General features: G+C 38.9%; 36 protein-coding genes and 1 pseudogene (1 of these 37 running past the window's edge). 19 read left to right on the top strand and 18 right to left on the bottom strand.

Translation table 11 applies throughout. The features are described from left to right. Positions 1 to 452: 452 nt before the first annotated feature. Positions 453 to 1,901, bottom strand: coding sequence for an ATP-binding protein (locus CWB72_RS21055; RefSeq protein WP_138633825.1), 1,449 nt, complete (start codon positions 1,899 to 1,901; stop codon positions 453 to 455). A 287-nt stretch (positions 1,902 to 2,188) separates the two neighbouring features. On the opposite strand from CWB72_RS21055, the gene CWB72_RS16895 reads away from it, so the two are divergent. Both CWB72_RS16895 and CWB72_RS16890 read left to right on the top strand, forming a co-directional pair. Further along, positions 2,189 to 4,117, top strand: coding sequence for a methyl-accepting chemotaxis protein (locus tag CWB72_RS16895; RefSeq protein WP_252371582.1), 1,929 nt, complete (start codon positions 2,189 to 2,191; stop codon positions 4,115 to 4,117). Positions 4,118 to 4,250: 133 nt separating this feature from the next. Further along, entirely contained in the window at positions 4,251 to 5,120 is an 870-nt protein-coding gene (locus CWB72_RS16890; protein WP_252371581.1) for a PhzF family phenazine biosynthesis protein, read from the top strand. An 85-nt stretch (positions 5,121 to 5,205) separates the two neighbouring features. Here the strand turns inward: CWB72_RS16890 and arsH are convergent, their stop codons facing one another. The 5 genes from arsH to CWB72_RS16865 all read right to left on the bottom strand — a co-directional run bounded on the left by arsH (position 5,206) and on the right by CWB72_RS16865 (position 8,940). Then, positions 5,206 to 5,973 carry an arsenical resistance protein ArsH gene (arsH, locus tag CWB72_RS16885; protein ID WP_138633819.1) on the bottom strand — a complete coding sequence of 256 codons (768 nt, stop codon included), beginning with the start codon at positions 5,971 to 5,973 and terminating at the stop codon, positions 5,206 to 5,208. A 79-nt stretch (positions 5,974 to 6,052) separates the two neighbouring features. Beyond that, positions 6,053 to 6,598: an RNA polymerase sigma factor SigZ gene (sigZ, locus tag CWB72_RS16880; RefSeq protein WP_138633816.1), complete on the bottom strand. Its 546-nt coding sequence runs from the start codon at positions 6,596 to 6,598 to the stop codon at positions 6,053 to 6,055. 60 nt (positions 6,599 to 6,658) lie between these two features. Then, positions 6,659 to 7,003, bottom strand: coding sequence for a HopJ type III effector protein (locus tag CWB72_RS16875; RefSeq protein ID WP_138633813.1), 345 nt, complete (start codon positions 7,001 to 7,003; stop codon positions 6,659 to 6,661). A 93-nt stretch (positions 7,004 to 7,096) separates the two neighbouring features. Further along, positions 7,097 to 8,236 carry an alpha/beta hydrolase-fold protein gene (locus tag CWB72_RS16870; protein ID WP_171037349.1) on the bottom strand — a complete coding sequence of 380 codons (1,140 nt, stop codon included), beginning with the start codon at positions 8,234 to 8,236 and terminating at the stop codon, positions 7,097 to 7,099. Positions 8,237 to 8,346: 110 nt separating this feature from the next. Then, entirely contained in the window at positions 8,347 to 8,940 is a 594-nt protein-coding gene (locus CWB72_RS16865) for a LysE family translocator (RefSeq protein ID WP_138633807.1), read from the bottom strand. 96 nt (positions 8,941 to 9,036) lie between these two features. Between CWB72_RS16865 and CWB72_RS16860 the strand changes: the two genes are divergently transcribed. Then, a complete protein-coding gene (locus CWB72_RS16860; RefSeq protein WP_130255373.1) occupies positions 9,037 to 9,489 on the top strand; it encodes an Lrp/AsnC family transcriptional regulator in 453 nt (150 codons plus the stop codon). Between the two features lie 76 nt (positions 9,490 to 9,565). Here the strand turns inward: CWB72_RS16860 and CWB72_RS16855 are convergent, their stop codons facing one another. Then, positions 9,566 to 10,783, bottom strand: coding sequence for an NnrS family protein (locus CWB72_RS16855; RefSeq protein ID WP_138633804.1), 1,218 nt, complete (start codon positions 10,781 to 10,783; stop codon positions 9,566 to 9,568). A gap of 182 nt (positions 10,784 to 10,965) precedes the next feature. Between CWB72_RS16855 and norR the strand changes: the two genes are divergently transcribed. From norR to CWB72_RS16835, 4 genes are all read left to right on the top strand, one after another. After that, complete coding sequence (gene norR, locus CWB72_RS16850; protein ID WP_138633801.1) at positions 10,966 to 12,567, top strand: nitric oxide reductase transcriptional regulator NorR; 1,602 nt, start codon at positions 10,966 to 10,968, stop codon at positions 12,565 to 12,567. 237 nt (positions 12,568 to 12,804) lie between these two features. Further along, entirely contained in the window at positions 12,805 to 13,275 is a 471-nt protein-coding gene (gene bfr / locus CWB72_RS16845; RefSeq protein ID WP_130255370.1) for a bacterioferritin, read from the top strand. A gap of 3 nt (positions 13,276 to 13,278) precedes the next feature. Next, positions 13,279 to 13,767: a bacterioferritin gene (gene bfr, locus CWB72_RS16840; RefSeq protein ID WP_138633798.1), complete on the top strand. Its 489-nt coding sequence runs from the start codon at positions 13,279 to 13,281 to the stop codon at positions 13,765 to 13,767. 453 nt (positions 13,768 to 14,220) lie between these two features. Beyond that, positions 14,221 to 14,553 (top strand): zinc ribbon domain-containing protein YjdM, encoded by a 333-nt coding sequence (locus CWB72_RS16835; RefSeq protein WP_138633795.1) that lies wholly within the window; start codon positions 14,221 to 14,223, stop codon positions 14,551 to 14,553. Positions 14,554 to 14,617: 64 nt separating this feature from the next. Here the strand turns inward: CWB72_RS16835 and CWB72_RS16830 are convergent, their stop codons facing one another. The 4 genes from CWB72_RS16830 to CWB72_RS16815 all read right to left on the bottom strand — a co-directional run bounded on the left by CWB72_RS16830 (position 14,618) and on the right by CWB72_RS16815 (position 20,286). Then, entirely contained in the window at positions 14,618 to 15,301 is a 684-nt protein-coding gene (locus CWB72_RS16830; RefSeq protein WP_138633792.1) for a LipL32 family surface lipoprotein, read from the bottom strand. A gap of 176 nt (positions 15,302 to 15,477) precedes the next feature. Then, positions 15,478 to 17,532 (bottom strand): S9 family peptidase, encoded by a 2,055-nt coding sequence (locus tag CWB72_RS16825; RefSeq protein ID WP_138633789.1) that lies wholly within the window; start codon positions 17,530 to 17,532, stop codon positions 15,478 to 15,480. 162 nt (positions 17,533 to 17,694) lie between these two features. After that, a complete protein-coding gene (locus CWB72_RS16820; RefSeq protein ID WP_138633786.1) occupies positions 17,695 to 18,921 on the bottom strand; it encodes a threonine/serine ThrE exporter family protein in 1,227 nt (408 codons plus the stop codon). 126 nt (positions 18,922 to 19,047) lie between these two features. Then, positions 19,048 to 20,286 (bottom strand): glycosyltransferase, encoded by a 1,239-nt coding sequence (locus CWB72_RS16815; RefSeq protein WP_138633783.1) that lies wholly within the window; start codon positions 20,284 to 20,286, stop codon positions 19,048 to 19,050. Between the two features lie 207 nt (positions 20,287 to 20,493). Here CWB72_RS16815 and CWB72_RS16810 point away from each other — a divergent pair, with 207 nt between their 5' ends. Next, on the top strand, positions 20,494 to 23,001 hold the full coding sequence (locus CWB72_RS16810) for an alpha/beta hydrolase family protein (RefSeq protein WP_138633780.1): 2,508 nt from the start codon (positions 20,494 to 20,496) through the stop codon (positions 22,999 to 23,001). Between the two features lie 16 nt (positions 23,002 to 23,017). Here the strand turns inward: CWB72_RS16810 and CWB72_RS16805 are convergent, their stop codons facing one another. The 6 genes from CWB72_RS16805 to CWB72_RS16780 form a co-directional block, all read right to left on the bottom strand. Next, positions 23,018 to 23,884 (bottom strand): EamA family transporter, encoded by an 867-nt coding sequence (locus CWB72_RS16805; protein ID WP_138633777.1) that lies wholly within the window; start codon positions 23,882 to 23,884, stop codon positions 23,018 to 23,020. 164 nt (positions 23,885 to 24,048) lie between these two features. Beyond that, positions 24,049 to 24,840 carry a class I SAM-dependent methyltransferase gene (locus CWB72_RS16800; protein ID WP_138633774.1) on the bottom strand — a complete coding sequence of 264 codons (792 nt, stop codon included), beginning with the start codon at positions 24,838 to 24,840 and terminating at the stop codon, positions 24,049 to 24,051. A 40-nt stretch (positions 24,841 to 24,880) separates the two neighbouring features. Next, entirely contained in the window at positions 24,881 to 25,969 is a 1,089-nt protein-coding gene (locus tag CWB72_RS16795) for a methyl-accepting chemotaxis protein (protein ID WP_171037348.1), read from the bottom strand. Positions 25,970 to 26,041: 72 nt separating this feature from the next. Then, positions 26,042 to 26,833, bottom strand: coding sequence for a GGDEF domain-containing protein (locus CWB72_RS16790; protein ID WP_212747900.1), 792 nt, complete (start codon positions 26,831 to 26,833; stop codon positions 26,042 to 26,044). A 91-nt stretch (positions 26,834 to 26,924) separates the two neighbouring features. Then, the gene (locus CWB72_RS16785; RefSeq protein ID WP_130255354.1) at positions 26,925 to 27,353 is read right to left on the bottom strand and encodes a DUF3429 domain-containing protein; all 429 of its coding nucleotides are present in this window, start codon (positions 27,351 to 27,353) and stop codon (positions 26,925 to 26,927) included. Positions 27,354 to 27,411: 58 nt separating this feature from the next. Next, complete coding sequence (locus CWB72_RS16780; RefSeq protein ID WP_138633768.1) at positions 27,412 to 27,882, bottom strand: DM13 domain-containing protein; 471 nt, start codon at positions 27,880 to 27,882, stop codon at positions 27,412 to 27,414. Between the two features lie 754 nt (positions 27,883 to 28,636). On the opposite strand from CWB72_RS16780, the pseudogene CWB72_RS16770 reads away from it, so the two are divergent. The 3 genes and pseudogenes from CWB72_RS16770 to CWB72_RS16760 all read left to right on the top strand — a co-directional run. Further along, positions 28,637 to 28,987, top strand: a pseudogene (locus CWB72_RS16770) (GGDEF domain-containing protein); the annotation flags it as partial. Positions 28,988 to 29,118: 131 nt separating this feature from the next. Beyond that, on the top strand, positions 29,119 to 30,522 hold the full coding sequence (locus CWB72_RS16765) for a YfcC family protein (RefSeq protein ID WP_130255349.1): 1,404 nt from the start codon (positions 29,119 to 29,121) through the stop codon (positions 30,520 to 30,522). A 155-nt stretch (positions 30,523 to 30,677) separates the two neighbouring features. Next, positions 30,678 to 33,200: a putative bifunctional diguanylate cyclase/phosphodiesterase gene (locus CWB72_RS16760; protein ID WP_138633762.1), complete on the top strand. Its 2,523-nt coding sequence runs from the start codon at positions 30,678 to 30,680 to the stop codon at positions 33,198 to 33,200. 69 nt (positions 33,201 to 33,269) lie between these two features. Here CWB72_RS16760 and hemH read toward each other — a convergent pair whose 3' ends face one another. Beyond that, positions 33,270 to 34,286 (bottom strand): ferrochelatase, encoded by a 1,017-nt coding sequence (gene hemH, locus CWB72_RS16755; protein ID WP_138633759.1) that lies wholly within the window; start codon positions 34,284 to 34,286, stop codon positions 33,270 to 33,272. A 262-nt stretch (positions 34,287 to 34,548) separates the two neighbouring features. Here hemH and CWB72_RS16750 point away from each other — a divergent pair, with 262 nt between their 5' ends. The 8 genes from CWB72_RS16750 to CWB72_RS16715 all read left to right on the top strand — a co-directional run. Continuing rightward, positions 34,549 to 36,102, top strand: coding sequence for a methyl-accepting chemotaxis protein (locus CWB72_RS16750; protein WP_138633756.1), 1,554 nt, complete (start codon positions 34,549 to 34,551; stop codon positions 36,100 to 36,102). 97 nt (positions 36,103 to 36,199) lie between these two features. Continuing rightward, complete coding sequence (locus tag CWB72_RS16745) at positions 36,200 to 38,158, top strand: RecQ family ATP-dependent DNA helicase (protein WP_436409863.1); 1,959 nt, start codon at positions 36,200 to 36,202, stop codon at positions 38,156 to 38,158. Between the two features lie 2 nt (positions 38,159 to 38,160). Then, positions 38,161 to 39,336, top strand: a complete 1,176-nt coding sequence (locus tag CWB72_RS16740) for an anhydro-N-acetylmuramic acid kinase (protein WP_138633753.1) — start codon at positions 38,161 to 38,163, stop codon at positions 39,334 to 39,336. Between the two features lie 275 nt (positions 39,337 to 39,611). After that, complete coding sequence (locus CWB72_RS16735; RefSeq protein WP_138633750.1) at positions 39,612 to 42,425, top strand: cadherin-like domain-containing protein; 2,814 nt, start codon at positions 39,612 to 39,614, stop codon at positions 42,423 to 42,425. Positions 42,426 to 42,427: 2 nt separating this feature from the next. Next, complete coding sequence (locus CWB72_RS16730) at positions 42,428 to 45,130, top strand: TonB-dependent receptor plug domain-containing protein (RefSeq protein WP_138633747.1); 2,703 nt, start codon at positions 42,428 to 42,430, stop codon at positions 45,128 to 45,130. Between the two features lie 41 nt (positions 45,131 to 45,171). Next, positions 45,172 to 45,396, top strand: coding sequence for a hypothetical protein (locus CWB72_RS16725; protein WP_138633745.1), 225 nt, complete (start codon positions 45,172 to 45,174; stop codon positions 45,394 to 45,396). A 1-nt stretch (position 45,397) separates the two neighbouring features. Then, complete coding sequence (locus CWB72_RS16720; protein WP_138633742.1) at positions 45,398 to 46,546, top strand: cytochrome-c peroxidase; 1,149 nt, start codon at positions 45,398 to 45,400, stop codon at positions 46,544 to 46,546. Between the two features lie 8 nt (positions 46,547 to 46,554). Then, a protein-coding gene (locus CWB72_RS16715) for a DUF4920 domain-containing protein (RefSeq protein ID WP_138633739.1) crosses the window boundary here: on the top strand, positions 46,555 to 46,921 show its 5' portion. Its footprint extends 104 nt past the window's final position; 367 of the gene's 471 nt are visible here — the first part of the coding sequence; it begins with the start codon at positions 46,555 to 46,557; its stop codon lies beyond the right edge, outside the window.

Raw genomic sequence — 46,921 nt, 5'->3', positions numbered from 1 at the left:
ATGCGCAGCTCAGGTTAAATATGTAACAAGCTTATTTTCATGGCTTACTATAATCTGGCAATAAGTGGTTAGTTCTAGATAAAAGACATTGAATAATGTAGTCCTTAGGGAAAGTCCATTAATAACACAAACCTAGCATGCAGCATGCAAGTGTCTGAGTTAACTTTTATTAATGAGCAATTGTTTTACTCGGTCAAGGCAACCACCATATTATTAAGCTCTAAAACAGAACATTACCAATGTGATTAATATTATATCGTTAAAATTTACTGATACGCAGGGTGAAATTTGGCCGATTTAAGATGATCTTAGTGTGCTAAGCAATCGAAGTTGCTCAATTAAGACTTGGTTGAAACAAGTTTACCAGTTTTAGCAACTGACTCAAGCAGGTGCTAAAACTACTAACATTTTATTTGAACAAAAGTCATAACACAAAGATAAAAAGGACCATGTTAATTTATGATAGGGATAGCTATGGTAAAACGGCTTCCTTTGCCGAGTTCGCTTTCAACACTGATTGAACCTTGATGACTTTCAATAATCTTATGTGAAACTGATAGACCTAATCCCGTACCTTCGCCTACATCTTTAGTGGTGAAAAATGGGTCAAACAATTTATTAACTGTTGACTGATCCATGCCACAGCCATCGTCAGAAATAATGATATTTATATGTTTATTGTTAACTTGACTCGTCACGTCTATTTTACCATTCTCACCTATTGCATCATTCGCATTCATTAACATATTAATAATTACTTGGCTTAATTCTATGGGTAAGCAACTTGTTAGTGGAATATCTGATAAATTCATCTCGAGGTCTATACCAGGGCTGAGTTCAGAGTTGACCATATTAACAGCAAGTTGTATTACATCTTTATTGACATCAACATTTGCAATCGGCAATTTTTCCATCTGTGAAAAATGCCCTAGATCTTTTGAAATGACGCGTATCCGTTTTAGACCATTCTCGACACTTTCAATAATAGTGTTAGTGTCATCAAAAATGAATTCAAGGTCATGTTTATTAGAAAGCTGAGCAGCTAGTTCTGAACTGCTTTTTTCAAAATCTGACCATGCCAACTTAACATCATCTAGATGTTCTGCTAGGGATTCTATATTGCTTGATACATAACCAAGAGGCGTGTTTATTTCATGTGCTACGCCAGCTGCAAGTTGACCAATTGACGCTAGCTTTTCAGAATGAATGAGTTGTTGTTTAGTTTCTTCTAATTCGTTTAAGGTATTTCTTAAATCAGCGTTGGCTTGTTCCAGTTGTTTTGTGCGCTTTGCAACTTTGGCTTCTAGATTCTCGTTAAAAATTGAAAGCTCTTTGGCCATTTTATCTAATTGGATAAGGTGTTCGTAGGCCCTGAGTGAGGCTGTGATCGAAGAAAAAAGTCTTTGACTAGTTAATTCGGTCTTTGATTTATAATCATTGATATCGTAATTGAGCATGACCTCGTGTTCTGGCATATCGCCAGGTTGGCCGGTTCTTAGAATTATCCTGACTAACGTATTGCTAAATTCTTCACGAACATGTTTTGCTACTCTGAGTCCTGCATCATCTGTTTCCATTACCACATCTAGTAAAATAAGCGATAAGTCTTCAATAGTTTGGATTTGCTCAAGAGCCTGATCGAAGTTATAAGCATGAAATATAGAGAGGCTTTTACCTTTATACTGGTATGTATTTAAGACTAGTTTAGATAATTTGTGGACACCATCGTCGTCATCTACGATTAATACTTGCCAAGTATCTTGCTTCGGTTTGGAGGCGGGTGATGGGGTAGAAGGTGAATCTTTTTTGAATAGAAAATTTTTTTTTGGCGCATTTGACATACTCATGTTCCCCAGACCAAATTCATAAGAAATCATATTTACTATAGCAAACTCTGCCATGGTCAGTACCACAAATATTTAACAAGACAGATTTGTGCAGTTTTATTTAAGATAATTTATAGATAAATTTGCAATTTTGAATGTTAATTGCCTAAATTTATTAAATAATGCTCCATTGCATTAGAGTAAAAGCTTGGAATTTACTCTGTTTTATACCATAGTGGTCGGTCCTCAACTTGGGAACCTTATTTATGCTAGGCAATCTTAAAATAAAACATAAAATTACTGCAGGCTTTGGGGCAATTGGGACCTTGCTCTTATTAGCATGTTCTTTAGGATATATAGCTTTGTCACAAATCAGTGATGCAAACAGTAAAGTGACAGAAGTAACTTTGCCCAGCCAAAGGGCTGTGGATGCGTTGCAACTTCAACAATTGCGTTTAAGTAAGCAAATCTCTCAGGCTTTCAATTTAAATTCGATAAATGATGTTGATAGTGCAATTAAGAGTTTTAATACCGAGGCGGCGTTGCAGCAGCAACTCACATCACAGCTTCAAAAGAAGTTAGCGCATAATCAATCATTGAATGGTTCAGTAGCCCAAGCTCGAGAAGCAATAGAGTCAATGGAGCAATCGGGTCAAAGTATGTTGGCACATAAAATCAATTCTCTTACTTCTGAACGCAGTGTTTCGAGGTTGCTGGAGCAGTTAATTGAGTTTAAAGAGCAAGCCAGTGTTGCTATGCTAGATATTGAACTTATTGATGGTGCACAAGCTCGACAACTTGATGAAATGATGGGTACAGGTGTACGTATTGATGATATGCTTTTTACACTAGAAACGAATGGGAAACAGATACCAAATTTAACTTTAGATACATTTTCTGAGCATAAAGAAGACTTGTTATTCATACTAGATAATATAGATAACAATTTCGAATTTTTAAAGCGTCAGTCGCAAGGAGTAGATGTAGGCGATTTATTCAATTCATTCGAGGATGCTAAGAAAGAGATTAACAACTTACTTAGAACCCCTGGCAACTTATATAATGAGCTAAAAGTTCAGCGTCAAGCTGAGGCTGATGCAGCTAAAACATATCGACTTGCTGAACAATACTCCGTTGAAGTTGTTAAGACGCTTAATAATATTCAAAACCAGACGAAAAAATCGTTTGAATCCTCACAAAAGATCACTCAACAGAAGATACTGCAAGCACAGACCATGGCGGTGATATTGGTCGTCGTGTTTGTTGCCCTAGCTGCATTTATTGCATATTCAACCAGTAAAGCAATGTTATCTCCTTTGAAAGCGGTAAATAAAATGTTGAATTTTCTAGCAGAAGGGGATTTCTCGCGGGATATGAAAAAGCGCAATGACGATGAATTCGGTACTCTAATTGATAACATTAACAAAGTAAAAGACAGTCTAAAAAGCCTCTTATACGATATTAATACAAAAGTACATGAGCTAGATAGTGTGTCTGAAAAGTCACTCTCTGAAAGTCGCGTGGTTGCCGGCAATGCTGCATCACAAATGGAGAGAATGGATGATGCCGCTAATCTAGCGCAAAGTGTTGCAAGTTCAGCTTCACATGTGTCACAGAATGCTCAGCAAAGCTTAGATAGTCTCTTGCAAGCAAATGAGCGTAAAGCTAAGGCTTCTACATTAGTAACCGATAATCAGTCACATATGGAATCACTTGATGGAAAGATGGCTGAAGCGGTGGAAATGATGAACCGTTTAACCTCGCATAGTAACAATATAGGGTCGATTTTAGACACCATTGTGTCGATTGCTGAACAAACTAACTTGCTTGCCCTGAATGCAGCTATTGAAGCCGCAAGGGCGGGTGAACAAGGCCGAGGTTTTGCGGTTGTTGCCGATGAAGTAAGAACACTGGCATCTCGCACTCAAGACTCAACAGAAGAAATCAATAAGATGATTTCGGCCTTACAGCAAGATACTAAACAAGCTGCTGATGCGATTCATGTAGGGCAAACAGATGCATCTGTTTGTGTTGAACAAAGCCAAGCATTGGTTGCGGTTATGCAACAAATTGAAGATGCGCTAAATGAAGTGACCCATTTAAGTGAGCAAGTGACACACTCTGCAGGGCAACAAGAGGGCGATTGTCAGCGTATTGGCCATGTTATGCTTGAAGCGAAAGACACCGCTAGTGATAACGCATCTTCAATGAAACAAATGGCCAAAGGCAGTGAGTCATTAAGTGAATTTGCGCACAGGCTGGCTGAGTCTGTTGAGAGGTTTAAGCTTTAACTGCTCAGAAATTAACAAATAAGCCGCTTTTGATAGCGGCTTTTTTTATTTTAATCAGTAAACGTTTTGATTGCGCTCTTTTACTTTGAAGGTTAACTTCATAACGATTAGGTAATAATTTAAAGGTGTTGATTTGCAAAGTATAAACGCTATTTTAGTTAATTCGTTCACAATGGATGGTAAGGGTGGGAACCCTGCGGGGGTAGTATTGAATGCTGACAATTTGTCCTATGATGAGAAACTCAAAATTGCACAAGCGGTCGGTTACTCAGAAACAGCATTTGTGTCAAAAGATGAAGAAGTTGACTTTGAAGTGTCGTTCTTTACCGTCACAGATGAAGTTAACTTTTGTGGGCATGCAACGCTTGCTACTTTTTCAACTTTATTTAGCAAGGATCTAATTTCTGCAGGCAAGTATAAACAACGCACGAAAGCCGGCATTTTATCAGTTAATGTTGAAGAAAATGGCCGTGTAGTGATGGAGCAAGCTTGCCCGACTTATCTACAAACCTTCGAGTACAAAGATATAGCTCAGTTAATTGGCTTACCGCTTAATATATTATCTTCAACTCAGTTACCCATTGAAGTCATTTCTACAGGCTTACATGATGTGATTGTGCCCGTGCCTTCAGGCTATTTAGACAAACTACAAATAGATAACGAGAAACTTAGCGAATTTTGTGAAAAGCACGATTTAATTGGTATGCATGCTTTTGAGCTAAACAATTCTGAAAGTGAGTTTACTGCCAGTTGCCGAAATTTCGCGCCGCTTTTTGGGATCCCAGAAGAATCAGCGACAGGCAGTTCAAGTGGAGCTTTAGCTTGTTATCTTACAAAGCATGTTTTCAAAGAAGAGGAGTCCCATGATTTTGTTTTTGAACAAGGTCGCGCTATGGGCTGTGCGTCTAGGTTGAGTGCGAGTGTAAAATTAGAAAACGGCCAAGTAAGCAAAGTCGAGGTGGGTGGTGAAGCTAAAGAAACAGGTGTTCTATATGTAAGCTAAAAAGTACCGTGGCTTTATGCTAATGCCACGGTATAAAATATTTACATGTTCTTGAGTGATAATGAGTTAATGATATAAAGTTTAATTAGCAACAAACTACTTTGACTGTGCTTTTTTCAGCATCTTGTTTCTTTGTTATACACTTGGTACTTACTTCAAGAACATCAGCCTGACTCACCTGTTTGTTAATGGCAGTATTAATGCTCTCTTTACGCTCACTGTATCGGTCAACCAACCAATCAAGATTGTCTCGAGTCAGAAATGTGAATTTCATTAGCTCTTCCATCACATCGACAATACGAGCGTGGTAGGCGGACTCTTTCATCGTACCGTCTTCATTAAATTCTTGCCAAGCTTTCGCAACTGAAGATTGATTCGGTATGGTTAACATACGCATCCAACGCCCGAGAACACGCATATTATTTACCGCATTAAAGCTTTGTGAGCCGCCGGATACTTGCATGACAGCCAGTGCTTTACCTTGTGTCGGTCTTACTGCACCTTCTGAGAGCGGGATCCAGTCAATTTGGTTTTTAAGTACAGCCGACATGTTGCCGTGAATTTCGGGAGAAGACCAAACTTGTGCTTCTGACCATTTTACTAAAGCACGTAGTTCTTGGACTTTTTCGTCTTCGACAGATACGCCGTTATCAAAAAGAGGCAGCCCTTTTGGGTTGAACAACTTAACTTCAGCGCCTAAATGCTCAAGTATTCTTGCCGCTTCTTCTGCTGCATAACGGCTCATTGACTGGGCTCTGAGTGAGCCGTAAAGCACCAATACACGCGGTTTATGATTGCTGATTGAGAATTGCTTAGGGGTTACGTCAAAAGCTTGGTTGCTTAATAAATGCATTTCATCTCCAATAGTGGTGTTTTGTATTCACTTATTAAGACGAAGCGCGGTTCAAAAAGACGAAACTATTTTAAAGTTTTTATTTAATTCTTTTTTCGGTTTGTTGTGGTTTTCTATGATAGTCAATTAGATTGCCTTGTTTATCTAACTCAAAATCACAGCAGCGATCGAAAAGCACTTTTAAGTCAGCTCGACTCTTTTGCATTCTAGACTTAAAGGTGGAGTAACTTACTCCAAGCTGTTCAGCTTGTTGTTTTTGCGAGCAGCCTTCTAAGTCAATCTTTCTTATTAAGTCAGCTTCATCTTCAGGCATGGCCTGCAGAAATGGCTCTATGCATCTAATTAAATCAGCTCGAATGTTTGCGTCTTGTTTTTCAATTACCTCGAACAACTCGGTATGCTGGTAGTTATTGTGTTTGCGATAAAAATCAATAATGGCGTGATTAGCAATTTGGAAAAGCCAAGGCTTGATACTGGCCTGATCTTTTAGCTGGTGGATCTGCAAATGTGTTTTTAACAAGATGTCTTGTAATAACTCTTCTGCGTCGGCTGGGTTAGACACTTTCGAAAGTAAAAAAGCGTGTAGGCTGTTCTTGTATTCAGCCCAAATTTGTTCGATAGACATAATTTCAAATAGTGGTTTATAGCTTTTTTATCTTAAACCACTATCTGAATGACTAAAAGCTTACTGAAGCGGCGTATCGTCGAAAGTAACTGCTGCGACACTCGATTCAGCTTTTAAAAGTGTACGGATATTACCGTGGTCGTCATTTTCAGGATGTTGAACAACGTCGATACGATAATAATCACCAAAGCAATGCAGTGTTTGTTCTTTGCTGAGATTGTTGAGTTGTGCAAAAGCTAAGATTTTACAAGAGCCTTGGTTTTGCTCAGCACTGCTTTGCAAGCCGTTATTGTTAAAAGCTGTCGCAGTATAAGTGTAATTGTCAGCAATTATTTGCTGACACAGTTCAAAAGAAATGGTTTCTGGTTGCGCGTTAAGCTGAGCTAAGAAGTCGTTTAATGTCATAAGTTTGTTCCTTTTTTGCTGAGTTTAACGCGCAGAGCGTAGCAGCTCAATTGAATAAAATTAAGCTGCTTAAATTGCCTTAGTAAACTTAGTCTAAAGCTTGCTCAATTCACCTTTGAAATAGGTGAGGGCATCTTCATTGTGTAGCTCGGTTGCGAGCTTAATACCTTGTTGTAATGTGAGGCGGCTCTTTTCAGTTTCTCCTAATTGTTCATAAATTTTTGCGAGCCGGCTTAAGTAGAAGGTATTTTCTGGGTGCGAATTGACTAAATATTGCATCGTTGAAACCGCTTTTTCACCTTCGTTTCGTTCCACATAGTAAAAACTTAAATCGATTAAGCTTGGGTTTGGACTGATGGGTTGTTGGTATTTTTGGGAGAGTTTTTTAAAGTAAGCAATGACACTGTGTCGGCCTGCATTTGCAAATTGCGCTATTTCTGGGGTTTTATCTGCAAATAGGTTTTCCATAGCATCGGTCAGACTGAGACTTGCAACCGATAAAAAATTATATTGGCTGTAATTTGCAAATCGAGCGTGAAACGCTTGCTGCCTGAAATTAGCTTTGATGTTTTCAAACAGTGGTGCGTTATTAACAAAGGAGCCAAGAGAAAGATATAAGAACCTATCTTGATATTGTTCTGAATACTTTAGCTTTGAAAGCCTGTCAACAAGTCCTGACTTGTCTAGCTCTAGTGCTGGTGAGCTGGCAATAAAGCCATTAAATAAAGTCGGCGATTGTTCAAACGCGTACAGTACAAAATTACCATTACTTGAATAGCCTTCCAGTACCTTATACTCGTACGTTAAATAGGTTTTATCGATAAATGGGATGAGTTCGTTTTTAAGCACATTTAAAGTTAAGGGGCTAGCAACGCCGGAAGCCGATATGAATTTAGGATGCAGTGTTGACTCAACATCAAGGTGAGGTAATTGTACAATGATCATGGCGGGCATTGGGCCCATCTCAACATGACTTAGCCAATCGGTTTGATAGGTAAGCATATCAATTCGACTGCCTCCTGATGTGGTATAAAGTACCGGGTATTTTTGATTTTTGTCATACCCCCAAGGCAATATGACATCGAATGAAATCGTTTGTTTGGCAGCCTTAGATTGAAACTGATGCTTTATTGTTTTAACGCCCTTACTTTGTTGCTCTTGTCCGTGTGCGAGCGAGTTTAATAGGCAGGCGAGTAAAAATATGAATAACGTGAAGTGTTTAATTATGTTCATGGTGACTCCTTGAATAGTTGCCACCATGATGAAAGTAAATACTGGTAATTAATTGATTTTCTAGTGATAAAAAACTGATATTTTGCTGATGAAAAGTTTATAGCCGTTTTTTAAAGCGCTGGAACAATAGAGATGATCAATAAACCTGCCATGGCCCAGTTAAACTTTTGCATATGACTTGGCTGCTTCAATACGGCCTGCATTTTTTGTCCTAAAACAATCCAACTCACTACACAAGGGAAGCCAACGATTGCGAAAATAACAGAGATTACAGTGACTGTGAGTAAGTTTTGTTCTGGCGCATAAACGCTCACCGCAGTGAGTGCCATAGTCCATGCTTTAGGGTTGACCCATTGAAAGAGTGCGGCTTGCATAAATGAAAAAGGCTTGCCTTTTTCTGCAATATCTTTGCTCTCACTGGGGGTTGCGGTTGCAATTTTATAGGCAAGGTAAAGCAAATAGACAATAGAAACGACTTTTAAAATGTCATAGGTCACTGGGAACGCATTAAATAGTTGCATTACGCCTAACCCAACTAACTCAATCATAATAGCAAAGCCAACCACGACACCCAGAAGGTGTGGCACTGTCATTTTAAAACCAAAGTTTGCGCCAGAACTCATAAGCATTAAATTGTTTGGTCCTGGCGTGATAGATGAAACAAACGCGAACGCCGCAAACGCGAGAATGATTTCTTGTGTCATAGGATTATTCCTTTACTTGTGTTAAAACAAGCTTAGCGAGTTTCTTGCTTAATTATCACGCGTATTTCACTTTTATAAACTTGGATTTTGCAATTAATTACGAAAATTGATGGATATAACCAACAAATATTGCGCATTCTAGAAAAGGATGGACGAATAGCCAATACAGAGCTTGCTGAGCAAATCGGTTTGTCACCATCAGCCTGCTTGAGAAGAGTGCAAGAATTAGAAAAATCAGGTTTGATTAAAGGCTATAAGGCAGTAGTAGATCCCGAAAAGTTGGGCGTGGGTTTTATCGCTTATGTGGCTGTTGGGCTGACTGAGCACTCAACACCTTCTCAACTCGCATTTGAGCAAGCCCTACAAGATGTTGATGAAATAAAAGAGTGCCATAATGTAACTGGCCCGTATGAATATCTTTTGCGTATAGAAACTAAAGACTTACACACCTTTAAAGCACTTCATGCTGATGTGCTGGGGTCAATTTCTCAGGTGAGAACCATCACCACTCATGTTGTGATGGATTCTCCAAAAGACACAAGACAGTAGCGCTTTAGTTAAAAAGGTCGAAAACAAAGTTGGCTAAAAGCGCTATTGTTTTAACGCTTTTCACCAACCCGTCTTCTTAACCTCTTCGCCCATCAACTCTTTTCTTCATTAAAATGGGTGTATAAAACCACAAGAAGATGGCAAAGCCGACAACCCACAGGTAAACGCTGATATTCCACGCTAGATGGGGAGAATAGACAATCGGCATGAATGAGCGAACTAGTGCACTTAAAGCTATGAAAGCGAATGCCCAAGCGACCATGTTTGCCGGTTTTAATGCTCTGCCGGTATGGCCAAGTGAGACTCTTGCCATCATTGCCAAAATCATTAATCCAATACCGCCAATGGTAATTAAATGCAGTGCATCCGCTGGATTAATACGGCCCGTCAGGTAGCTAAAAGCGAGAAACAAAATGCCAACTGCACTTAAAAAGTAGCCTAAATGCAGTGACCAAAGCAGCGGTACTTTAAATACTCCTTTATCAAACCACAAAATGGTGCGAGTTAAATGCAAAGTGGCAGCAGGAAGTAAAACCAAACCAACATTGATATCAAGAGAAAAGAGCTTGATGCTAGCAAATCCAGTCATCGCCAATAGGCTAAATAACAGCAGCAATTTATCGAGCTTAGGTGTTTTTACTTGTTCATCTCGATTTAAACTGCGTGCCGTAAAAAATGGGATGACACGCCCTCCAATAATGCCAATTAATAACATAAAGCCAAGCACAGCCAGCTGAGTGAATAAACGGGCAAGCAGATATTCGCCCAACGAAGTACTCATTAAGAATGCGCTATTAAAGAGAGTGAGTAAGGCCAGCACAACAATCATGATGTAATTGTGTTTTGAAGCCGATGACACCAGCATATGGCTCAAATAAGCAATAGCAAAAAGCCAGAAGAATATTTGCCCAAGTAGTAAAAGTAACTGGTTGTCTGCATAAAAAAAGAAAATAGCTCGGCAAGAAACCCAAATCGCGCTGAGGGTAATTAAGCCTTTACCAGAAAGTCCAGGCACACCAGTCCAAGTTTGTGCTGCTGTGAGTAAAAAACCAATAGCCACCGCTGAAGCAAAGCCAAAGATCATTTCGTGTGCGTGCCAAAGTGTCGCAGGAATTTGTGCTTGCCAAGAGAGTATGCCATTTAAAATAAATTGCCATAGCAAAATAGCGAGCACTGACCAAAGCCCAGCTAATAAAAAGAATGGCCGAAAGCCAAGCATGAATAATGGCCATTGATGTGGCTTGAAAAGTTTAAACTCACTAGGCACCGGCTCAGTTAAATTGATTGGTCTCATGACTACTCCACAGCATTTAAATTATCTTTTTGGGCTTGTGAGAGTAGTGGCATTTACTGTGCCAAATATTATTCTTATTAAAATCAGATTATTAGTAAGGTTTAATAAATAATAATTTGAATGGGAGAGTCATTTTGACTTAAACTTTGCGTGTCTTTTGGTAAGTAAAGAGTCAAAAACACATGGAGCAACGTTCGTTATCTTCACTGCTTATGCTTAACAGAGCGTTAGCTCGGGCATTACCTAACTCTGCGCAATTTGACGTAGAGCATTGTTTTGAAGCCGTTATTCAGGCTGTCAAAGAATGTTTTATTAGTGATGCCATTGCCTTGTTACTCTATCAAAATAACAAACTGGTACCTGTTGCCATATCAGGATTAATGCCAGATGTGTTGGGTAGACACTTTGTGATAGACAAACACCCGCGTTTACAGGCAATTAGTCAGTCGGATAAGGCTGTCAGATTCAGTGCCGACAGCGAACTCCCAGACCCTTATGATGGACTTCTTATTGCACAAGAAGGTGATATTCCTGTTCACGCGTGTATGGGGTTTCCGATTAAGCATCAAGAGCAATTGCTTGGAGTGATCACGGTAGACAGTTTAAATGCGGGCACTTTTGAAGACTATGCGCCGTCTTTTTTGCAAATGGTCAATGAGGCTTTGAGCCGACATGTCAGTGCCATACTACTAACTCAAGATCTGCTCACTAAAGCGCAGCAGGGCAGTCACTTAATCACCGAACTGAGTAAGGGCCAATACGAAATGGTCGGGCAAAGTCTGGCCATGAAGCAATTACAAAGAGATATTCAACTTGTAGCAGGTTCTGACTTTACGACGCTAATCACGGGTGAAACAGGCACAGGTAAAGAGCTAGTTGCTCACTCTCTGCATAATCAATCTCTGCGTGCGAGCAAAGTGTTCGTTCAAGTCAATTGTGCCTCTTTACCAGAGACGTTGGCCGAAAGTGAGTTATTTGGTTATCGCAAAGGCGCTTTTACTGGGGCAAACTCACATCGTGATGGTAAGTTTCTGCTTGCAGACGGCGGCACGATTTTTTTAGATGAAATCGGTGAGTTACCTTTAAATACTCAAAGTAAATTACTTAGAGTATTACAAAGCGGTGAAATTCAACCAGTTGGTGCTGATAAAACCCAATCTGTTGATGTGCGGGTCATTGCAGCGACAAATCGAAATTTATTAGAAGAGGTTGAAGCAGGGCGCTTTCGCGCAGACTTGTATCATCGACTCAGTGTATTCCCGATTAAAGTACCTTCTTTAAACGAGCGCTTAGATGATATTCCGTTATTGACAGGCTTCTTTGCTGAAAAAGTCAGTAAGCAACTTGGCATTGCGCAATTAAAGTTGTCACCGAGTTTGTATCAATTACTACAATCTTACAATTGGCCAGGCAATATTCGTGAGCTTGAACATGTGATAAGCCGTGCAGCATTAAAAGCAAAACAAAAACAGTGGCCAAGTAGCATTATTAGTGTAGATGAGGGGGATTGTGAATTGTTTACAGATAATCAAACTCATGACAAGGTTGCTCAGTCTGGTTTTGAACAAGTACACACTTCGAGTCTCGCTCAAAATAATTCAAATTTTAACCAACTTGACTCATTAAAGTCAGCTACGGAGCAATTTCAAAAAAATTTAATAGAGCAGACTTTATTAGAGCATGATCTAAATTGGGCTGCAGCGGCCAGAACATTAAAGCTTGATAGAGCAAACCTAGTACGTTTGGCTAAACGCTTAGGTATTTTAGTTAAAAAGTCAATCTAAGCATATAAATCAATGGTTTGCTGTAATAATTACCATGTTTTTAATTTACTAAATAGGAGTGGTAAAAAAGTATGGTGTTAAGAGTGTTTTTGCTAATCTAAATCACTCTCAATAATGTTATAAGTTGTTTATTTTAAAAGGATATATTAAATCTTTGCTTATCTTTAATTGGTCTTGCAGTGACTAAATTTTAGTCTAGTGTTATAGGGCGTCTCGTAACTTTTATTAGGGGGCCCTATGCAGGGTAACAAACAAGTCATTGCGCAATTAAATGCGATTTTGACACTAGAACTGACGTCGATAAATCAATATTTCCTTCACGCCCGTATGTTCAAAAACTGGGGGCTAGAAGAGCTAAACGAAAAAGCCTATAAAAAATCTATAAAAGACATGAAACAAGCGGACGATCTTATCGAACGTATTTTGTTTTTAGAAGGCTTGCCAAATTTACAGCACCTCGAAAAATTGCGTATCGGTGAGCATGCTGAAGAAATGCTTGCGTGCGATATGGCATTCGAGTTAGAGCAAATCCCTGCCTTAAAAGCGGCAATCGAATTGTGTGAGAAAGAGCAAGATTACATTTCTCGCGAACTGTTAGAAGAGATCCTTGAGTACGAAGAAGAGTATGTCGATTGGATTGAAGCACAGCAATTCTTAATTCAACACACGGGCATCCAAAATTATCTGCAGTCGCAGGTCGAGGAGTAAATCATGCAAGGTAATTCAAAAATAATTGACCTACTTAATCAACAGTTGACACTTGAGTTAACTTCGATGGATCAGTATCTCGCACATTCTAAAATGTATGAAGACTGGGGACTAGGTAAATTAGGTCATAAACTAGCGCATGAATATGATGAAGAGTTAGATCATGCAAAAGCGATTATTGAGCGAATTTTGTTTTTAGAAGGCAAACCTGATACAGCCTCACGTCAGCCAATTAACGTGGGCGATAATGTTCAACAAATGCTAGAAAACGATCTGGCGGCTGAGATGACAGTCGCTACGAGTTTAAGAAACATCATAGGTGAGTGCGAAAAAGTACAAGACTATGTGACTCGTGAAATTCTAGAGAAACTCCTAGATGACACAGAAATGGATCACATTTATTGGCTTGAACAGCACTTAAACTTAATCAAACTAATGGGTCTGCCAAACTATATTCAATTGCAAATGGACAATAGTGCACCAGATGCGTAATTGAATGTAATTTGCTGTTTTGATAGACAAAAACACAATATTTAGGGCATTGTTTTTATACTAAACGTGCCCTTTTTATATGAGTGAATTTTATTGTCAGCCTTTAATCCAATAGGCCTGTGTTTACCTAGTTTTTAGTGTTCTGTTGGAGCATTAAAGTTCTGCTCGCTCAATATCAAAACTCAGTAATATTTAATTATTTGTTTGTATTAAGATTGACGTTGGCTCAATTCTAAATTTCTAATTAAGAACAACCAAAACTCAATATTTCCACTGCTATTATCTCTTGACCAATCTGAGCAACATCCTCAGCACTGACTTCAAAAACGCGTATTCAACCTGAATTAATCATCGTTAAAGTCTGATAGTTGATCAGGTTTTTTTAAGTACTCCTCGCATGCTACTTAATTAGTCATTAGAATAGCGGTATTGTAATTTTAGAAGTTGTGAAATATGTCATTACCTCCTTGCCCTAAATGTAGCTCTGAATACGTCTACGAAGATCAAATAAACCTTGTGTGTCCAGAATGCGCACACGAATGGAACCCAAATGAAGTGGATGAAGATGCATTTGAAGTGAAAGATGCAAACGGTACTGTACTTTATGACGGTGATAAGGTGACTGTTGCAAAAGATCTTAAAATCAAAGGCAGCTCGCAAGTAATTAAAATTGGTACTAAAGCGCTTATTCGTCGTGTACTAGATAAAAAAGACCATGAACTTGACTGTAAAGTTGATGGAGTTGGTGAAATGATGGTAACGGCTAAGTTCGTTAAAAAAGCATAATTGATATAATGTCTTAAATTAAAAAGGCCCGGATCGGGCCTTTTGTCATTAGTAAGAAGTCCGATTAAAGCTTATTACCATTTACCAATTCATGTAACTCTTCAAGCGATGCTGCGATTTTAACGCCAGGCACATTAGTACCTATAGTTGCTTCGAATGAGCCTTCAACGTTTGAACGGAATGACGTAAATGAAATACGGTAAACACCGCGAACAAGTGCTTCACTAGGGTTATTCATTGACGTTGTTTTACGTAGAAGAGAGTTATAGTTTGCGCCACTTGGGTTTGCAGGTAACTCTGATGTATCGTCATTACGCCCTAAGTTTTGTAGCACCTTGCCACCATTTTTGATTTTTGTATTGTCGATGATATTTAAACGATCAAATACAATATAAGTATCAAAGAACTTTTCAGCATCTTTTTGCATGCCAGGAGTATAGTTAGCATGCTTAAAGTCAGCTACTTCAGGTGTTGAAACCGCTGGTGAGATCATTGATACACCAATTTCATCTACTGCAGCAGGTACCCAAGCATAAAGATAATAAGTATCTTTACCTTTATACTTGCCTTCAGGCTGAACTGATGAGTCTACATAACCAAAGTAGTTTGAGTAGTTAGCATATGGCAAACGCGCTTCAATGCCCGCTACACCTTCAGATACCGAGCTTTTAAGATGTGGACCTGTTGCTGAACAACCTGCTAAAACAGTTGCAGTTACAAATGGTAAAACTAGACGAGAAATTTTCATTGATTTGACTCCATGTCACTGTATGAGAAATGAGCATAGAGTATACGCGTGAAATTTTTATTACTAAAGTATTAGTTATTAGAAATTTCTCACTATGAAAATATTGACTGATTTAAGTTAAATACAAAAAAGCCACCTAAAACAGGTGGCTTTTGGTTGATTTTAATAAAGTAAATTTACTTTTTAGCTTCTTTTGCAGCTTTTAAATTTGCAGCATGATCGATTTCGTAAGTTGGCATGGTTTTCTTACCGTCAATTAGGTAGTTGTCCATCCAACGCATTAAACGAATGCTGTAGTCATATTGTGCAGCTACTTTACGGTTACCATGACCTTCGCCTGGATAATACACTAGACGTACATCTTTACCTTGTACTTTCATGTAACGGTATAGCTCCATTGACTGAGCAGGGTGAACTCGAGGATCGTCTTTACCGTGCATGATAAGTAATGGTGTTTCAGATTGACCTGCCCAGTAAATTGGGCTGCGCTCTAAGTACCACTGCCATTTTTCCCAAGGGTATGAACGAGCGTGTACAAGGTACATTTCATTAGAAATGTCAGTTGTACCAAACTTAGATAGCTGGTTTGTAACACCTACAAACATTACACTTGCTGCGAAGTGTTCAGTCAGTTTAGTCGCGCCCCAAGCTGATGCATAGCCACCGTATGAACCACCTGTAATACCAACGCGCTTGCTATCAACTAAGCCCATTTCAACTAAATGGTTTTTCATATCAACTAGGTCGTCAAACTCTTTACCTGCATAGTCACCTTGACCAAGCTTAGAGTAATCAACACCTTTACCTGTTGAGCCACGGTAGTTCGGGTAGAAAACAGCATAACCACGGGCAGCACCCATTTGACCAGGGTCAGAGTAGCTTGTTAACCAGCCGTCTTTGTCGTGGCTTTCAGGACCACCGTGAACCGCCATGATCAGTGGGTAGCGCTTACCTTCTTGATAATCAAGTGGGTAAATTAATACGCCACCAATCTCAACACCGTCACGCGCTTTGAATGAAATATTTTCTTGTTTAGCAAAGCGTTTGTCATTTAACCAATCATTTGAATCTGATAGACGTTTTGTCTTTTTACCGCGAAGCATGAAAACTTCGTTCGGGTGCTTGTCTGTATTACCTCTAAGAACAATGGTCTTGTCTGAATCAGATACAGATAGGTTAGAAGCAATCAGTTTGCCTTCTTTAACAATCTTCTTGTACTTGTTAGAACCAACTTTGATCTGCCCAACGAAGCTTTCAGCGCCAACGTTTGCAACAAAGTTTAATGTGTTACGGCGGTTAGCCCACTCGAAATCACCAATGTGGCCCATGAAGTTCGGGATCCACTCTTCAATTTCGCCCGTCTTTGCATTACCTAGATATAGACGACCAGTAGCAGGATCGTGCTTATCTTCTGCACCAAGAATAGCAACATAATCGCCTTCGTATGAGAATTCAGCAGCACCTAATTTACCTTCTGTTTTGAAAGACGTGGTAATTTTCTGCGAAGCTACATCCATAACATGCCACTGTGACTTCATATATTTGTCGTCAATCAGGGCTGTAGGTTGAGTTTTAACAAGCAGTTTGTCGCCTTCATCAGAGAAGTTGATGTCGCTTACATAGCCCTCAATTTCTACCGCAGCAGGTTTAAGTGCTTTTTCAGATTGCACTAAATCAACAAGGTGTAATTGTTTATTCTTAAGGCCTAACTCATAAACTTCAGCCATAAAGCCAAGCTTTTTAAGTTCTTTTTCAGTCTTATCTTTTGCTGGCATCGCTAATATAGCAACTTGTTTGCCATTTGGATTTAGCTTGTAGCTAGAGATTGAAGTACCGTTTAATGATAATACTTTTTGTGACTCACCACCGTTAGCTGCGATACGGTATAAAGACGTGAATTTATCTGTTTTCTTCTTAGTTAAGAAGTAGATAAAGTCACCATCAGCAGACCACTGAATACTGCGAACACTGACTTTACCTGTTATGAAAGGGCGCTCAATGCCTTTGTCATCAACAACATAAAGCTCAGAATAGTTTGTGCCGTTAGCATCGATATAAAGTTCTCTTGGCACTGAGCGTGTAAAAGCTACTAGCTCACCTTCAGGGTCAACTGCGGTTTGGCCTACAGATTGGATTTTAGGAATATCTTCGATTGTTATTGTGTCATTCGCAAAAGCAGATGAGGTAACTAAACCCACTGCAAGTGCAATAGCTGATTTTATTAACTTCATTATGTGACCTTGTTGTTCAGTTTTTTGCGCTATTTTATAGTCACAAACGGTGATTTCCAGTGTTTGCTATTAAGAGAGAATAATTAACGACAAGATTTTAAAAGAAATGTTGGTGATTTAATAGAAAAGAAGGCTGCTCAGTTTATGCAGCCTTAATTGTATTTATAAACTTTTCTTGGGCGGTAGCGCCACGTTAGCGAAAATTAAACCCGCAACCAGTGACATGAAGATCAAAAACGTTTGTTGACCAATTTGGTCTGCATTAACGAAACTTTGTCCTTCAATTAATGAGTTCAAACCAATGTATGTTTTAGAACCTGGCACCAGAACTATAAGCCCTTGCATAGCCACAATAGAGGCTGGCGCATCCACTACGCGGTTAAACAAGTTACTAAATACACCAACCGCAAACGCACCGACGAAAGCACCTATGCTGTAATCAAAGTAAACTGCTGCACTGATACTTGCCGCATAAGCGATAAAGCCTGATGCCACTGACCAACTTGCGTGTTTTAACTTGGTTCTAAATATAATTATTAAGCTGCCACAGAGTAATAACACAGCAAGCCAAGCTGTCCATTTAGGTAGTGCTTCAGGCTGTATAAAATCAGTCTTTCCAAACAGAGCGAAGCCGATGCTAATGCCTAAGAAAGCACCAAAGTAAAGCTTAAACAGCAGCATAATGGCATCCATTACTCGAGCTGTCCCTGATACTAAGTGCCTTGCTGATAGTTCAGCAAAACCAAGTGCTAATGCCAAACCAGGAATAAATACAATAATAGAAGATAAGATGACTAAGCGAATATTCACACCTGGGTCTATATAACTACTGACAGCACAGGCTGCAATCGCTGCGCCAATGGCGACCAAAGGTTCGAGCATGTGTGTCACTCGCTTTGAGCGGCCAGACCATAGCACGAACAAAAATACAATGGCGGATATTATTCCTGACCAGAAGACATCATTCCAACTGGTACCCATTAACATGGCAAAAGCTGAGCCTGAAACCATAAAAGCAAACCCAGTAAACCAATGGTTATAAGGGTTTTTGTTTGTGTCTATGGTTTCTAAATTAGCATCAGCTTCTTCAATGGTTAATTCGCCAGCCAACATACGAGTTACTACATCATCGGTATCTGCTAATGAACCTAAATCATGATCGCCAGGTTCGACACGCGCAACATGCGTATACTCTTCTTCATGGCCATCTGTCCATATCACAAAGGTGACAGAAGTTGGTGACATAACGAAAGACGACTTTAAGTTTAGGTGCGTTGCGACTTCCATTAAATGAGCTTCAAGACGATAGGCAGGCGTACCGTATTTGTGCAACATTTTGCCAAGCTTAACAATAAACTTTCTTTTTTGCGTAAAACTAGCTGTGTTCAAGTTTTTAGACCAAATGAGGGTGGTAAAAGTAAATATTAGGTTAACTATAGCTGAAGTTAACCTAACTGGTATGCTTTGTTAGAAACGGGGCGAATTCTAATCACTTTTGAAGGTATGTCTAGCAATTTATTGTGAATTATTTTTGTTTTTTGCTTCAATCCATTGCGCCATATATTGTGTACTCTTCATGGTGTGATGTTTAAGCATTTGCCCTGTAAAATTATTCATTCTGTGAGTCGCTAAATTCTCTAAAATAGCGTTTATTTTGGTGATCAGTTTTGCCCCTAATTGCTCTTGGTCATAGAAGGCTTTGAGTAGCTGATTAGCGTTATTTGCACTTTGTTCAAATTGAGTTCGCTCCTTGTATAGCTCAACTGCTGCATTTGCAAACTCTTCTGCGCTATTGGCGATTTTTCCTGGCCACGCTAGGCTTTGCTGCGTCATGCCTTCAGCACCTATATCTGTTGTAACACTCGGAGTCTGATTTATCATGGCTTCCAGAAGCTTACCTTTGATCCCCGCACCAAATCTAAGTGGGGCTAAACACACCTTGGCGCTTTGCATTACATGGTTGGCATCTTCAGCCCAGCCTTTAATCAAAAAACCTGTTTTTGGGTTATTAAGTGCTGTTGCTTTTGGGGGGGGGTAAGAACCATAAATATGCAATTGGGCATCAGGCAGCTGTTTCTTTATCAATGGCCAAATTTCTTGCAGATATAAAACGGCATCCCAATTTGGAGCATGTCGAAAGTTTCCTATGGTCATAAAATGAGACCTTTGCTTGAACTCAGGTAGGGAGTCTGGTAATGCGTCTAGATTGACCATAAAAGGGAGGTGATGACATAAACTCATATCAACTTTGAAAAATGATTCAAGCAAAGACATTTCATAACTAGAAATGATTAAACTTAAATCACAGCGTAAGATAGCGGCAATTTCTCTTTTGGCAATCTCACTTTGTAAGTCTGTTAAAGTGAAGTCGCGTTTTACTTTGTGTGCGGTATGTCTTGCCTGTCTTAGGCATTGTAAATCTTCAGTATCAAGTATTTTTAAAGCATTAGGCGCAAATTTATCGACTCGCCAACCAAATTGCTCTTCCATCATAAAACGGTCGAACATTACAATACTTGGGTTAAATTCTGCAATGTATTCGTCAAAGCTAGAGCAATTTAAGGCAATTTCTTTACTGCTGATCCCATAACTATTGAGCTCAATCATGTGCTCTGTTGGTTGGGCTGGAGTTGCAAACTCAACTTGCCAATCTTGTGCGCGAAATAGTTTGAGCAGTGACATCATATGTGTGCCCGCTGCTGATGAATTTGGTTCAGGCCAAACATAACCAATAACTAATACGCGCTGACTCATGACACTCTCTTTATATACTGCAATTTAAAGGCGGGCAGTCTATATCAATTTTAAGATAAACACGACGATTGCCTGCATTAATAAAATACTGCTTTTTCATGGAAAGCTTGGCAATTTGCACGACTAAAGTGTCTCGATATTTGGAAATAGCTGCAATTTTAATGATTTAAGTATATTATTTCGCAACTAACTGACTAGGGGAAAAGTATGAACTGTGCTGTCTCGTCTGTATTTGGCGCTTTTATTTTTACATTTTTGATCGCTTCTAATGCCATTGCGAATACAAATACTAACGGATATCAGGTGCCTAGTACTGAATTTGCGCGTTTAGTCGAAGTACAGTCAACACCCGATATATTAATGAGTCCAAACAATGATTGGTTAGTGCAACTTTCTGAGCACTCAATTGGTTATAAGCAGCTAACTCCCCCTAGCTTGAACCTTTTTGATATTCAATTTAATCCATTTAACTTTTCACGTATTGACCAAAAACGCTATGCCGATATTGAGATAAAACATGTTATTTCGGGTTCTGTCCTTAACCTAAATAATTTACCTGAAGGGGAAATCAGAGATGTGCAATGGTCTGCGAATAGTCGTTTTTTGAGCTTTGTACTTGAGCAGGTAAACTCAGCGACACTTTGGGTGTTTGACGTACAAAGAAGAAGGCTAGAGCAAGTTACTCAGTCAACACTCAATGGCTTTTTGACAACTTCACCTTATCAATGGTTACCAGATAGCACAGGGTTTGTGGTGAATATTGCGGTCAACCATGGCAAACCTTTACTTGAAAAGCCCACGGTTGCCCAAGTTAAAAAGCGTGTTGAATTAGATGCAAAAGGTTTGATGATTACAGAGCAATTCCACCCTGAAGAACTGATTGAAGAAGCTAAAGATAAAGAAGAGCTAGAAGAAAACACCATGAGCGTAACTGGTGTTGTGTCTTCGGAAACTGAAAATCCGCAACCTGCTGACGAGTCAGACTTTGTTGAGACTGTGCCAGAGCCTCTTGCGGATCAATTTAAGTTTTTTGCACAGGGTCAACTTTTGAAGATTAGTTTAAGTGGGCTTGCCAAACCTATCGGACAAGCGACATTTTTACAGCAATTTAGCGTTTCTCCTGATTCAACCAATTTAATTGTCAATATGATAGATGACCCAATTACTTCAACGGTACCTAAAAGTCATTTTGCTAATGTTTGGCAAGTATGGGGAATGACGGGCTATGCACTCTATGAGCTTGCAGTTAACCCATTGATAGAATCTGTAGAAGCCGAAGTACTACCATTAAAGAATGATTTTCAATGGCGTTTAGATAAAGGGGCGACTGTACTTTGGTCAGAATCTAAAATGGATGATTCTGATAACTTATTTACCGTCAGTGCGCCATTTAGAAAAGAGCCACAATTGTTTGCTACTTTGGATTGGCAGTTTGAAAATATACAATGGGCTTCAGACAGCTTAGCAGTACTGACAGAAAAATCTTTAGATGGTGAATCGCTTAGACAAAGTATTATCACCCCAAGAAGCGCCGACCAGAGAAGAGTATTATATCGTCAATTTAGTACTCAACATGCTCCTCAAATTTGGCATAAGTTTATAAAACAAACCAATGACTTAGGTAAAGAAGTCCTGAAAGTGGTTGGTGGCCGTTATTTATTTGTACATAGTCTGCAACCTGAAGGTGAAAACCTAGTACAAAAGCTTGAAAGATTCGATGCTAAAACAAATAGCCAATCAACATTGTGGCAATCTCAACCAGAATATTCAGAATCTTTAATCGCCTTACTCGATGATGAAGGAATGCGTTTGTTGTTTAGTAAAGAAACACAGCTACAGCCAAGAAACTTTTTTGTTAGTGATATGACTTTTAATACGTTAGAGCAATTAACGAGAAATACGCATCCAATTGAAGGGTTTATAGGCGTAAAGAAAGAACAGCTAAAGTATCTAAGAGCTGATGGTAAAGCGCTTACTGCAAATCTATATTTGCCAAATAACTACGACTTTACGCAGGGTAGTTTACCTGTTTTGTTTTGGCTAGGTGACAATATATATAATCAACAAGGCGACTTTGTAACAAGTAATCATAAAGATATGGTGGCGTATGTTGCAAAAGGTGTCGCAATATTAGAAAACCCGAGTATGCCTAGTTTGAAAGAGGCAACTTCAAGTGAAGCTTTTATAAAGAACTTAAAATCAAGTGTAAAAGCAGCAGTAGATGCACTTATTGCTAAAGGAGTTGCTGAGCAAGGTAAAATATCAATTGCAGGACATGGCCGTGGTGCAACTTTAGCGTCTTTAGCTATTTCCAACACTGATTACTTTAGCACCGCAATTTTACGAAACGGCCAATACAATGCGTCTATGACGACGAAAGGATATTTGGACTCGGATACGGCTTTTTGGCAAAACTCAGCTCTGTTTGCTGGTGTTTCAATGTTTAATTCTATCGATAAAGTATCTATACCAGTTTTAATCATTCATGGTAAAGAAGACGAATATGCAAGCCAGTTACAAGCTAAATTGTTATACCGGACTTTGATTGAATTAAATAAAGAAGCGCGTTTAGTACTCTTGCCAAATGAACAACATGAATATCACAGCATTGAAGCTATTTTACATGTGCTATGGGAACAAGAGCAGTGGTTAGAAAAGTACGTCATGCCGAAAGATGAAATGTATTCTCCTGAACAAGCGCGCCCATTCAACTAATAGGGAAAAGCCGGTTTTATCCGGCTTTTTCTTTTTTAGGTTGCTCACTACTGCCCATTGAACTGCCTATCGAAGCAATAATAATCATTAATACCGCAACCCACTGCCAAACTGTTAGCAATTCACCAAGAATAATCAAGCCTGCAACGGCTGCAACAGCAGGCTCTAAGCTCATCATAATACTGAATCCTTGCGCAGGCATATTTCTAAGCGCCACCATTTCTAAGCTATAAGGCAGGGCACTTGATAAAATACCTATCATGATCCCGAGTGGAATAAGCTCCCAATTCAACAAAGCTGTACCTTGAGAAACTGCCCCATAAGGCACGAGCACAACTGCTGAAACTGCCATACCGATAGCAACTGTTGCACCTCCAGAGCCTTGGTTTCCAGTTTTCTTACCAAATAAAATATAGCCAGCCCAAAATGTACCAGCTATTAATGCCAGTATAACGCCAATTGGGTCTAATCCAGTTTGGCTATCCATATCAGGCAGCAGAAGTATAATTCCGGCTATGGCAAATACCACCCACAAGTAATCACGTTTTCTTTTTGAAGAAAACAAAGCGACAGCAAGGGGACCCGTAAACTCTAATGCAACGCCAATACCCAAAGGAATACGCTCAATGGCATAGTAAAAAGTGATATTCATTCCACCTAGACATAGGCCATATACTAGGATAGGCCCCCACCTTTTCGGTAAATGACGCCAAGGCCTGAAGATTAAGCATAAAATGAGCGCAGAAAAACCAAGCCGATAAGCTGTTGTGCCTTCGGGTCCAACATAAGGGAAAAGTTGTTTCGCAATAGATGCACCTGATTGAATGGTCACCATTGCACAAAGTAAACTGGCGATTGCAAAAAGCAAATCTCTATTTGCCATTACGATTTAAAACTCTCATATTTAACTGGGCAGCTAGTCTAATCTCGAAATAAAATCAATACAATTACCTTTGTATACATTATTCAAGGTTGAGCTATTTTGTAATTTATTCATAACAGTTAATTTTCTTTGTAACTCATAAATTTTACGTGAGTAAAAAGTTGTTACAGTGATTCAACTTTTAGATAAGCCTGCCAATTTTGATGGTGGAGCAGCATATTTTTATGTTTTTTAGAGTTATTGTGCGCGAGCTTGTCCCTCTCAGTCAGGAAGGGGCCTGCTCGGCAGAAACTACAATGATTGGCATCTAAATAATGAGGAAGCTTTAAATGTGGTAAGTCTTGACTATGCGTTTTTGCCGACCAAACATAGCTGATCCCACTGGTGTCTTTTACATGCTTATCGCGATCAACATTACGAATTTTATAGCCTGGAAAGTCACTGATGTTAAAAGGGCTTTGACCTAAGTAGTTAATATCTAGGCCTATTAAAAGTGATGACTCTAAATCCCATTCACAATAAGGTTTTACGTCTTTAGATGTGATAATACAAAGCATGGGGCCTTCAGGGTCTAACACATATTTATGTGCATAGTAGATGAATAACCTAAGCAGGCGTCTGTTTAATGTGTTTACAGAGTGCGTTTGCTGTTTAAAATCATGATAGTTGTCAAACGCTGGGATCAGCGGAAACTGAAAAATTACAACGTCAATACTTTGTTTAGCGAGCTTCTGCCATGATGACTCAAGCGTGACATCAAATTCGGTTAAGACTGTGTATTGATTACTTTGTAGCTGATGTAGTGAATTTTCAGCATATTTTTCAGTGACAACCTGTTTTGAGTCATAGATGCTGGCGGTCAGCTGAGAAGGTGGAAATTGTGCTGACAATGCAAGTGAAAAACTTAAATCGCCATCACCAACGGTTAATATACGCCATTGTTTATCGAGTTTCATAGTACTAAGCAGTAGAAAACAATGGCGTATTATATAATTACTAAGCGTGTCGTGCTAGCTCATCTAATAAAGACATCACCTCAGATGAAGCTTGTTCCATTTGATTAAGCTTTTGAATACAGGCTTGCTTGTTATCTTGGGCAAATAATTTCATTGCCTCAACACCACTTGCATGTACCTGTCGATGAGGTGCTTCTAAGCGTTTGAATGCACTTATATCGCCAAACTTTTGTTGGCCTTCAGAACTCATCCAATTACCTAATCGGCAGCTAGCATTATCGGCAAATGCTGAAATTGGCTGTGAATTAATGCCTATGAGATGATTATAAACATCTGACTTCCAAACAACGTGATCAAGTTTCACCGTCTGTAAGAAGGTTTGTGTAGTAGCATCATGAATGGTGTTTTTCATAGAGCCGCAGCTGTCTACGATACTTGAATAATCATTATTTAATTGGGCAATACTTTCAGATAGGCTGTTATTAGAGTCTTGGATGATATTTACAGCATTAACCGTTTGTTGTGTGGTATCCATAATCTGTTTAACGAGATCTGATACTTCATTTGCAGATTCATTGGTATTGTTTGCTAAAGCTCGAACTTCGTCAGCTACCACACTGAACCCTCGACCAGCTTCACCGGCGCGAGCTGCTTCAATTGCAGCATTTAAAGCTAACAGGTTGGTTTGATCTGAGATTTTAGAAATGGTTGTAACAAAAGTATTAATGTTGTCGGCCATTTGAGACAAACCTGAAATATTGGTTGTCATTGTTGCCATATTTTGAGTTAAACCGTCCATACCAGCTAAAATATCTGTCAATGATTTTTCTGAAGTCTCAAAAACATTATTGATATTATTAATTGATGAACTTTCCTGTTCAATTGAAGTAAAACTGTTGCCAACAGATTCTCTGATATCTCTTACTTGAGCAAGGCCATTTATAGCACACTGTAAAAGCTGGTTGTCCGTATTTTCATTAAGTTGGGATTGAGTTTCAACTAGTAGCTCATTGAGGTTATTGCTTTCGGTTTTTAGTTGTGAATTCTCGTGTTGTAGTTGCTGAACTTGTTGTCTTAAGTCTTGTAGTTCTTGTTCTTGCTGTTGATTATTGAATAAATTACCAAACACAACGCTTCCCTCATGAATAGTTAGTAGGTTTAGATTATCAGTCAATTGAAAAAAGAGCCAGAAATAAGAGAGTTATGTTCTAGATTGATGACGAATAATTTTATGCGCCTTGTCCTTATACATATTTTCGTCAGCAAGGTGCATAATTTCGTCAGGAGTTAGGCCGTCTTCTGCTTTTGCTACGCCTATACTTATGCCAACACCAAACTCGAAAATTGGTTCAAGTAAAGTCCTTCGCAATAATTCGATATCTTGAGGATATGCTTTAGAAAAAGCAATAAATTCGTCGCCACCAAGTCTAAAGCAGTTATTTTGTCCGAATGAGTCACACATTGATTGTGTAATATCTACAAGCACTTTATCACCTGTTTTGTGGCCAAATTTATCATTCGCAATTTTGAAGTTATCTAAGTCGAAATAGAGTAAGAAAGGAAGTGTCTTAGTTATATTTTCAAAGTTCTCAAAACAAGATTTTCTGTTGCCTAACTTTGTTAAGTGATCGTGATTGGCTTCATAGCTTAACTTTTCTTCTAGCTTTTTTCTTTTATCTATTTCAAAATTCAGCTTTTCGACTAACTTTCTTTCGTCATGGATCACGTTGTAGAGCACAAAGGATGTGAGGATTAAACCTATATTTTTGATTGATGTATCGAAAACTAAGATGGGCAGGACTTCAGATGGGATCAGTTCGTCAAGTAAATCTAGCAACAGCCCGAAGCTGAAAAACACCCAAGCGCCCATTAAAAATTTATTACTAACATATTTAGCACTATAAATACTTAATAGTCCAATACAGGTGAACCAGAACAGTTCCTCAGAGGCATCTGAAATAAGCGGGTTGTTTCCTAAAATGACGGTAGCCAAGAAAAGACACAAGCTTAGGAACGCTAAATAGATAAGTTTTTTCATCATAAGCTAAACAAGTGCCCCTCTATAATTTAGATAATAGACGACTTTAAAGAGTACGGGAAAGTTCAAACTGTTGAGCGATCATAAATAAGTGGCTAACAAATAGAACTGAGGTAAGTACAAATCGCATTTTATGGTAATCCTTATGATAGTCTTGCCATGCTGGCATGCCTCTCTCAAACACTAAAATTAAAGGGTAGCAAATAGCTAAATAAGCCAAGACAATAATTGGGCCAACAAAAGCCATCATAGGAAAAGGAATTACAAGTAAAACAGCCATAACAGCATGCGTCATACTTTGTTGACCAGGGCGCCAGAGAATACCTGCGCAAAAGGCACTGATGCCTAGACTATAAAAAGTAAAAGCTTGGATCAGAGCTTCGCTACTTCCTAAAATTAATGAGGCTAATATACAAGCTAAAAATGGTAAAACACCATAATAGCCAAGTTGAATGTGGTTAGAAAAAGAATGCATAGAATTCCAATTTTACAAATTTTTTAAAAGATACGGAATAAACATAAAATTAGATGAACTAACTTTTGAACTTCGCAGCAGTGATAAATTCCCCAAATGCTTCACACCAAATAATAACACTATTAAATTGATTTATATCAACATCATTGGGTACTACAGAAATAAAACCGTCAAAGCGTTTAACTTCACTAATATTAAGCATCGAATCTTTGTGCTCATTAAATTGCGATTCATTTTCTACAAATTGCTTAGATAAATACAACTGATAATCCGGACCAGGGGCTAACTTTCCTTTAAAAACAATCTTAGATTCACTTATATAAAACTCTCCTTTTCCGTAATGCAATAAATCTGAACCATCTAATTCATCTGGAATTTGAACCAGGTATTTAGCACTCTGCGCAGCAGTAGCGAGTTCGAGCATACTCAATGAAGGCGGAGCAACCATAAGTGGTAATGTATAAATCCCCATTGAAAAGCCGAAACTAAAGATAAGTATTGCTGAAAAAATAAGTTTGATTGCTTTCATAGGTAAACATTCTTTGTGGGATTTATAAAAGTATAGACTTGGTTTTTACATTAAAGCGATTGATTTAATGTTATTAAATTAGTTGAAGTTGTAAACCTTAATTTTTTTTAATGCTTTTTTTCTTTTTTGGAATGACACAAAAACCCAAAATAGAAACGATATAAGCCAAAATGAGAGAGTTGCCAATAATCAGGATGTGTTTATCACTGGCAAACAGCCATAAACAAGCAAGTAAAATACAAGCAATAGTAAGATGGGAAGCTAATGTTTTTAGTTTACTGTAAACCATATAAGTCATGCATAAATGAGATACCTAATTATAACGAGACTTGGTACAAAAGACGACATCCATTATTTAATATGTAATGAGATTGTTTCACATGTAATCTTTTTCTCCTCTTTAGATGCTTTTTTGTTGTTATAATTGGTATGAAGAATTTAGAGCAAGAATTTGATTTAGATTAATACAGTCATCAATCTAAATCTGTACCTTATTAAATGATAGAAGTATCTGCATGTATTTGGCCATTTATAGGTTAATTTGGTTAATGTCTTCCGCGTCTTTAGACGCCTCGATTTAAAACGTTGGTATTAATACTGTCGTTTTTTGGTGTGTTACTTACCTTGGGCCACGCTTTATTTGCAGCCTATAAGGTTCAATAAGACTTACTACTCCAAGATACCCTTGAAGCAAATGGAGTTTATGCAGGAAAGTTGGCTAATTAGCTCTCGATATTGATCATTTAAGCGGGTAAATGACAACTTTGGCCATGATGTGGGTGATATGGTTATCAAGCAATTTGCAACTTTAATGAAACAATGTGCCCGTGAACAAGATCTGGTGTGTCGATCTGGCGGAGAAGAGTTTTTAATTTTCTTGCCAAATATAGAGTGTGATGTCGCTTTTAAGATTGCTGAGCGCTTACGTAAGAATATTGCAGCGCATGATTTTGGCATGGTTGGGCATGTCACTACATCTATTGGTATTGCACGCTGGCCAGATGTAAGTGATGATATTGATACCGTTTTAAAACAAGCTGATAGAGCATTATATAGTGCGAAAGAAGCGGGTAGAAATAGAACACATTTAATTGAAGCGTGTTAAAAACGTGTGCTGAAAGCAAATCCCGTTTTCATTTGATGACATCTTGAAGGTGAATAATGGTGCCGATTTAGGTATTATGCGCGCTCCAGACTGTCAGGCAGTCTTAGATTTATAAGAATAGGAGCGTGTAAATGGGTAATATGAAAGTACCCCATACCTTAATTTTATTATTGGGCATGATGGTTGCTGCGTTATTTGCGACCTGGATTGTGCCGCAGGGCTTTTTTGAAACCAGTACGACAGAAACCGGTCGTCAAATGGTTGTTGCTGGCACTTATGCGCAAGTAGCAGATAAAACTTACCTCACTCCTTGGGATTTACTGACTTCTATTCCTCGCGCCTTTGCTGCTGCGCAAGATGTTATTTTCTTTGTATTAATTGTAGGTGGTGTTCTGGCTATAGCTCGAGCAACAGGCACAGTTGATGCGCTGATTGGTCGATTACTTGAGAAGCATGGAACAAAACCGCAGCGTCTGATATTTATGGTGGTGTTTTGTTTCGCATTGGCTTCAAGTGCGATTGGCACTGCTGGCGAGTATATCCCTTTTGTGCTTATTTTAGTGGCTTTATGTAAAGCCATGCGTTTAGATGCTATGACTGCAGTGGGTATGATTGTGGCCGGTTATGGTATTGGTTATGGTGTATCTGCATTCAACCCATTCACAGTGTTAATCGCTCAACAGATTGCTGAAATTCCTGTTTACTCAGGTATATGGTTGCGATTCGCTATTTTCGTGCCATTTGTTTTAATTGGTTTTCATCATGTATGGAGCTATGCGAAAAAGGTAAGCGAAGATCCAAGCAAATCAATGATGGTAGGCGTACCTTGTCCACTAGAGGGTAAAGAGCAGCCTAACTATCCTAAATTAAATAAAAGACATCAGCTTATTTTAGGCAGCTTTTTAGTGACTTTAACCGTGGCTGTGTGGGGTATAGCAACTCAAGGCTGGTATTTATATGAACTTGGTGGTGTGTTCGTTGCTTGGGGGGCGGTTGTTGCCATTTTAGGTAAGTTGTCAGCAGATGAAACAGCAGAGCGTTTTATTGAAGGTGTTTCAGATTTGGTGACCACTGCGATTTTAATCGGTGTTGCTCGTGGTATAGCGCTTATTCTTGAAGATGGACAAATTCTACATACTCTAGTACATGGTATGTCTTTACCGCTGTCTCATGTTGCAGCTGAAATCTCTGCAGTTGGTATGTTGATTATCCAAACTTTACTGAATACGTTTATTCCTTCAGGTTCAGGTCAGGCTTATGTCACTATGCCACTTATGGCTCCTTTGGGTGATCTGGTTGGCGTGCCTCGTCAAGTAGCTGTACTTGCTTATCAATTTGGTGATGGCTTTTCAAATATGATCATTCCAACAAATGCTGTATTGATGGGTATTTTAGGTATGGCTGGCGTACCATATACGCATTGGTTTAGATTCTGTTTACCTCTTATGTTAAAACTTATGGCTGCGGCATCAACAGTACTTGTGTTAGCGGTTATGTTCGGCTATGGCTTAGACGTACAACCAGTCATTCAGTAACAGACTTACTTGCATTAATAAATTGCCACTTCATATCGCTTTGATGTGGCAATTTATATTCACTTCTTTGATCTAACCACAAAACATCGTAAGAAAATTCCACTATAATCTTCACTCGTGCATTTTAAGTTATCGCATTTTTAAAAGTGGAAATTATGTCCCTTTCTTTTAGCCATTTTTACAGTCTTGAGAATAGCCAAGCGAGATATGAACAAGCCATTCAAATGATGTTTGAACAGCTTTCTCCTGTTCATTGTTTAATTGGTCAATTTATTAATGGAAGCACTCAAGTTCAAACAGTTTGTTACGCTAAAGATGGTCAAATTCAACCTAATATTACTTATGATTTAGCTGGCACCCCTTGTAACGACGCACAAGACAGTGAGGGGGTTTGCATGCTGAATCATTGTTTGCAAGAGACTTATCTTGAAGATGAGTTATTAAAAGTATTAAACATAAATAGTTATGCCGGAGTAACACTTCGGGCTTTAGATCACACACCGATTGGCATCATGGTGTGTATGTATGAAGATGAAAGACTACTAAATGATATACAGCAGGGCTTCTTGCAAGAGTTAAGCTACATCGTGGGCGCTGAGCTTAATCACAATTTAGAAGTCGCTTCACAAGGTATGATCCTCAAGCAATTAGCGAAAAGCGAGCGTATTGCGAAACTCAGCTCTTGGAATTGGCACCTAGGCCAAAATAAGCACTGGTTTAGTGAAGAAATGCGTTATTTGACTGGCCAGCATCATGATATTGAGTTAAGTATCGATTGCTTTTTAGATTGTTTAGAAACTTTAGATAGCGGCAAGCTTGAAGAAGCGCTGAAACAAATACAAGCCGGGGAACTGACAAAACTCGATATGCGTGTGAGACATAAATTGTTGTCTAAACGCAAAGGATTGATGAGGATAATAGGTCATGTTGAGAACGAAGAAGGACCGATACCTGAACGAGTTTTTAGCGCAACAGTACAAGACATTTCACAAATCAATTCTTTAACCAAGCAGCTAGAGTTGACGAATGTAGTATTTGAACACGCTACTGATGCAATTATGATCACTGATCATGAAAATAAAATCATTTTGGTTAATAAGGCCTTTGAAGATTTAACCGGTTATACAGGAAAAGAGTTATTAGGGAAGGACCCAGGTGTACTTTCTTCGGGTCAACAGAGTAAGCAGTTTTATAGAAAAATGTGGCAAGCATTAGACACCAAAGGAATGTGGAAAGGTGAAATTTATAATCGTCGTAAAAACGGTCAAATTTTTCCTGAAGAGCTGACGCTCAGTGTAGTTAAAGATGAACAAAATCAGATAAGTAACTATGTTGCTGTATTTAGAGATATTACCGAATGGAAGCGCAGCGAGGCGCAGCTCACTTTTTATGCAAATCATGAACCATTGACAGGCTTAACTAACCGCCGCTGTTTTATTGAAAATTTAGAGCAAGTCATTTCAGAAAACCGAGCTAAGAAAAAACAATCTGTTTTGCTTTTTATTGGTTTAGACAGGTTTAAAGAAGTAAATGATATTTATGGTTCTGAAATCGGGGATAATGTTTTATTGTCGGTGGCTAAACGCATAAAAAATGGCGTAAGGCGTCAAGATACAGTTTGTCGTTATGGTGGCGATGAATTTGCAATCTTATTGCAAAACAGTGGTATTGATAATGCGATTTTTGTGGCCGAAAAAATTCAGTCTAAATTGTCGCTGCCTTATGTGTTTAATGAAATCTCCGTTGAAATTACTGCCAGTATAGGGATTGCTGAATTATCTTCAGAGCAACCACTTACCGCTTCTAACTCGATAAGTCATGCAACCCATGCTTTAGGTTCTGCTAAGAAAACTGCACCAGGGCAAATCGCACGATATAATGAAGTTATTCAAAACGCTTATTTGAAAAAAATACACCTCAGAGACAAATTAAAAGAAGCCATTAAGTTTCAGCTTTTATCTGTCCACTATCAGCCAATTATTGACACGAAAACAGGTGAGATCAGTAAATTTGAAGCCTTAGTTCGTTGGTCTGACAGTGAACTTGGGGCTGTTTCTCCCGCACAATTCATCCCTGTTGCCGAAGAGTTTGGTCTGATACATCAAATAGGTCAGCTTGTGTTAGAGCGTAGTTGTGAAGATTTAGCGAAAATGCACAGCCTAGGTTATAGGCATATCTCTGTGTCGATTAATCGCTCAGTGAGTGAGTTTAAATCGAGTAATGACCAATACAAGCAAATCATACAAGCAATTGAGATGAATAACCTTCCATATCATGCTTTAACTATTGAAGTGACCGAATCAGTTGCTGCCAATCAGTATACTTGGCAAGTATTAGGTGAACTGCAAAATAAAGGCGTTGAAATTGCTTTAGATGATTTCTGTACCGGGTATTCTTCGCTGAGTAATTTATTAGAGAGTAAAGTTGATTTTGTAAAAATAGATCGCTCTTTCATTGATACACTGATTGAAGATAAGAAAAAGCAGGCAATGGTAAAATGCTTGGTTGATCTTGGTAAGGATATTGGTACTCAACTTATAGCGGAAGGTGTAGAGCAACTTGAACAAGTAAAAATACTGGAAGAGTTTGGCTGTCATAGGATACAGGGTTTTTATTACAGTCCAGCACAACCTATTTCAGTATGTTTGAATATGTTAACTCAGAAATCAGTAAGATAACTGATCTAAATACGGCAGCCAAGGAAACATTAGGTTGCCGTACTCTTCTAACCAGTCAGTAATTAAACTTTAAAGATTTGGTTTTAATACATCATAAAGTGCATTGATATGATCATCTCTGTCATTTAATGCAGCAATGTAGCGGTATTTTTCTCCACCTGCTTCTTCGAAAATCTCGCGATTTTCTTCTTCTAGCTCTTCTAATGTTTCTAAACAATCAGCGCTAAATGCAGGACTGATTATAGCAATATCCTTTATCCCGTCGCTTGGAAAGGATTCAAGGGTTGCATCAGTATAAGGCTTCAGCCACTCGGCCTTACCAAAACGGCTCTGGAAAGTGGTCATTACTAGCTCTTTATTTAAACCTAATTTTTCAACAACTAACCGCGTGGTTTGATGACATAGGCAGTGATACGGGTCACCGTGATCTAAAAATTGTTTTGGCATACCATGGTAAGAGAAAACAACTTTTTGCGGTGTCCCATTTTTTTCTAAGTCTTCTCTAATGCTATTCGCAAGTGACTCAATGTAGAGAGGGTTAGTATGATACCCATTGATAAAGTGTAATTCGGGTACCCAACGCCATTTTTTTAATACACGTGCAACTGCATCGAATGTTGAACCCGTTGTTGGGCTTGAGTATTGAGGATATAAAGGAAAAATAACAATTCGTGTTATACCTTTATCTCTCAGTTTTTCTAAACCAGCTTCAATTGAAGGGTTGCCATAACGCATGGCAAGTTCGACTTCTACGTTATGGTTATTAGCCTTTAACTTTTCAGCAATTTTGTCTGATTGTTGCTGAGAAATATCAATAAGCGGGGAGCCATTTTCAGTCCAAATACTTTGGTAGGCTTTCGCTGACTTCTTAGGCCTAACTCTTAAGATTATGCCGTGTAAAATCATCAACCAAATAAGACGAGGGATCTCTACGATTCTAGGATCAGACAAAAATTCGGCCAAATATACTCGAAGCGCCTTTGCTGTTGGTGCATCTGGGCTTCCTAAGTTTGTCACTAGAATACCAGTTTTTTTATTAAAGCGACCTTCATGTGGGTTGTCTGTGACAGCAGAAAATCGAGACACAAATTGCTCCTTTAGTGGGTACCATTATCAATTTTTGGAAACGGCAGGGTAATACTCTAATTTTACAAGATTTTTAGTACGTACGACACTAAAATGAAGATCATATTTATTTTCATTGTGTCGAGTGTGTAATTATTAATCCTTTAGTATTTATTTTGGTGTAAAATAATAATTAAAGTTTGATAAATAAATAATTTATTAGTAGATTTCGCTCCCCTAGACTTTGCTAAAAATGCTCAATACTAGTTCAGTAAGGGGAACAATGAGAAATAACCAGCCAATCACTGCAAATCAAAAGACTTTTTCATCTAATATCAAACTTATTTCTGTAACCGATCTGCATGGTAATATTACCGAGTGTAACGAACATTTTGTGCAAGTTAGTGGCTTCTCAAGAGAAGAGTTGATTGGTCAACCACATAACTTAGTGCGCCATCCCGATATGCCTGAACTTGCATTTAGAACAATGTGGACAGAGTTGAAACAAGGCAAACCTTGGATGGGCATAGTTAAAAACCGCTGTAAAAATGGTGATTTTTACTGGGTTAATGCCTATGTAACGCCTGTAACAGAGAATGGTAAAGTAGTCGGTTATGAGTCTGTTAGAAGCGTACCGGATGCTGATGCTGTGAAGCGTGCAGAAGCGATTTATAATGCAGTAAATAATAACAACACCAACAAGCTGAATTTAAACTTAGACCCTTATTATTTAATGCTTGGTGCTTTACTTTTGCTAGCGAGTGTTGCCTTTTTTTCCGGTTATCAAGTACCTGCTTTTATAGCGACAATCTTAGCGACACTTATTTCTTTGGTATTGAAAAGCCGACAAAAAAATCTCTATTTTAAATCCTTAAGTCAAGAACTATCGAGTAGTTTTAGCGATGACATATCAAAACAAGTTTACTCAACTTACCCCAGTGATATTGCAGACTTACACGTCAGAATTTTAAGTGAAAAAGCACATCTAGATACAGTCGTTACGAGAATCGATGAAGCTGCCAAACAAGTGTCTAGTGGTGCAACAGTATCTTTGAAAATGGCCCACAACGCCACAGAGCAGTTACAGCAACAACAGCTCAAAACTGAACAGGTTGCAACCGCAATGAATGAAATGACCATGACAATCAACGATGTATCAAGTCATGTTCAGGCAACAGCTGAGCAAGCTGGTGAGTCTCATGATCTAGCAGAAAAAAGTGCTCAACTGAGCGAGCAAACTAAAGGAGCCATGGCGTCTTTGACTGCAACAGTTTTAAATATTAAACATTCGGTAGAGGGCGTATCAAAGCAAACCTCTAGAATTGCTGATGCAGCTCAGTTTATCGAACAAATTGCTGAACAAACTAATCTATTGGCACTGAATGCTGCAATTGAAGCTGCAAGAGCAGGAGAGCAGGGGAGAGGTTTCGCTGTTGTGGCGGATGAGGTACGTAATTTGGCGCAAAGAACGCAGCAATCAACACAAGAGATTCAAGGGATCATCAATGAACTTTCTCACAGTACATCACAAGCGGTGAATGTTGCTGAGCAAGGTGAGCAAGAGTCAAATCAGGGGATGGCACATTTAATACAGAGTACCAATGTATTAGCACAAATTAACGAGTCAATAGATAAAATTAATGACATGTCATTGCAAATTGCAGCAGCAATAGAGCAACAAGCGAGTGTTTCTGATGACATTAATCAGCAAGTGGTCAATATCGCGGCCTTAGCTGGTGATAGTCTTCAAAGTGCTTCTAACGTTGAGCAATCTAGTGAAGAAATGTCGCAGGTATCAAAAGATATGGTTGAATTAGTCGTGCGTTTTAAACGCTAAACACCACATGAAACAGTTGGTATATCAACCCTGATGATAAGCTCGTCGGTATTATTTGGGGTTGATAATATGCTATCTTAGCTAAGCAGTTGTAAACATGGAATTTCGCATCATGACCGAGTCGGTGCTTCATCAAACCTTAGCGCAATATTTTGGCTTCTCAGAATTTAGACCAGGCCAAGAACAAACAATTACCCAGTTAGTAAACGGCCATTCTAGCCTAGCTATCTTCCCTACGGGTTCAGGCAAGTCCCTATGCTATCAACTAACAGCCTTACAGTTACCCGATTTAACTTTAGTGATTTCACCTTTACTGGCGTTAATGAAAGATCAGCTAGAGTTTTTAAAAAGCAAAGGTATAAATGCTGCGAGTTTAGATTCCACGTTAAGCCGAGAAGAAAGTCAGTTAGTAATGCAAAATGTCAGAAATGGCAGCACAAAGGTATTGATGATCTCGGTTGAGCGTTTTAAAAATGAGCGTTTTAGAGAATTCATTAAGCAAGTACCAATTTCTATGCTGGTTGTTGATGAAGCGCACTGTATCTCTGAATGGGGTCATAACTTTAGACCTGATTATCTCAAATTACCTGACTATCGTAACGAATTAGATATTCCACTGGTGTTGTTATTAACTGCAACAGCCACAAAAAAAGTAAAGCACGACATGGCAAGACGTTTTGATATAAAACCTGAGCATATTGTTCAAACTGGCTTTTATCGCGCTAATCTAGATTTAAGTGTTTATGCTTACTCTGAAGAAGAAAAAATCCCAGCACTTATAGGTTATTTAAAACAGCAAACTGGGGCTGGGATTGTTTATGTAACTTTGCAACAACAAGCCGAGCAAGTCGCAAAGCAATTACAAGCTGCAGGCATTAATGCTGCTGCATATCATGCAGGTTTAGACGATGGACTTCGTCAAAGCATTCAAAATGACTTCATGAGTAACCAAAAGCAAGTGATAGTTGCCACTATCGCGTTTGGTATGGGTATAGATAAATCTGATATCCGTTTTGTGGTGCACTATGATTTACCAAAATCGATAGAGAATTATAGCCAAGAGATTGGGAGAGCAGGCCGTGATGGACAATTTTCAGAATGTATCACGCTAGCAAATTTAGATGGTGTTGCTACGCTTGAGAACTTTGTATATGCCGATACGCCTGAACAAACGAGTATTCAAGCACTGATTGAGGAAATTCAATCTCAGCAACAGCTTGGTTTATGGGAAATGCAGGAGCTTAGTGCGTCTAAGGTCAGTAATATAAGGCTCCTTGCGCTGAAAACTCTGTTGGTACAACTTGAATTAAAAGATGTGATTGAAGCTAAATACGCCTTTTATGCCGACTTTAGATTTAAATGGTTGCACACGGAGCACAAAATTTTAAGCCTGTTTGATCCAAATCGTCAGCAATTTATCCAGCAAATATTTGCTAATACACACTTTAAAAAAGTGTGGGGCACTGTTGATATACAAGCCTTAGTGCAACAAGGGCAAGATAGAAATCGTATTGTTGCCGCCTTAGATTATCTTCATGAGCAAGGGCTTATCGAACTTGAATCAAAGCGTATGATGCAAGTGTATCAAGTTGATGAAAGTAAGTTAGCCCAGCCAGATTTAGCGAAAGAGCTTGCTGACTATTTTATAGAAAAAGAGCAAGCTGAGGTTAAGCGTATTGCTGCTATGCTTCGTTTCTTTGAGTTAAATACGTGCTTGAGTTACAACTTGGCAAGATATTTTGATGACATAAATGCGCCAGAGCAGTGCGGTCACTGCTCAGCGTGTCGAGGGCAAGTTGCTAAACTTGAGCAGTCTAAATCAACTGAGTTCCCATCAGATGAAGCATTAAGAAATGACTTGAATGCATTGAGGCAACATTTAATGCAAATAGGTGTTGCGCCAAGTTTAGCAATACTCACCCGTTTCTTAACAGGCATGACTTCACCTCTATCGACATCTTCGAAATTTCGACAACGCGCTGGGTTTGGGTGTTGTACAGATATTCGCTATCAAGAGGTGCTGAGTAAAGTGAAACAATTAGGGTTTGGGGCTTAAAAGTGCGCAAAAACATTGAACAGTTATACCACGTTTCACAAAAAACAAAACGCCAGATTATTGGTTTAATGAGTGGTACCTCATTAGATGGGCTAGACATCGCTATATGTGAAATAAGTGGTTGTGGCACGGGTACAGAAGTGACTTTAAAACACTTCAAAACAGTTGATTACCCTGATGAAGTTAAAAGTAAAATTAGAACTGTATTTGCCAAGCCACAAGTATCGCTAGAATACCTCACACTTCTAAACCCTTGGATAGGGAAGTATCACGGTCAACTGATCAACCAAGCTTTAAAAGCGTGGCAAGTTAATCCCAAAGATATAGATGCCATAGCCAGTCATGGTCAAACAATCTATCACTGCCCTCAGCATCAGCATGATTATGAAGATTTTGGTAATGCCACCTTACAAATCGGTGATGGTGATCACCTTGCTGTCGAGACGGGTATAGTCACTTTGAGCGACTTCAGACAAAAGCATATTGCAGCGGGCGGTGAAGGTGCGCCACTTGCACAGTTTGGCGATTACTTTTGCTTCTCATCGAACTCTGAACACCGTGTTTTATTGAATCTAGGCGGCATCGCCAATATCACTTATTTACCAAAGGCAGGCAGCTTCAACGACATGCTGTGTAGTGATTTGGGTCCAGGTAACACCATCATGGACGCCTATATGCAGAAGCACTTCGGCCAAGCGTTTGATAGTGATGGCGCTATTTCTTCTAAAGGCTGCGTTAACCAAGCTTTATTATCTAAGCTTTTAGATAACGATTTTGTTGGGTTAGATCTCCCTAAATCAACAGGACCAGAGGTATTTAATTTAGCTTACTTACAAACTGCACAGGAATGCTCAAATACAACCCACTTGAAACATGAAGATGTTATGGCAACCTTGTGTGAGTTGAGTGCTTTACTAATAGCTGAGCAGCTAAATTACCTTTCAGAAAGTAAAAAACTAAACGTGTATGCCAGTGGTGGTGGGGTGCATAATCCAATATTGATGCAAAGAATTCAGGGATTAGTCTCTACTGACGTGGTAATTGAAAACAGTAATAAAATTGATTTAGACCCAGATGCAAAAGAAGCGATTTTATTTGCTGTGTTGGCAAACGAGTGTTTAGTTGGTAATTCGACTGAAATTGGCGTAAGCATGGGAAAGTTATCGTTTCCTGAATAATTTCAAATCAATTTGGTCGAATAAATAAAATAGTGTTAAAGCTCTAATTTTAGGGCTCTTTTTATTAATTTGACTCATTCTTCTCTTACAAAAATGTCTGTATTTTTTAATAACCTTACTGCTCAATTAACAGAAAGTAGAATTTTCTTTATATTTCAATGTTTAATGGTGGGGATTTTTTATTCCTAATTATTATATGTAACAATTTAATTTAGTTATTGCTAATAATAATAATTATCATTAGGATCCGTTTCGATTTTAAATGGGATAATCTAATGAAACTAAAACTACTCTCTGTTGCGGTTAGTGCAATCATGCTGAGCGCCTGTGGCTCAAGTTCAACTGAAGCAGACAAAAACACATCGCCAATATTCTCTCAGGCTGAATTCACTTTATCTTTGCAAGAAGATAATTCAGCTTCAATAACTGTATCTGCATCAGATGCTGATGCTCAAACTCTTACTTATTCTATTGCGAATGCACCAGCAAACGGCATTGCTGAATTAGACCCTTCGACCGGTAAGATAGACTACACACCGAATGACAACTTTTTTGGTGAAGATAGCCTTGAAGTAGCAGTCACTGATGGAACTGAAACGGTTAAAACAGTACTTAAAATCAATGTTGAGTCGGTAAATGATGCGCCAGTGATCGAAATTGATAAAGTCTTGATCAGTGGTGCAGAAGTCAAAAAAGGCTTAGTGTCTGCCACTGATATTGAACAAGATTTATTAACCTATTCTATTACTCATTCACCTGAAAATGGTGAACTTGAAATAAATAGCCAAACGGGTGAAATTACTTATACGCCGCAGTCTTTAACCGTTGCTGAAGATAAGTTTGAGTTAACAGTGACAGATAGCAATGGCGCTTCTGTTAGCAAAGAAATCGCGATAGCCACAGGCCTAACTACCAATGCCGATCGTGCATATTACTATTACGCAAGTAGCCACTCACATCTAAAACGTGCAGAGAGTATGCTGTCACAAGTTAAAAACGATGTGAACTTAGGTTTACTTAATGCAAATTTAGCTTCAGGCTATGCCGCTGCAGGTTTAACCAAAGAAGTAGAAAGGTTTTTAACCGAAAGTGCGATCGTTAAAGAAGAGCAGCTTGCTGATGCACTTCTTTCAGTCTCAAATCATTACAACAATCAAGGCTTATACACAGAGGCAAATGCCCTCAGATTAAAAGCAAATAACCTTTATACGAAACATATCGCAGATAAAGGGTTGGCCAATTTCAGCTCAAACGATCAAGTGTTTTTTGATGAACTGGCAATTTCTTATAGGCAGGCCGGTGAGTTTGAGCTTGCCAATCAGAGCTACAATATTCTTGATATTTTATTCAAGACGATTCTAGATAGCGATGCGACAACACAAGCATTAAGACTGGTCTTTGCTTTTAGAGATTCTGTTGATGCAGAAATCGAATACTGGCAATCATTCCGTAACGAAGCTGACAGGCTAAGAGCTGTTGAAATGAATGACCGTTTATACGGTTACTCTAAATTGATTGCAGCAAGGGAAGTTCGTAACGACAGAAATGGTAATTTGGGTAAGTTTTATCATAGTGTGCGTCAAGTAGCGCTAAGTTATGTAGTTGATAACTATATTAAGCTAGGTGAGCTAGAAGCCGCGAAACCTGCTTTACTGGATGGTTTAGCGCTACATGGTGTAGCTGGCATTGACGAAAACTACCCAATTCTTGCCGATGAGCATGCTGACGTAACACATGTAGAATACCCGTTTGGATTAGTTGATATGGCGCCGCGCTTTGTCGTTTTGTATCCAGAACTTAGCGTAGAAGATATCTTAGCTGTTAAATATGACGAAGCCAGTTTCTACAGAAGTATGCTGATTGAAGAGGCTGAAGAAGCACGTTTATTGGCGAGTGTTCGTAATGCAACAAATAAAGATGACGCATTACAAAAAGTACTTAACACCCGTGATGATGAGAACCTTAGGCCGCTATTTACTAATTTATTAGCCTTCAGTAGCAAAAGCCCTGGTGCTTCAACAATTTTAATTGAGCAGGGCCATTATGAGGCTGCTGGCAAGTTTGCATTGGAAGCATTAAATGTACTGAAAGACGAAAAATATCTAGCTCAAAATCTTGATACAACACCATTTGTTACGGGTGTTACGGGCTGTAACCTTCTTCTTGATACTTTTATGAAGCTTAATAGGTTAACCGCTGAACAAAAGTATAACACTTACGCGATTGATGCACTTGCGACTTGCCGTGACATTGCAAATACACATTACTCTTCTCCTCAGGGTACAGATGTTTTAATCGAAAACGTTGCGCAAGCACATTTAGATTTAATTAAACATCATGGGCTACTTGGACAACAAAGCCAAGCAGAGCCAGTGATTGCCAAAGTAAAAGCGTCTATTCAAGCATATGATGATAATGAGCTAAGCGAAAAAGTGGAAGACATGATGCAACTTGCTGTGAGTTTGGCAAGAGGTGGGTTGCACACTAAAGCTAATCAATCTTTGGCTGAGGCTATTGTGCTTATAAAGCAGCTTGAAACTAATATTGATGCTGAATATCAATTTATTTTGACAAAAGATTTTTTTAATAACTCTAGATATAGAGATTTAAACTTTGTTGCCCTTCAAAGTGCGATTAAGCAATCAGCGGGTCAAAATGATAACTTTGCTGTGGAGCTAAACAAAGCCAATGCGCTGTGGGCAGAGCTAGTTACGTGGAATATAGCCAGATTAGATGTCAATGGCTCTGTACAGCAAAAAGCGACTTTTTATACAGTGTTTTCAGATCAACTTATAAAGCTGGGTCAATTTGAACAAGCACTTGCGTTAAAAGATAAATCAGGTTTAGGTGAAGTTGAAATAGATTCAATCATCAACCAAGTTGCCAATGCATTGAGTGTTTTGAATCAATTCGTAACAACGAATATTGCGACTGTAGATACAGATGGTGATGGCAAAGCGAACTTCTTTGCGCCTTTTGCAACCGAGCAAATGATCACTGACTCTGGGATAGAGTTAGACCTTGATAGTGATAATGATGGTGTCAATGACGACCAAGACGCATATCCTCTAGATGCATCTAAAAAGTAGTCATGAAGTATACACTTTGTATAGGAGCGGTTAGCCTTGTGCTAACTTCTCCTGTTTTCTCAAATGAAGAAAGCAAGCCATCAACAGCACAAAAGCAAATTGAACAGTCTGAATTTGTAAAATGCGACACGCAATCAAAGTCAGACAAATGTGGTTCACTTCTTGAGGTGATCGAAGTACGTGGCGATAAAATTAACCCCATCTCTTTCTCGAGTAAGGGGCGCTACAACCTAAATCGTAAAATGATCGAAGGCTATCGATTCGGTAATGGCAATCTGAATGAGGTACTGGCAATACTTCCCGGTGTGCAATATGCCGAATCAGCACAATCGGCCGATCAGGTTTCAAATATCCGTCCATCAGAGGTATCTATATCTGGTGCTTCAGGTGCACAAACTGCCTATTTAATCGATGGTGTTTCAAATAACTCTTTGTTAAATGACTCAAGCGAAATGTCAGATAAAGATCTTCTGGATGACGTTGTTGGCCACAGTCAGGAAGTTTTTTTGAATCTTGAGTTGGTTGAAAGCATTGAAGTGTATGACAGCAATGTCCCTGCAAAATATGGCGCGTTTTCAGGTGGCGTTGTGATCGCCGACACCAAAAAGATTGCTGATGAATTAGAAGCGGGTTTTAGTTTTAGAAAAACTGCAGACAGCTTTGTAAAGTACAATCGGTTTTATTCACTCAAACATGAAGGTCGATTTAAAGACGAAGATGCTGTGTTCGAAAAAAGTGCTTACAGTGCTTATGTGTCATCGCCGATCACAGCTGACTTAAGCTTTCTTGCCCAAATTCAGCTTTTAAGCTCTAAAGAAAGTGTAGAACGCGTTGGAGATCTAAAGATTGAGCATCAAGAAAACTATAATGCACTGCTTAAATTTGAATATGAGTTAACAGCAAATGACTCACTTACCTTAAATCTTTTTCATGGACCATACAGTGGAGAGTACTTTGCTGAAACTGCGAAAAATTCACCTTATTCCGTAAAGGGAGGCGGACAAAAAGCCTCTTTAAAATGGGAGGGAGAACGATCATGGGGGGCTTTTGAAAACCTGTTTGTGTACAAACAAAGCCAGAATTCAAAAGATGCGCCACCAGCTTGGTTTGTTTGGTTAAATCAACCGGGTAAAGCCCTTCCTGAGTCTCACTACTCTAAAACTTTCCTTGAAGGAGGCTTTGGTGATATTGAGAAAAATCAACGCTCAGTACTGTTTAAACATGATTTTGAGTTTTCAGAGATAATCTCAAATGGTTTAGTTCATCAAACCAATGTTGGTTTTGAATATGAGTATTTATATTCACAGTTTAATCGATTAGACGATTCTATTGCTTTCAATGATGCCGTCTCTGCTGCGAACATTAACTGCGCAGGCTACAGCATAGATTGTATTGAGAGTGAATATAAAAAATCGCTTTCACAGCTAGAGCAAGAGTTAGGAAGGCCGCTCGATTTCACAGATGAAAGCGAGCTACTTCTATACAGTGAGAATATTATTGCTTCTGGCCAGTATTTTCAGGGCAGAACCGTCATACCGGCCGCTGAGTCTGAAGCAAACATGAACAAGTTCTCGGCCTATGTCGATCATGAAATACAATGGCAAGACTTAGTTGTTGCTACGGGTCTTCGTTATGATTTCAATGACTTTTTCAAAAACCATAATGTTTCTCCAAGGTTTAGAGGGTCTTACAACTTTTTTGATGATGACGCTCAATTCGTCTTTGGCGCGAGTCGCTATTATTCTAATGACGGCCTTAATTACAAATTAAATGAAGCGAAACTGCCTACTTATAACGAGTACAGAGCCGCATTTAATAATCGCGTGTTAAATTGGCAAAGCGCTTTGAAAAACAGAGGGCATCGGCATGTCTACGAAGATTTGAAAACCCCATATAGTGACGAATTTACACTGGCTTATCGTCATCAACTATTCGGTGGCACTGTGGAGTTGAAATGGATAAACAGACGCAATAAAGATCAAATTAATCGAGAAAAAGGGGTTAATGATTCGGGAGAATCAATCCTGTATGGCGCCAACTCAGGTTACAGTCAATATGATCGTTACTCACTGTCTTGGATGGCATCGTTTGATAATCAGCATGTGCAATTTAACGTATCACACGTGAAGAATGTCACGGATGAAAAAACCTTTGATGGTGAAGCGCGCACTTGTCCGGATTTTCCAAAGTGCTTTTTAAACTTTGACTACAACACTGATGAGCTCGTATTTCTTGCTAACAGCAATATTAAGAATGCGTCAGTTAATTATGAGCATTTAGCGTTGGTGACTAAACATGACCTTGATTTAGTCAAAAAAGATTTTAATCGCCCCATTATTGCCAACTTGAGTTGGGGTGGGCGCTTTGGAAACTGGTCTGTTTCTTCATTTATCCGATATCACTCTAAGCAAGATGCACTTTACAACACAGGCGCAACTGAATCAGTGAAGAGTGCTTCATCTTTATGTGATGGTTGCCAGCCAAGTGAAACTCGCTACCCAGTTTACAGTATTCAAGAAAGACCTGCTTACTGGTTATTGAGTGGCAGTGTTAAGTATTCAGTACCACTTGTTGGTAAGCACACATTGTCTTTCTCATTCGAAGGTGAAAATTTACTGAACAAACGCACCTACCAAGTGGCGCCATTTTCGACGGGTTTAGAGCTTGGGCGGCGTTTTTGGCTTGGCTTAAATTACTCATATTAGAAACAAATCAATTTCATATATAAATAATAGGAAATATCACTATGACATCACTACTTTTGACCACAGCTGTTGTTGCGTCACTTTGCTACGAACCTGCAAACGATATTCATGCAATTCAATTAGAAAAGCATGAACTAGGCACTGAGTTTGTGTCTGCTCGCGAAAATGAGAAAAAACATTGTATTACAGTAAAAGCACCTCAGTTAAATGCAGCAAAAAAATTGGCAGCTAAAGATCCAGAAATGTTTGAGCTAAAGCATAAATAACATGCACCGTTTTACTACCGTCATCACTTTGGTATTTATATTTTTGCCAATGCTATCATTGGCAAATGATATAAATATCGACAATTTAAGAGAGCAATACTCGCAACCAGCGCACTTGTGGCCAAAGCCAACTTTAGATGAGGGCGTTGAGCATGTTGAGATTGGTTTAATACCAATACCAACTTTCCCGCAAGCTAATCCTTTTAGTAAAGAAAAAGTGCTTCTAGGAGAAAAGCTATTTCATGATCCTAGACTGTCTCGCTCAGGACAAATTGCCTGTGCAAGCTGCCATGACAGAGATTTAGGTTGGGCCGATGGTCGCGCTGTGTCTTTTGGTCATGATCGATTAAAAGGCAGAAGAAACGCGCCAAGCATTGAAAACTCAGCGTTTTGGCAAACGTTATTTTGGGACGGCAGAGCAGCTTCGTTAGAGGAGCAAGCCTTAATGCCAATTTTAGATCCTGTGGAAATGAATTTTTCAATTGAAGAGTTGGAACAACGCCTTAATCAAAATGAAGTTTACAAAGCAGAATTTAAAAAAGTATTCAATGCGGATAGGGTAAAAGCAACAGACATTGCTAAAGCGCTTGCCACTTATCAACGAACCATCTTGTCTAGGTCGAGTGACTTTGACTATTTTTTACAATCATCAAAGCAAAAAAATGAAAAAGTCAAGTTGGCATTTTCTAAGAAATTATCAGATCAGGCTCTCTGGGGTCTGCATTTATTCAGAACAAAAGCACGATGTATGAATTGTCATTCGGGCCCATTGTTTAGTGACAATAAATTTCATAACCTAGGGCTTACATGGTACAAACGTGAGTTAGAAGATTTAGGCCGATTTAAGGTGACGAAACAGGCAGATGATGTTGGTAAGTTTAAAACACCAAGCTTACGTGGTGTTATGAATACGAAGCCTTGGATGCACAATGGGAGTTTCGCCAATATGGAAGGGATATTAAACGTTTATAATGCGGGCGGATTTAAATTTACTAAAGACCCTAATGATGAAATGTCTCCTGTGACATCAAAGCTTTTAAAGCCTTTAAATTTAAACTACGAAGAAATGAAAGCTCTTGAAGCTTTCTTACATTCAATCACTGCATTGCCTGCTAGAGGCCCTCACCACAATTTTTATGACTATAAATAAGGAATAATATGTATTACAAATCTATCTTAGTTGCGGCTTTATTATTAAGCTTTTCAGATTTGGCATTAGCTAAGAATATAAACTTTGGCACTGAAGTTAACGCGGAAAACGTGACAAAAATTTCAACCATTATGGCACAGCCAGACAAATACCTAAGTTCGCCTGTAACAATAAAAGGCACTGTTGTAGGAGTTTGTAAAAAGCGAGGCTGCTGGATGACGATAGCATCTGATAAACGTTTTGAAAATCTGAGAATTAAAGTTAGAGACGGCGACATGGTTTTCCCAATGAGTGCAAAAGGCAGTCAAGCTATCGCAACCGGAAAACTGAATAAAATCGAGTTTGACCTTGAGCGCACAAAGCAAATTAAAGCTC

The sequence above is a fragment of the Pseudoalteromonas phenolica genome (genome assembly GCF_005886345.1).
GTDB classification, from domain to species: domain Bacteria; phylum Pseudomonadota; class Gammaproteobacteria; order Enterobacterales; family Alteromonadaceae; genus Pseudoalteromonas; species Pseudoalteromonas phenolica_A.
This window is presented reverse-complemented; position numbering and strand designations above follow the sequence as displayed.

Excerpts from the sequence above, each read along its gene's own strand:
- CWB72_RS21055 (WP_138633825.1), bottom strand. The coding sequence starts at position 1,901 with ATGGCAGAGTTTGCTATAGTAAATATGATTTCTTATGAATTTGGTCTG.
- arsH (WP_138633819.1), bottom strand. The coding sequence starts at position 5,973 with ATGCATTTATTAAGCAACCAAGCTTTTGACGTAACCCCTAAGCAATTC.
- sigZ (WP_138633816.1), bottom strand. The coding sequence starts at position 6,598 with ATGTCTATCGAACAAATTTGGGCTGAATACAAGAACAGCCTACACGCT.
- CWB72_RS16875 (WP_138633813.1), bottom strand. The coding sequence starts at position 7,003 with ATGACATTAAACGACTTCTTAGCTCAGCTTAACGCGCAACCAGAAACC.
- CWB72_RS16870 (WP_171037349.1), bottom strand. The coding sequence starts at position 8,236 with ATGAACATAATTAAACACTTCACGTTATTCATATTTTTACTCGCCTGC.
- CWB72_RS16865 (WP_138633807.1), bottom strand. The coding sequence starts at position 8,940 with ATGACACAAGAAATCATTCTCGCGTTTGCGGCGTTCGCGTTTGTTTCA.
- CWB72_RS16855 (WP_138633804.1), bottom strand. The coding sequence starts at position 10,783 with ATGAGACCAATCAATTTAACTGAGCCGGTGCCTAGTGAGTTTAAACTT.
- norR (WP_138633801.1), top strand. The coding sequence starts at position 10,966 with ATGGAGCAACGTTCGTTATCTTCACTGCTTATGCTTAACAGAGCGTTA.
- bfr (WP_130255370.1), top strand. The coding sequence starts at position 12,805 with ATGCAGGGTAACAAACAAGTCATTGCGCAATTAAATGCGATTTTGACA.
- bfr (WP_138633798.1), top strand. The coding sequence starts at position 13,279 with ATGCAAGGTAATTCAAAAATAATTGACCTACTTAATCAACAGTTGACA.
- CWB72_RS16835 (WP_138633795.1), top strand. The coding sequence starts at position 14,221 with ATGTCATTACCTCCTTGCCCTAAATGTAGCTCTGAATACGTCTACGAA.
- CWB72_RS16830 (WP_138633792.1), bottom strand. The coding sequence starts at position 15,301 with ATGAAAATTTCTCGTCTAGTTTTACCATTTGTAACTGCAACTGTTTTA.
- CWB72_RS16825 (WP_138633789.1), bottom strand. The coding sequence starts at position 17,532 with ATGAAGTTAATAAAATCAGCTATTGCACTTGCAGTGGGTTTAGTTACC.
- CWB72_RS16815 (WP_138633783.1), bottom strand. The coding sequence starts at position 20,286 with ATGAGTCAGCGCGTATTAGTTATTGGTTATGTTTGGCCTGAACCAAAT.
- CWB72_RS16810 (WP_138633780.1), top strand. The coding sequence starts at position 20,494 with ATGAACTGTGCTGTCTCGTCTGTATTTGGCGCTTTTATTTTTACATTT.
- CWB72_RS16805 (WP_138633777.1), bottom strand. The coding sequence starts at position 23,884 with ATGGCAAATAGAGATTTGCTTTTTGCAATCGCCAGTTTACTTTGTGCA.
- CWB72_RS16800 (WP_138633774.1), bottom strand. The coding sequence starts at position 24,840 with ATGAAACTCGATAAACAATGGCGTATATTAACCGTTGGTGATGGCGAT.
- CWB72_RS16785 (WP_130255354.1), bottom strand. The coding sequence starts at position 27,353 with ATGCATTCTTTTTCTAACCACATTCAACTTGGCTATTATGGTGTTTTA.
- CWB72_RS16780 (WP_138633768.1), bottom strand. The coding sequence starts at position 27,882 with ATGAAAGCAATCAAACTTATTTTTTCAGCAATACTTATCTTTAGTTTC.
- CWB72_RS16765 (WP_130255349.1), top strand. The coding sequence starts at position 29,119 with ATGGGTAATATGAAAGTACCCCATACCTTAATTTTATTATTGGGCATG.
- CWB72_RS16760 (WP_138633762.1), top strand. The coding sequence starts at position 30,678 with ATGTCCCTTTCTTTTAGCCATTTTTACAGTCTTGAGAATAGCCAAGCG.
- CWB72_RS16750 (WP_138633756.1), top strand. The coding sequence starts at position 34,549 with ATGAGAAATAACCAGCCAATCACTGCAAATCAAAAGACTTTTTCATCT.
- CWB72_RS16745 (WP_436409863.1), top strand. The coding sequence starts at position 36,200 with ATGGAATTTCGCATCATGACCGAGTCGGTGCTTCATCAAACCTTAGCG.
- CWB72_RS16735 (WP_138633750.1), top strand. The coding sequence starts at position 39,612 with ATGAAACTAAAACTACTCTCTGTTGCGGTTAGTGCAATCATGCTGAGC.
- CWB72_RS16730 (WP_138633747.1), top strand. The coding sequence starts at position 42,428 with ATGAAGTATACACTTTGTATAGGAGCGGTTAGCCTTGTGCTAACTTCT.
- CWB72_RS16725 (WP_138633745.1), top strand. The coding sequence starts at position 45,172 with ATGACATCACTACTTTTGACCACAGCTGTTGTTGCGTCACTTTGCTAC.
- CWB72_RS16720 (WP_138633742.1), top strand. The coding sequence starts at position 45,398 with ATGCACCGTTTTACTACCGTCATCACTTTGGTATTTATATTTTTGCCA.